This window comes from Blautia sp. MSJ-19 (assembly GCF_018918125.1).
Classification (GTDB): Bacteria; Bacillota; Clostridia; order Lachnospirales; family Lachnospiraceae; genus Blautia_A.
This window is the reverse complement of record NZ_JAHLQA010000042.1, coordinates 1-57,671: the sequence shown is the minus strand read 5'-3', so window position 1 is coordinate 57,671 and position 57,671 is coordinate 1. Positions and strand designations below refer to the sequence as shown.

Annotated in this window: 42 protein-coding genes, 1 tRNA gene and 1 riboswitch; of the genes, 8 read left to right on the top strand and 35 right to left on the bottom strand. The window is 43.5% G+C overall.

What is annotated here, in order from left to right:
- The first annotated feature begins 22 nt into the window (after positions 1-22).
- The 6 genes from KQI91_RS14075 (at position 23) to KQI91_RS14050 (ending at position 2,802) form a co-directional block, all read left to right on the top strand.
- The gene (locus KQI91_RS14075) at positions 23-205 is read left to right on the top strand and encodes a hypothetical protein (RefSeq protein WP_216393399.1); all 183 of its coding nucleotides are present in this window, start codon (positions 23-25) and stop codon (positions 203-205) included.
- A 56-nt stretch (positions 206-261) separates the two neighbouring features.
- Positions 262-534 carry a hypothetical protein gene (locus KQI91_RS14070; protein ID WP_216393398.1) on the top strand — a complete coding sequence of 91 codons (273 nt, stop codon included), beginning with the start codon at positions 262-264 and terminating at the stop codon, positions 532-534.
- Positions 535-652: 118 nt separating this feature from the next.
- The gene (locus KQI91_RS14065) at positions 653-1,054 is read left to right on the top strand and encodes a hypothetical protein (RefSeq protein ID WP_216393397.1); all 402 of its coding nucleotides are present in this window, start codon (positions 653-655) and stop codon (positions 1,052-1,054) included.
- An 85-nt stretch (positions 1,055-1,139) separates the two neighbouring features.
- A complete protein-coding gene (locus tag KQI91_RS14060) occupies positions 1,140-1,358 on the top strand; it encodes a hypothetical protein (protein ID WP_216393396.1) in 219 nt (72 codons plus the stop codon).
- A 119-nt stretch (positions 1,359-1,477) separates the two neighbouring features.
- Positions 1,478-2,191: a recombinase family protein gene (locus KQI91_RS14055; RefSeq protein WP_216393395.1), complete on the top strand. Its 714-nt coding sequence runs from the start codon at positions 1,478-1,480 to the stop codon at positions 2,189-2,191.
- A 68-nt stretch (positions 2,192-2,259) separates the two neighbouring features.
- Positions 2,260-2,802, top strand: coding sequence for a Uma2 family endonuclease (locus tag KQI91_RS14050; protein ID WP_216393394.1), 543 nt, complete (start codon positions 2,260-2,262; stop codon positions 2,800-2,802).
- Between the two features lie 524 nt (positions 2,803-3,326).
- On the opposite strand, the gene KQI91_RS14045 is transcribed toward KQI91_RS14050, so the two are convergent.
- The 33 genes from KQI91_RS14045 to purF form a co-directional block, all read right to left on the bottom strand.
- Complete coding sequence (locus tag KQI91_RS14045) at positions 3,327-4,538, bottom strand: Ig-like domain-containing protein (protein ID WP_216393393.1); 1,212 nt, start codon at positions 4,536-4,538, stop codon at positions 3,327-3,329.
- Between the two features lie 11 nt (positions 4,539-4,549).
- Positions 4,550-5,791, bottom strand: coding sequence for a peptidoglycan-binding protein (locus KQI91_RS14040; RefSeq protein WP_216393392.1), 1,242 nt, complete (start codon positions 5,789-5,791; stop codon positions 4,550-4,552).
- A gap of 163 nt (positions 5,792-5,954) precedes the next feature.
- Positions 5,955-6,035: riboswitch (cyclic di-GMP riboswitch) on the bottom strand.
- A 244-nt stretch (positions 6,036-6,279) separates the two neighbouring features.
- A tRNA-Pro gene (locus KQI91_RS14035) sits at positions 6,280-6,353 on the bottom strand.
- Between the two features lie 44 nt (positions 6,354-6,397).
- Positions 6,398-8,533 carry an isopeptide-forming domain-containing fimbrial protein gene (locus KQI91_RS14030; RefSeq protein WP_216393391.1) on the bottom strand — a complete coding sequence of 712 codons (2,136 nt, stop codon included), beginning with the start codon at positions 8,531-8,533 and terminating at the stop codon, positions 6,398-6,400.
- Positions 8,530-9,744, bottom strand: coding sequence for a hypothetical protein (locus KQI91_RS14025; RefSeq protein ID WP_216393390.1), 1,215 nt, complete (start codon positions 9,742-9,744; stop codon positions 8,530-8,532). Before KQI91_RS14025 ends, KQI91_RS14030 begins: the two co-directional genes overlap by 4 nt.
- Before the next feature lie 17 nt (positions 9,745-9,761).
- Positions 9,762-10,319 carry a hypothetical protein gene (locus tag KQI91_RS14020; protein WP_216393389.1) on the bottom strand — a complete coding sequence of 186 codons (558 nt, stop codon included), beginning with the start codon at positions 10,317-10,319 and terminating at the stop codon, positions 9,762-9,764.
- A gap of 24 nt (positions 10,320-10,343) precedes the next feature.
- Positions 10,344-11,003 (bottom strand): TasA family protein, encoded by a 660-nt coding sequence (locus tag KQI91_RS14015; RefSeq protein WP_253288618.1) that lies wholly within the window; start codon positions 11,001-11,003, stop codon positions 10,344-10,346.
- Positions 10,975-11,475, bottom strand: coding sequence for a signal peptidase I (locus tag KQI91_RS14010; RefSeq protein WP_216393388.1), 501 nt, complete (start codon positions 11,473-11,475; stop codon positions 10,975-10,977). Before KQI91_RS14010 ends, KQI91_RS14015 begins: the two co-directional genes overlap by 29 nt.
- 319 nt (positions 11,476-11,794) lie before the next feature.
- Positions 11,795-12,814: a ketol-acid reductoisomerase gene (ilvC, locus tag KQI91_RS14005; protein ID WP_216393387.1), complete on the bottom strand. Its 1,020-nt coding sequence runs from the start codon at positions 12,812-12,814 to the stop codon at positions 11,795-11,797.
- 98 nt (positions 12,815-12,912) lie between these two features.
- Entirely contained in the window at positions 12,913-13,410 is a 498-nt protein-coding gene (gene ilvN, locus KQI91_RS14000; protein WP_022214762.1) for an acetolactate synthase small subunit, read from the bottom strand.
- 141 nt (positions 13,411-13,551) lie between these two features.
- Complete coding sequence (locus KQI91_RS13995; RefSeq protein WP_216393386.1) at positions 13,552-14,604, bottom strand: tyrosine-protein phosphatase; 1,053 nt, start codon at positions 14,602-14,604, stop codon at positions 13,552-13,554.
- A gap of 11 nt (positions 14,605-14,615) precedes the next feature.
- Positions 14,616-15,425, bottom strand: coding sequence for a Cof-type HAD-IIB family hydrolase (locus tag KQI91_RS13990; protein ID WP_216393385.1), 810 nt, complete (start codon positions 15,423-15,425; stop codon positions 14,616-14,618).
- A 40-nt stretch (positions 15,426-15,465) separates the two neighbouring features.
- A complete protein-coding gene (locus tag KQI91_RS13985; RefSeq protein WP_216393384.1) occupies positions 15,466-16,734 on the bottom strand; it encodes a M18 family aminopeptidase in 1,269 nt (422 codons plus the stop codon).
- Between the two features lie 184 nt (positions 16,735-16,918).
- Positions 16,919-18,133 carry an LL-diaminopimelate aminotransferase gene (locus KQI91_RS13980; RefSeq protein WP_216393383.1) on the bottom strand — a complete coding sequence of 405 codons (1,215 nt, stop codon included), beginning with the start codon at positions 18,131-18,133 and terminating at the stop codon, positions 16,919-16,921.
- A gap of 76 nt (positions 18,134-18,209) precedes the next feature.
- Complete coding sequence (gene gatB / locus KQI91_RS13975; protein ID WP_216393382.1) at positions 18,210-19,655, bottom strand: Asp-tRNA(Asn)/Glu-tRNA(Gln) amidotransferase subunit GatB; 1,446 nt, start codon at positions 19,653-19,655, stop codon at positions 18,210-18,212.
- Positions 19,652-21,127, bottom strand: coding sequence for an Asp-tRNA(Asn)/Glu-tRNA(Gln) amidotransferase subunit GatA (gatA, locus tag KQI91_RS13970; protein ID WP_216393381.1), 1,476 nt, complete (start codon positions 21,125-21,127; stop codon positions 19,652-19,654). The genes gatB and gatA overlap by 4 nt, the downstream gene beginning before the upstream one ends.
- Before the next feature lie 43 nt (positions 21,128-21,170).
- The gene (gene gatC, locus KQI91_RS13965) at positions 21,171-21,464 is read right to left on the bottom strand and encodes an Asp-tRNA(Asn)/Glu-tRNA(Gln) amidotransferase subunit GatC (protein WP_216393380.1); all 294 of its coding nucleotides are present in this window, start codon (positions 21,462-21,464) and stop codon (positions 21,171-21,173) included.
- Between the two features lie 47 nt (positions 21,465-21,511).
- Positions 21,512-22,843, bottom strand: a complete 1,332-nt coding sequence (aspS, locus tag KQI91_RS13960; protein ID WP_216393379.1) for an aspartate--tRNA(Asn) ligase — start codon at positions 22,841-22,843, stop codon at positions 21,512-21,514.
- 90 nt (positions 22,844-22,933) lie between these two features.
- The gene (locus KQI91_RS13955; protein WP_216393378.1) at positions 22,934-23,482 is read right to left on the bottom strand and encodes an ANTAR domain-containing response regulator; all 549 of its coding nucleotides are present in this window, start codon (positions 23,480-23,482) and stop codon (positions 22,934-22,936) included.
- A gap of 50 nt (positions 23,483-23,532) precedes the next feature.
- Positions 23,533-24,840 carry a type I glutamate--ammonia ligase gene (gene glnA, locus KQI91_RS13950; protein WP_216393377.1) on the bottom strand — a complete coding sequence of 436 codons (1,308 nt, stop codon included), beginning with the start codon at positions 24,838-24,840 and terminating at the stop codon, positions 23,533-23,535.
- Positions 24,841-25,020: 180 nt separating this feature from the next.
- Complete coding sequence (locus KQI91_RS13945; protein ID WP_216393376.1) at positions 25,021-27,429, bottom strand: transglutaminase domain-containing protein; 2,409 nt, start codon at positions 27,427-27,429, stop codon at positions 25,021-25,023.
- On the bottom strand, positions 27,426-28,439 hold the full coding sequence (locus tag KQI91_RS13940) for a DUF58 domain-containing protein (RefSeq protein WP_216393375.1): 1,014 nt from the start codon (positions 28,437-28,439) through the stop codon (positions 27,426-27,428). Before KQI91_RS13940 ends, KQI91_RS13945 begins: the two co-directional genes overlap by 4 nt.
- On the bottom strand, positions 28,436-29,380 hold the full coding sequence (locus KQI91_RS13935) for an AAA family ATPase (protein WP_216393374.1): 945 nt from the start codon (positions 29,378-29,380) through the stop codon (positions 28,436-28,438). The genes KQI91_RS13940 and KQI91_RS13935 overlap by 4 nt, the downstream gene beginning before the upstream one ends.
- Before the next feature lie 62 nt (positions 29,381-29,442).
- Positions 29,443-30,303 carry a class C sortase gene (locus tag KQI91_RS13930; protein WP_216393373.1) on the bottom strand — a complete coding sequence of 287 codons (861 nt, stop codon included), beginning with the start codon at positions 30,301-30,303 and terminating at the stop codon, positions 29,443-29,445.
- 220 nt (positions 30,304-30,523) lie between these two features.
- Positions 30,524-32,602 (bottom strand): SpaH/EbpB family LPXTG-anchored major pilin, encoded by a 2,079-nt coding sequence (locus KQI91_RS13925; protein ID WP_216393372.1) that lies wholly within the window; start codon positions 32,600-32,602, stop codon positions 30,524-30,526.
- Between the two features lie 81 nt (positions 32,603-32,683).
- Positions 32,684-38,419 (bottom strand): SpaA isopeptide-forming pilin-related protein, encoded by a 5,736-nt coding sequence (locus KQI91_RS13920; RefSeq protein ID WP_216393371.1) that lies wholly within the window; start codon positions 38,417-38,419, stop codon positions 32,684-32,686.
- A 222-nt stretch (positions 38,420-38,641) separates the two neighbouring features.
- Positions 38,642-40,153 carry a response regulator transcription factor gene (locus KQI91_RS13915; RefSeq protein WP_216393370.1) on the bottom strand — a complete coding sequence of 504 codons (1,512 nt, stop codon included), beginning with the start codon at positions 40,151-40,153 and terminating at the stop codon, positions 38,642-38,644.
- Between the two features lie 47 nt (positions 40,154-40,200).
- Positions 40,201-41,187 carry a SpaA isopeptide-forming pilin-related protein gene (locus KQI91_RS13910; protein ID WP_216393369.1) on the bottom strand — a complete coding sequence of 329 codons (987 nt, stop codon included), beginning with the start codon at positions 41,185-41,187 and terminating at the stop codon, positions 40,201-40,203.
- Positions 41,174-41,986: a class C sortase gene (locus tag KQI91_RS13905; protein ID WP_216393368.1), complete on the bottom strand. Its 813-nt coding sequence runs from the start codon at positions 41,984-41,986 to the stop codon at positions 41,174-41,176. The genes KQI91_RS13910 and KQI91_RS13905 overlap by 14 nt, the downstream gene beginning before the upstream one ends.
- A gap of 207 nt (positions 41,987-42,193) precedes the next feature.
- Entirely contained in the window at positions 42,194-43,678 is a 1,485-nt protein-coding gene (locus tag KQI91_RS13900) for a glutamate synthase subunit beta (protein WP_216393367.1), read from the bottom strand.
- Between the two features lie 15 nt (positions 43,679-43,693).
- Entirely contained in the window at positions 43,694-48,253 is a 4,560-nt protein-coding gene (gltB, locus tag KQI91_RS13895) for a glutamate synthase large subunit (protein ID WP_442860607.1), read from the bottom strand.
- 43 nt (positions 48,254-48,296) lie between these two features.
- Positions 48,297-49,934, bottom strand: a complete 1,638-nt coding sequence (locus KQI91_RS13890; protein ID WP_216393365.1) for a CTP synthase — start codon at positions 49,932-49,934, stop codon at positions 48,297-48,299.
- A gap of 167 nt (positions 49,935-50,101) precedes the next feature.
- On the bottom strand, positions 50,102-51,511 hold the full coding sequence (purF, locus tag KQI91_RS13885) for an amidophosphoribosyltransferase (protein WP_216393364.1): 1,410 nt from the start codon (positions 51,509-51,511) through the stop codon (positions 50,102-50,104).
- Positions 51,512-51,794: 283 nt separating this feature from the next.
- On the opposite strand from purF, the gene KQI91_RS13880 reads away from it, so the two are divergent.
- Positions 51,795-53,906, top strand: coding sequence for a glutamine synthetase III family protein (locus KQI91_RS13880; RefSeq protein WP_216393363.1), 2,112 nt, complete (start codon positions 51,795-51,797; stop codon positions 53,904-53,906).
- 243 nt (positions 53,907-54,149) lie between these two features.
- On the top strand, positions 54,150-55,889 hold the full coding sequence (locus KQI91_RS13875; RefSeq protein WP_216393362.1) for an ammonium transporter: 1,740 nt from the start codon (positions 54,150-54,152) through the stop codon (positions 55,887-55,889).
- 108 nt (positions 55,890-55,997) lie between these two features.
- Here the strand turns inward: KQI91_RS13875 and KQI91_RS13870 are convergent, their stop codons facing one another.
- Together KQI91_RS13870 and KQI91_RS13865 are read right to left on the bottom strand one after the other, a co-directional pair.
- Entirely contained in the window at positions 55,998-56,651 is a 654-nt protein-coding gene (locus KQI91_RS13870) for a trimeric intracellular cation channel family protein (protein WP_216393361.1), read from the bottom strand.
- Positions 56,652-56,892: 241 nt separating this feature from the next.
- Positions 56,893-57,369, bottom strand: coding sequence for a flavodoxin (locus KQI91_RS13865; protein WP_216393360.1), 477 nt, complete (start codon positions 57,367-57,369; stop codon positions 56,893-56,895).
- Positions 57,370-57,671 lie beyond the last annotated feature (302 nt).

Below are 57,671 nucleotides of genomic sequence, written 5' to 3'. Positions count from 1 at the left end.
TCATTATTCAGGAGGAAAGAACATGAACAGGACAAGAGTTGAGACCATGATGACATATGAGGACTGGTGCAAAGCTCACCGGAAGACGTTAAAAAAGATGTTTCGCAATACAGCATCTGCTTGTATTCAATGGACGATTACCTTTATCTGGATTTTTGGTACTCCAATTGCAATGATCGCACACTGGGTACTTGTTGGCTACTAAAGCATGAACCCTGACAAGGTTTATATAAATAATTCAAATCACAGGAGGATATTGCAATGGATGAAAAGATTAAGGAATTTACAGCAAACAAGCTTCAGGAGATAAAAAGTGGCAAGAATCCGGTTGTTATCGCTTCAGAGGTTGACGGTTATCTGGAAGCACTGAGAGATGCCGGTATCATCACACCAATTGAATGTGTTGACATTTTTTATGATTTCTCAATCAATATGGTGAAAGCTACCAATCCGGATATCTCAAGCGAACAGGCAGCTCTGAAGAAGCTCAACAACTGGAAGGATGTTCTTAATATCATTTCGGAACATATGTAACAGACAAAAAGTTAGCGACTCCCAGTCAACTTAATTGCAGATGCATCTGTCACACGCACTGGCAGCTGCACCATAAAAATATCTATTAAAACTTAAATAAAAAGGAGAGTTCATAATTATGACTAATACAAACACATGGACACAGAGCAACATCATCAACGTAGAAACAGGTACAGCAAGTCAGGTTGCTGCATACTCACTTTATGGTCATGAGCTTTATCAGTATAACACTGTAGTCATGGCAGCCGACACACATAGAAAACTTTTGCTCGCAAATGATGAAGTGCCGGATGATCCCGATGAAGATGTAAATTTCCATATGGATCGATTCAACACATTCTCTGATGATCTTGCTGCCTTATTCCAGAAAGAAGTTTCTGACAAGTATCATCTGCATAAAGGACAGTGTATCCTTCACGTTGACCTGATTGATAACAACATGACGGCTGTCGTAAGCATTCAGCATTACGAAGATTATCATTTTATCGTCAAAGATCACAAGATTACACTGAAGGATTGATGTCCTTCTCTCCTGCTGCCAAATTCTCCAAGGCAGCAGGATTCACAGCAAAGCAAATGAACATATTCAGAAAGGCGGTTCTATTATGGCAAAAGTAAAAATCGAGAAAGATATGAGACCTCATGAGATCTCTTCACACTGGAAGAAAGATCTTCTTGCTCTTATGTCCGACTTCTGCATAGCACCGGAAGTTGCAAGGCATATCATTACGCAGACAGAAAAGGAAGCTGCTGCCGGTGAACCATGCTGTCAGGTATACCGGAGAGGATGGCAAAAATTCAGGACTGTCTTTCTGAGCATGTAGTTATTCTAACGAGCGGTAAAACGACTACTTCAGGAAAACGCTTGTTATTTCACAAGAATCACAAAATTTACTACTTTTCACCGACAGGTCAGATTTACTACTAAAGAAGGGATTCCAGAATGTATTACGGATATTGCAGAATCAGCACACCAAAGCAAAACATAAACCGACAGATCAGAAATATTCTCTCTGTTTGTCCAGATGCCAAAATCATCACAGAAGTATATACCGGCACAAAAATCCAAGGCAGAAAAGAACTTGACAAGCTCCTGAAGATCGTTGTGTCTGGTGATACGATCATCTTCGATTCTGTCAGCAGAATGTCCCGTGATGCAGAAGAAGGTTTCTTGCTGTATCAGGAATTATTTCTGCGTGGCATTAATCTTATTTTCATCAAGGAACCTCATATAAATACGGACACCTACAAGAATGCTTTGCAGCAGCAGATCACTCTCACCGGAACAAATGTGGATTTCATTCTGGAAGGTATCAATAAATATCTTCTGTCTCTCGCTAAAGAACAGATCAGACTTGCATTCGAACAATCGGAAAAGGAAGTTCAAGACCTCAGACAGAGAACAAAAGAAGGATTGCAGACCGCCCGGCTTAATGGTAAACAGATTGGACAAGTCTCTGGAACGAAGCTCACAACCAAGAAATCTCTTGCTGCTAAAGCGATCATCCTGAAGCATAACAAGACCTTCGGGGGATCATTGAACGATATCGAGACAATTCAGCAGACCGGAATCTCCAAGAAAACATTCTACAAGTATAAGAAGGAATTGTTGACAGAATCCACTTCTACGTTCACAGAGTTAACTTCTGCTTGTTGATTATGATTCAATCGGCTATAATATTAATAGAAAAACTCATAATCATCATTTGAATGGAAGGTGACAATATGCCATTACCAAAAGAATCGACTTACACAATAGATGATATTTACGCTCTGCCAGAAGGCGAAAGAGCCGAACTTATTGATGGTCATATTTATTATATGGCTCCACCAAGCAGGATACATCAACGGATTTCAACACGGCTTGCCAGTATTATTGATCGTTACATTGAAGATCATCATGGTCAGTGTCAAGTTTATGCTGCCCCATTCGCCGTGCATCTGGACGAAACAAGCAACACTTATGTAGAACCGGATATATCAGTTATCTGCGATCCTAATAAGCTGAATGATAAAGGCTGCATGGGTTCTCCTGACTGGATCATTGAGATCGTATCTCCTGCAAGTAAAAGAATGGATTACTACACGAAACTGTTCAAATACAGAACTGCCGGTGTCCGTGAATACTGGATTGTTGACCCGTCCAAGAATCAGGTTGTAGTATATAATTTCGAACATGGTGATATGGAGCAGTATACATTACAGGATTCTGTAAAAGCCGGAATCTATGAGGATTTATCTATTGATTTCTCACAGATTAATCTGTAGAATTCCCTACCTTCAAAAATCAGCACTTTTCTCCAAACAAAAAGTTGACGTTTATCCCTGATGCTACAAAGGATTTACGTCAACTTTTCTTGTTCAAAAAAATCACGTTTCTGTTTTAACCTGAATTTGTATATGATTCCGGTCAAGTTTTTTTCTTGAATTTCTCACAGGAATCACAATGAATTTTTCCCACTTTTTATATTCTGCTTACGCTGTATCGGGTTCGGTATCGAGTCATTCTCATCTGAAGCAAAATGTTGTAGTTACTATGCTTTATAATTTCTACTATTTTAGTCAAATTTATTTTTTCTGACCATGTAGCTACTATGTTCATTTTCTTATCGTGGCAGCCATCGAATTGCTTATCGTAATTATGTAGTGTACTGCTGCTGATTTGAAGGATGTTACTGCTGCTGATGGACTGGTAGATTATGCGGTAAAATACTTTGTGATTACTGGTGTTATTCAGTTAATCGACACTGTGTCTATTATCGTAGATGACGGGCGGTGCGGGGTTGGATGGGTTATTTTATATTCGTTAAAACCAATTCATATTCTCCTGGTTCGTTTAAAAATCCAATCGAATTTCTTCCTGCAAAAGACTCTCCAACACTCACACTTGGAGAAAGAACGCTTCCAGATGTAACAACAATCCCATTTTTATATAATTTATATCCAACTTCACAAATAGTACTATTGACATCAGAATATTTATCATATGTCTTTGTACCATCTACATATATATAAAAAGTATAAGAGTTACCAGTTTTATAAGCTTTGTAATATATATTAGTAACATTACATGCTCTCATTAAGGTATTACCATAATAATTATAAACTTCGACTGGAACTTTTGGTAATTTTATAGTCACTGCACTGATTACATTAACAGTTATTCTAACACAATCATTATTCGTACTATTTGTAATTTTTACTGTCGTTGTTCCGGCTTTTTTTCCAGTGATATTCAATTTAATCCAATCATTATTCCATCCTTTTATCCATTGACAATCCACGATATTTGAATCATCTACAGCATAATAAACAGAACCAGTTCCTGTATATTTAATAGACACAGTATTGCTTTCATCTTCTTTAACAGAAATTGAATTCACAGACGCACTCAATTCTATTTTAGGAGCCGGAGTTGGAGTTGCTTTCACATATTGTTGTGTATTTCCTCCTGTCTTACGTTTCTTTACAGTAACTTTACAAGTATATTTTTTATTTCCTACTTTTGCAGTAATTTTAGCCGTTCCTGCTTTTTTTGCAACTACAAGACCATTATTCAATACCATTACAACTGCTTTATTACTAGAGCTCCATACTACCTTTTGCTTTGTTCCTGTAACTTTTAAATTATACTTATTTCCAACAGTAAGACTAATAGAAGTTTTTGATAATTTAGGAGCTTCCACCGTAACTTTGCAAGTATATTTTTTATTTCCTACCTTTGCAGTAATCACAGCTGTCCCTGCATTTTTGGCAGTCACTTTACCTTTACCAGTAACTGTTGCAACACCTTTTTGAGATGATGACCACTTCACTTTTTTTGAATTACCATTAACCTTCAACTGCAAACTTTGTCCTTTAATCAAAGTTACCTTTGACTTATTGATTTTTGCTGCCGCTTCTACGGTTTTCACATTAAAAACTTGTGCCAAGGATACCGGACTAATCATCCCAATACACAAAACAACCATCAATGCAACTAAAATTTTTCTCAACTTTTTCATTACTCTTCCTCCTACATTTCAATCATATCTGCATTCAACCATGGAATTGTTATCGTAGCTCCACTTACTGCTTCATAGCTGTAAACACCCAAGGATGTACCATATACTGTTATTTTGTCATCTTCAAGAAGTCTATAACTCAGTAAATCTTTATCATAGGTTACAAAAATAACCGTATCATAACTATTATTCATTGCAACTCTGGCATAACAAATATCTCCACTACTATCAGCTTGAAGTACTTTTCCACTGATTTTTATTTTATTCCCCGTATATGTATCAGGATTTCGTGCCAACTGATCGTATGTGTAATCTCCGGCATACTCCCCTTTTGAAGCTTCTTTCTGCACTGCATCCTGTACCTTCTCTACAACATCCAGTGACTGTAATAATTCATCTGTCACAAGACCGTTAACCGTTAATCCTTTATCGGTCTGATATTTCGTAACAGCTTCTGTTGTTTTACCGCCCGCAACTCCGTCTGGATTGCCGCAGTTATATCCTGCATCGTTCAATGCTTGCTGCACAATTCTAATGGTAGTCGCATCTTTGTATTCTACTACAGGTTTCTGCTCTGCTTCTGGTGCTGTTTCTTCCGGTGCAGCTTCCTCTGTTGGTTCCGGTGTTGATGTATCTTCAGCAGGAACTTCGGTTGGCTCCGGTGTTGGTGTTTCTTCTTGATTTTTCTCAGAATTTTTCAGTTCTTCATTTTCTTTTTTCAGTTCTTCGTTTTCGGCTTTTAAATCGTTGTTCTCAGCTTCTAATGTCTCTATCTGTTTTTGCAGCTCAGACACATCATTTTCTTGTGTTTCATCTGTTGATGTTTCATTGCCCTCTTCATGCAAATTCTGACTTATCTCATATTTTGAGTCAATTTTAACTGTGACACTTTCTGTATCTTCTGGGACAAAAAATGGTAATGCCACTCTCTTTTTCTCCCCCGGCTTTATGTCCGCTGAAAACTCATATCCATCTTTTGATGTAGTTGATACATCATAAAATTCAGCAGATATTCCATCTGCATCCACCAATGCAACTTCTCCGGTTCCGACATTATATGCACTTAACTGATTGTCATAGTTTTTGTAATCAATATTCTCAATAACACAATCTACGCATATAACCTTTGCAGTTCTATCATCTCTGTCAAACTGGTCGGTTTCAACAATTTTATCAACCGTCACCTTATAGCTACCTGAGTCTGTCTGAATTTCTGCTTCCTGTCCATATTGCAAAACATCTTCTGCATACACATTACTTCCGAACATTAACGTTGCTGCTGCAATACTGGCTACTACTACTTTCTTCTTCATTCTTCCAACCCCCATGTTCTTTTTTTATAATAAAAAAGCACCACTCCCCACATTTCTAGGAAAGTGATGCCTTAATATCATCTAACTCGTTCTCTCTGTTTCTTGTTGCAACTGGCTGTCATACATTCGCTTAGACCCTGTAGTTTTGCGTCACCGGATTTCTCCGGCTATGCCATATTCAATTTTATGTGTTTGTATCATTCATTAATAGTCACCTTTCTGACTATAGTCAAGTATAAGACTACATCATATCATTAAATTATATTTCATCATGTTCTATTTCTTTATCCTTCCATTCGTCAAATGTACAGGATTTCCTCCTTATTTTTTTTCATAAGACCATAAAAGGTAATAGAAAAGGTAATAAAAGTAATAAAAATTGAAAATTTTTAAAAGTCTGGAAACCCTTGATTTTACTAGTATCTCAGTCGGGGCAACAGGATTTGAACCTGCGACCTCACGGCCCCCAGCCGTGCGCGCTACCAAGCTACGCCATACCCCGGTGAGAACTATTATAACAAGCAGTCTTTTATTTTGCAACTGTTTTTACGATGCTTTACCAGCCACCGGAATATGGTTTCGTATCACATCTGTATGACTGTATCGGTCATACCTGGTCTTTACATTTGTAAAAGTGATCCCGGCCGTCTGATTGGCAGCATCCAGAACTGCCGTTCCTTTTTCTCCTGAAACTCTGACATTGACCGTGTCCGCTTTTGCACTTTCAAATTGATATCGCAGGGTCCTCAGTTCACTGATGGTATAACTGCCCGCCGGAATTTTTTCAAATCGACAGGAAAGCACTGCATACTCACCGTCCTTTTTGTAATTTCCCTTCGAAAATTCCACAAAATCCTCATACGCATGTCGGATTCCATTCTGGTCCGTCCCAATCACCCGAAATCGAAATACAGGATTACCATGCGCCCAGGTGATGCCTGCTTCCTTGATCTTTTTTGTTACAGTGATCGTTCCATCTATCTGTCGAACCGTCCCTTTGATCCAGGATTCATTCGTACTCTGTGTGTCCTGCATCCGGTCTGATATGATAGTTCTGGCTGCGGTATTTCCAATGGTATACGTTCTGTCATTTTCCGTACAGTGTCCATGTGCCTTTATGGTCTGACTGTCTTCTGCTTTCACCCGGATTCTGAAATAGTATGTTACATCATTATATGCTTCATCTGTTTTCAGGAAAGATTCCTTCGCAGAAAACGTAACCACATGTTCTGATTCACTAATATCAAATCGGTCTGTCACATCGTTTCCAAGAGAAGTCTCCACACTTCCCTTCTGATAATCAAGACATCTATCCAATTCGTCCTTTACCACAAAAGAAGAATACGTTCCAGGAAGAAGTCGCTGTGCGATCACATAGTCAAATGTCTGTTCTTCCGTAATCAGATATGGCGGATCCTCCTTTGTAAATTCATGACGTTTCATCGTTTCATAAGACTCTGTCTGATCTCCGACTTTTTTCTCCGGTGCCGGATTCGGTTCATAAGTTCCGATCGTCTGCCCTGTAGAAATGTAAAAGGCATTCTGTGCTCCTTTGCTGTTTTTCCAACTGTCCTGTGCCAGCCAGTTCAACGTAAAAGATCCATTAAAGTCCAGCTGACACCAACCACGCACATCTTCATTCTCGATCGAACCGCCGCCTTCTTTGCCTTTGATCTCGTTGTACACGCTTCCATCATCCATTATGCCTGTGGTCACTTTAAGGTGATCATATCCTTTTCGCATATAGATATGATCCACACCCCATCCATCATAGGTTCTGATTCCCTGGCCTTCATCGAGATCTGCCACCGTGATATGTCCTTTGGGATAAATCTGTGTCTGCGTGTTATGCAGCAGAAATTCAAATTTAAAGCGTACTGCACCAACGGAAATTGTATTAAATGCAATTCTGTTTTTGTAAAAAAGAACACATGGAATAATCTTGGTTCCATCTCTTCCCACATGATCTTTATCTACTGTGCCCCACTTTTCCACTTTGACACGAAGATCTACGATCTGGCCCCGGTACTCACCCACATCACTGTATAATGCTGTAATCGGTTCCGTATAAGTAGTATCGTCAATCGCACATCCATAAAAAGTCTTGCAATACTCTTCCGTATAACCAACACTGTCACCAAACCAGCCATGGACTTTGTCGTTTAATGTCCCATTACTACGGCTGATATAAGAAAGTTTTGTCACTCCTTTTCGAAATGCATACGTAAAAGCATATGCTTCCGGCATCTTATAGTCTGCGCTCACCCAGTCAATCGGAACTTTGCTTGTTGCTCTTGCTACAGATTTCTCACTTTCTCCGTCTGCAAATAGTTCCTCTTCGGATTCCGCTGCAAATGACACTTCCTCCATATCCGCAGAACTTTCGTTCACTTCCTCTGTCTCTTCCTCATTTTCTTCAAAAGAAATCTCCGTGTCCGAAATCGGTATTTCCACAGCATCCAAATTTCCTATCTCCGGATTTTCTTCATCTGTTTCCCTGTCCTCCTGCGACTCTGGCAATTCCGACTCATCCACTTCCAGACCATTCTCAAAATCCGGATACTCCATATCCCCTGATTCTGTCGACACCGTTTCCAGCCTTTCCTCTGAAGCATACACTGTAGAAAAAGCAGAAGCTGCCATAGCCACAGCCATCAGAAAACCTGCTATTCTTTTTTTCATGACTTTTCTCCTCCTTTAAAGATTTTCAGTGCCAGAACTGCAGCTCCTGTACCGATAAAGAGAAGTATCCATCGCTCTACATGTGTTTCGTCACCTGTTTTCACACCTTTCTTCTTATTTGTACCTGAATAATCGACAGCTGTCGAAATACCTCTGCGCGCTCCTGTTTCTCCATCAGGAACATCCTCTGAAATATTCTCATCTTCTTTAACCGAAAATGTCCAGGTCACATCTGTTTTTTGCAACGCATAAGAATTGTCCCATTCCTGAGGAATTTCTATCTGAAACTGAATCCGATCTTTCTGTCCCGTTTTAAGGACACCCAGGGAATGTTCACTGCTCATTTCCTGAGAATCAAGTGTACCTTCATACAGTGTCCGGTTTCCCTGCCAGATTTTCAGACGGATTTCTTTGAGCATTTTCATCTGCTGCTGCGAACGTCCCTGCGTACCTGTATGGAAAAAAATCTCCGCCTCATTTTTCGTGGTATTTGCCACTGTTACCGTATCTCTCAGAATATCTCCTGGCATGGCGGTCTGCAGATTCGTAAAGAAATCATCCGGTACTGCAACCAGACGATGTGCCTTTCCATTAAATTCCACAGACAGCTTCGTCTCTCCCTTCCGACAGGTCAAAGCACCATTTGTCTCATGAACACACTGTTGAATCTTCTGATTTCCCCACGGAGACATTGCAGTAAAATCCGGAGTAAAATTCGCAGCCTGTATCGCATCTGCCTGAATATCTGCCCTCAATTTCTGAAGCGCATGTTTCTCTGTCCATTCCTCCGGAATTGTAACTGCTTTAAAAAAGTCGGCCGACTCTCTCTTTTTGAGCACTTTCGTGTAATAATAATATTCCCCACGTTTTACCCAGTCTTCTGAGATTCCGGAAAGTTCCGTATCTGTCAGACCTTCCAGTTCTTCATTCCCGCCTTCCCAATCAATCTTTGCACGAATCCAGCAAGGAAGTGCATAATTCGTGATTCTTGGAATCTTGGAAATTTTCTGTCCCGGAATCACATTCTCCGGATCTTTATACTGAACTTCCCCGGTGCCTTTCTGTGCAAATTCCGAAACAGAAATATGTACATCTCCCACTGAAATACGGTTGACCACATCCAGACTGTCAGAAAACGCACCGTAAACTCCGGTTGCCGCAATCATACTGCCAATAAGAATTCCTGCTGCGATTTTTGTACCTTTTTTCATATCTTCACCCGCCTCTTTTAATTCTCATTGCTGTAATATTTCCAGGCACTCTGGTAATCATTAAAAGGATCTGCCTCCACAGATTCTTCATATACCTGAATTTCAAATTCCTTCAGCCGATCCCAGTACGTCGTTTCCAGTTTTTTATGAGATACAGTAAAACCACTGCAAAGTGCAGTTGTCGACTCACCTTCTTTCAGACGTTTCGTATAATAGTAAAAACCATCACCGCCATCAATCCAGTTTACGGTATCACGATTTTTCATGGAAACGGCTTTTCCGATATCATTATCAGAATAACCTACTGCAACCCGAACATAACAGTTTACACTGGTGTTGTTCGTTCCCGAAGGATTGTTCGCAACCCATATTTTCTTTGGGATATCCGCATCCTCATCTGTATCAATCGGTGTTGGAGTCGGAAATTCCTCTTTGATCTCTGTATCATTATTTCCGGGAACAATTACATTCTTTGCCTGGTCATAAGCGGTCTGATATCCCGACACGCCCTGCACTCCGGCAAACAACCCCAGAAGGATTCCTGCTCCGGCCAGAATCTTCTTTCTGTCGGTCATGTATCTTCACCTGCTTTCCCCGCACTATTCAGTCACCTTGCCCGGCTGATTCTTATTCTGATTCACATATTTCTGATATGCAAGTTTGGCCTGATCCTGTACACTTGATGCACTGTCACCTGTATAGGATGCCTGAATCGCATATGCTCTTACCGGAATCTCCAGCTGCTGTCCGTCAAGCTGTCCTTCGATAATATTCAGGAATTTCACCATATCAAATAACGGTTCCGTAGTTTCCTGAGGTTTCAGAATCTTATTATAGGCAAATACATACACCTGCTTGCTTCCAAGCTTCTGTGCATTCAGTTTTGTCCAGCTGGTTCTTGAACTGAAAGAAAAAAGTTCCTGCATTTTTTTCTCAAGTCTTGTTCCGTTATCTGACACTGCAGTCACCTCAGCCATCGGAATTGACACTTCCAGATACACAAACGCATCGTTGATTCCTTTGTTGCTGATCTTAGGATCCTTTTTGATCACCTTACCTGGTTCAATCTTTTTCTGTTCCTCCGGCTTCCAGTTGTCTTCTTTCAGTTCCACATCAACCTTACCTACTGTAAACTGGTTGGCTACTTTGTCATAATCTGTAAGATATGCAGACACACCGCCTGCAGAAGCAAGACATAATACACCTGTCAGAAAAAGTACTTTTTTCATGTTATTTTTCATATTTGATTTTCCGCGCATTTTTTTTGCGCTCTCCTTTCCATTGAATACCCTGCATCAGGAGAAAAAGCAGTTCCTGCAAAAGCATAAACATCAGTATCGCAAAAACTGTTTTCTGTTTAAAAAATACTGCCGCATATCCCAGAAAAGGAAGTGAAAAGACCACTTTCCCAATGATCTGGGATGGCATTACCAGGGCTGCATCCTCTCCATTATTTGCATCACCTTTTGTCCTGTAACCATTTTGTTCTTTTCCGACTACACGATGGCTGACCTTACTGTCCCCCGCCTGGTACGTAATGATCTCTCCGATTTCAGGCGTCCGATTCTTTGTATCTGTAAAAGCAATACCTCCTGTTTTTAAAACCGGCTCCATAGAACCGGACAGTACTGTATCTATCGAGATTCCAAAGAATGGAAGTATCAGAAGGAACAGACCGGCCACCGCCATGAATGTCAGAAAAATTCTTCCGGCTCTTTCTGCCGTTTTCATGCTTCTCCTTTCTTGTTTTGTTTTGAAAAATAAATTGGATTTTTTTGCAGATCTGCATTGATTGAAAAATCAAGATTGTCTTAAGATGTCTTTATCTTATGCCCTGTTCACGGGAAAGTCAACAAAATTCGTTCGTCAGATTGTGACAGGCATAAATAACAAAAAACGACATGCCCGGGATAAATCGGGCATGCCGTTTGAGTATCGTAATTGTGGAACTTCAAATTCCGCTTCGCTACATTTGAGTATCGTAATTGTGGAACTTCAAATTCCGCTTCGCTACATTTGAAGAGCGAAAAATTTGCTACGCAAATTTTTCTTAGTTGTTGATCAGTTTGTCTTCGCCATTCCAGCTGTACAGTTTACGAATTTCTTCGCCGACTTTTTCTGACGGATGTTCAGCAGCAAGTTTTCTCATAGCTTTGAAGTGAACCTGTTTTCCAGCATCAGACATGTCAAGCAGGAATTCTTTTGCGAATGTACCATCCTGGATGTCTGTCAGGATCTGTTTCATAGCTTTCTTTGTTTCTGCTGTGATGATCTTTGGTCCTGTGATGTAATCGCCGTATTCAGCAGTGTTGGAGATAGAATATCTCATTCCTGCAAATCCTGACTGATAGATCAGGTCTACGATCAGTTTCATCTCATGGATACATTCGAAGTAAGCGTTTCTCGGGTCATATCCAGCTTCGCAAAGTGTTTCGAAACCAGCCTGCATCAGTGCGCAAACACCACCACAGAGAACTGCCTGCTCTCCGAAAAGGTCTGTTTCTGTTTCTGTACGGAATGTTGTCTCAAGGACACCAGCTCTTGCTCCACCAATTCCAAGGCCATAAGCAAGTGCTCTGTCAAGTGCTTTTCCTGTGTAGTCCTGTTCAACAGCTACCAGACACGGAACACCTTTTCCTGCCTGATATTCGCTTCTTACTGTATGTCCAGGTCCTTTTGGTGCGATCATAGTAACGTCAACATATTTCGGCGGTACGATTGTTCCGAAATGGATGTTGAAACCATGAGCAAACATCAGCATATTGCCTTCTTCAAGGTTTGGCTCAATGTCTTCTTTGTAAAGTTTAGCCTGTTTTTCATCATTGATCAGAATCATGATGATATCAGCCTGTTTTGCTGCTTCTGCTGCTGTATATACTTTAAAGCCCTGCTCTTCGGCTCTCTTCCAGGACTTGCTTCCTTCATACAGACCAATAATGACATTGCATCCTGATTCCTTTAAGTTCAGTGCATGTGCATGTCCCTGGCTGCCATAACCGATAATCGCAATGGTCTTACCATCCAGCAATCCTAAATTACAGTCTTCCTGGTAAAAAATCCTGTTTGCCATTTTTGTTTCCTCCTAAGCTATTTGTAAAATAATATTTATCGTTAAAGGGCTGTACCCCTTAGCAAACTTAATAAATCTGTATATAAAAGACCTGTCTTTTACAGGAATTTTACATCACTGGCACCTCTGGAAAGTCCGGTAATACCAGTTCTCGCAAGTTCAAGTATCTCATACTCACCCAAAAGGTCAATCAGCGCACTTAACTTACTTTTGCTTCCTGTCATCTCAATGACCAGAGAAGTCTTTCCGACATCAATCACATTGGCACGGAAAATATTTGCAATCGAAATGATTCCCTCACGCTGCTCCGGTCTCGCTGCAACTTTGACAAGGACCAGCTCTCTGCTCACGCTGTTATCAGGCTCAAGAACCTTGATATCTCTTACATCTACCAGCTTTGCAAGCTGTTTGGTGATCTGTTCCAGAATCATGGAATCTCCACTGCATACAACCGTCATTCTGGAATAACGCTCATCCGCAGTCACGCCGACTGTCAGGCTGTCAATATTATAACCTCTGCGGCTAAACAGTCCGGAAATACGGCTCAGTACACCAGCAGTGTTATCTACTAACAGGGACAAAATTCTCTTCTGCATAACGCACCTGCTTTCAACACTTTAATCTTGTAAACAATTCCATTGTAAAATTGTCTGCATGTTCTTTATTATAGCAACATTACATCGTTTGTCAACGAAAAATTTTGTATACATTGCACTTTTTTGACATTTTATGCACTTTTATACAAGATATTTTTTCCGGAGATCTTCCAGATTTTTGGATGACATATAGAGTGCTTTTTTCATAAAAACATCCATGGATCCATAGTCTTTTTCAATTGTCTCAAATACCGTATCCAGATATTCTTCTTTTACTCTGTACAGAAGCCGTACTACATCCATCACTTCATTATCCACGATCATTTTTGTCTCCAGAAGACGTATCATGTGTTCCATCTCTCCCTCCAGACAGAGATTTGTCCTCATAAAATCTTCATAGATTGTTTTTTTCGGGACGCCCAGTGCATGCAGCAGCAGTGCAGTTCCTACGCCCACACGATCCTTACCGGCACTGCAGTGCCAGAGAACCGCACCTTCTTCCTGATGAAGAAGGACATCCAGAAAACGTGCATACTGTTTTACACTGTAATCATCATGGACAAGCGAAGCATACTGTCGAAGCATAAACTCATCCGGTGATGCCTTGACTCGATTCAGCATTTCCATAAAACCTGCTTCTCTTGTAATCCCAAGGGTTTCTTCATCCACGATCGGCATCTCAAACCAGGTCACACCTTCCATAACCGTATCCGGTTTTTTGAGAGATTCCATTCTGGTCCGGAAATCAATCACAGCCGACAATCGATATTCTTTTTTCAGCATATCCTGGTCCATGATAGACAGATGGTACAGGTCTCCACTTCGAAGAAGTCGTTTCGGCAGAATATGCTTTCCGTCCACTGTTTCCAGTGCTCCCAGATCACGTGTATTTGGAAGGCTCTGCAGCGGGATCCTGCCCCCTTGTGGGTAACCGGTCGCAATCTCCGGATGCAGTGCTTTGAGAAGCTGTATACAGCTGTGGATCTCTCTGTCTGTCATCTCAAACTGATATTTCTTTTTTCTTCGCGTAATGATCACCAGCGAACTGGTACTGTACTGTTTCTGTACACCACCCTCTGCACCTTCTTTGCGTTTGTACGCCCAGAGAATATCTTTACATGGAAGATAATTGATCAACATGTGTCTGGAAAAAATAAAGTTGCCATCCTCGATTCTTATTTTTCCGTATTTCATACCTTCTCCTTCTAAATAAGTCCTAATTTGGTAAGTCCGTTCCGGATTCCATAATGAAACATATCTGTCGTCACATAATCTGCAAGTTCACGAATCTTCGGGGAGCCATTTCCCATGGCAACTTTTGTCGCCGCATATTCAAACATGGAAAGATCGTTGTTGCTGTCTCCAAATACCACCGTATCCTCCCATGCAATGTCAAAGATTCTGCAGACTGCGGCAATTCCCACAGCCTTGTTGCATCCCTTCGGGATCAGCTCAATCGTTGTTCCGACAAATGCATTCTCCTCGTGATGAATCACATCATAATATCGTTCCAGTTCCCGGCAGGCCTGATCCGCATTGCAGCCATCCTGCATCTTGGCACTGATCTTATTGATATGCATACAGTTTTCGTTTCCACGGATCGGTCTCCATTTCGGTCCAAGTGCCTCTGTGATCAGATCTGTATACCAGTTTACCTCTGTAGTATATTCCTCTTTATCATAATACATATAATCGGCACCTTCCATAACCGGAATCAGTCCGTATCTGCGCAATACTTCCACCGAATATTTTGCCACTTCCGGTGTCATTTCATTATTGTAGAGTCTTTTTCCGTCTTTTTCAATCGTTGCCCCACAGGCACTGATCATTCCTGTAAACGGAATCTGCTCAAGATACCACGGTACAAATGCACGGCTTCTTCCTGTGCACAGCCATGCCTGATGCCCGTTTGCGATCAGCTTTTTGATAGACTCGATTGCACTGTCCGGCACTCCTTTTTCTATATCGCAGATCGTTCCGTCTGCGTCAAAAAATACTGCTTTTTTATCACTCATTTTTCTTTCCTTCTTTTCTTCACTCTGAAAGCATACCCTGTTATGCAAAAAGTTCTGCTGCCATTCGAATCAGATACTCCGTATCCTTCACACCTGCCGTCTCATACGGGGAATGCATGGCAAGCTGCGGCAGTCCGATATCCACTGTATTCATCGGAACCTGTGTATTAGATATATTTCCAAGTGTAGAACCACCTGCTATATCTGAACGATTCACAAATGTCTGGTATGGTACATCCGCCTTTGCACAAAGTTCTTTAAATTCAGCTGCTGAAACTGCATCTGTACAATATTTCTGATTTGCATTGTATTTGATCACAATTCCTTTATTCAGCACCGGTCGGTTCACCGGGTCTGCCTTGTCCGTATGATTCGGGTGCAGCGCATGCGCATTGTCTGCAGACACCATAAAGCTTCCTGCAAGTGTCATCAGATATTCTTCGTATGTTCTTCCAAGTCCCATATTTATTCGGAGAAGTGTGTCTTTAAGAAATGTGGATGCAGCTCCCTGCTTCGTTCCGCTGCCAACTTCCTCATTATCCATCACACAGTGAACTGTAATTGAATTCTGATGCTGTGACCGGAGAAGTCCCTCCATAGATGAAAATGCACACTGCAGATCATCCAGACGTGCGGAAGAAACAAATTCCTGATCTGCCCCCCATATCGTACCTGGCATACGATTATACAAAAACAGATCATGACTGAGTATATCTTCTTTTGGGATGCCGGTCTGTTCCGCAATTATTTCCAGCAGCGTTCTGTCTGTAGATCCTGCTGCAAACAATGGCAGCAGATCTTTCTGCGGATTATAGGAAAAGCCATTGTTGGCTTCCCGGTTCATATGAATGGCAAGATTCGGAATCATCACCAGATCACGCTCGACATTGACCAGTTTCTCTTCCAGCCCATCCCTGCCACGTATGATCACTCTTCCTGCAACGGACAACGGTCTGTCAAACCACGGTGCCATCAGCATACCACCATATTTTTCCACATTCAGTTTTACATAGCTGTTTTCTATTTTGATCTCCGGATTTTCTTTGATTTTAAATGCCGGTGAATCGCTGTGGCTTGCCATAATATGAAATTTCCACACTTCGGTTTGCGGTATACAGAATGCGATCAGTGCAGAATGATTTCTGGTTACCAGATATTTGCCTCCCGGAACCAGTTTCCAGTGTTCTTTTTCTGAAAGTTCCTCAAATCCCTGTTCTGTCAGTCTATTTTTCATTTCCTCCACTGCCTGAAATGCAGTTGGACTTTTTCTGATAAATTCCAATAGTTTTCTGGTTGTTTCTATGTACATCTGTAACGACTCCTTTGACTGGTATCCGGTTATATCCTGAATATTTCTCTGCAAAATACGTAAAAATAGTTCACTACGATTATACGGTATATTTTTTCGGATAGCAACGAAAAAGAGGCAGTTTGTCAAAAACCACCTCTTTTCCTTACCGGCAATGCCGTTCTTTATTCAACTTTACCCTCTCTTACAGGGCTTTGATCCTGCGGAGAGCTTCCTGTGTATTTTCATAGCTTCCGAATGCAGTCAGACGGAAGAATCCTTCTCCATGTGCACCAAATCCTGAACCCGGGGTTCCTACTACGTGTGCATTTTCAAGAAGATAATCAAAGAAATCCCATGAACTCATGTTATTCGGTGTTTTCAGCCAGATGTATGGAGCATTCACACCACCAGATACCGAATATCCAGCTTCTTTCAGGCCGTTGTAAATCGTATGGGCATTTCTCATATAGTAAGCAACCTGCTCTTTTAACTGTGCTTTTCCTTCCGGAGAATAAACAGCTTCGCCTGCGCGCTGTACGATATATGGGGCACCATTGAATTTGGTTCCATGTCTTCTTGCCCAGAGATCATGCAGTGCAACCCCTTCACGGACAAGGTCTTTCGGGACAACCGTGAATCCAAGACGAACACCTGTAAATCCTGCATTCTTGGAAAAGCTTCGAAGCTCGATTGCACAGGTTCGTGCACCCTCACACTCGTAAATGCTGTGCGGCACATCCTCTTCTGTGATATATGCTTCATAAGCGGCATCATAGATAATCACTGCACCGTTCTTGTTTGCGTAGTCTACCCACTCCTGAAGTTTGTCTTTTGTGATTGCTGCACCACTCGGGTTGTTCGGGAAGCACAGATAGATCAGATCCGGTGTCTCTGTCGGAAGTTCCGGAAGGAATCCATTCTCTTCCAGACAAGGCATGTAGATCACACCATCAAAGTTTTCATTTTTCTTGTTGTATTCTCCGGTGCGTCCTGCCATAACGTTGGTATCCACATATACCGGATATACCGGATCGCAGACAGCTACTTTATTTTCTGTACCAAAGATTTCCTGAATATTTCCTGAATCACTTTTTGCTCCGTCTGACACAAAAATCTCATCTGCACTGATCTGGCAGCCTCTTGCCTCGTAATCATTTTTTGCAATCGCACTTCTTAAAAATTCATATCCGAGATCCGGTGCATATCCGTGGAAAGTCTCGGCATTTGCCATTTCATCTACGGATTTATGAAGTGCATCAATGATCGCCGGAGCCAGCGGCTGCGTGACATCTCCGATTCCAAGACGTACGATCTGTACATCCGGATTTTCTGACTGATAAGCTGCTACCTTTTTTGCGATCGTGGAAAAAAGATAACTTCCCGGTAATTTCAGATAATTTTTATTTACTGTAACCATAATATTTGTTCTCCTCATCTCTATGCTGGCTGTTGCTGTTTACTCCGTTCTCTGCTGCCTGATCAGCATGCTTTCTTTACTGGTTCTTTCTTTTTTCCACTTCTTTTACAAGAGCCTCACGGACTGCGTCCGGGCTTGCCTTGCCTTTGAGTTCTCTCATCATCTTACCGACAAAGAATCCGAATACTTTTTCTTTGCCGCCAAGAAGTTCTGCGAGCGGTCCAGGGTTCTCATCCATGATCTTCTGTAAGGTATCGTTGAGAAGTCCTGTATCTTCTACGATCTTAAGACCGTGTTCTTCGATATAGGATACCGGTTCGATATCTTCGTCGAAAACTTTTTCGAAGACTTTCTTTGCATTCTGTGCACTGACTTCTTTTTTCTCCACCATCTGGATCAGATCTGCCAGATGCTTCGGTGTAAAGGAAACTTTTTCCACATCAAGTCCCTTGTCTTTTGTCAGTCGGAGAACCTCTCCCATAAACCAGTTCGCAGCCTTTTTAGGACTTCCGCAAAGATTTGCAACCTCTTCAAACAACATGGAAAGATGTCTGGACTCGGTAAGGATTCCTGCATCGTATGCCGGAAGTTCAAATTCTTCCTGATAACGAAGCTGCTTTTCTTCACGAAGCTCCGGCTGAGACTTACGTAATTCTTCGATCCATGCATCGGAAATATGGATCGGTGGAAGATCCGGGTCCGGGAAATAACGGTAATCTTTGGCATCCTCTTTGGAACGCATTGCGTGAGAAGATTCTTTGTTGTCATCCCAGCGGCGGGTCTCCTGGACAACAGCTCTGCCTTCTTCGATCAGCTCGATCTGACGTTCTCTCTCGCCTTCGATGGCTCTTGCGATCGCCTTGAAGGAGTTCAGGTTCTTCATCTCGGTTCTTGTTCCGAATGTCTCACTGCCGACTTCACGGACAGACAGGTTAACATCGGCACGCATGGAACCTTCCTGTAATTTACAGTCAGATACGCCGAGATACTGCATCATGCAGCGAAGTTTTTCGAGGTATGCGATAACTTCCTCAGAGCTTCTCATATCCGGCTCGGATACGATCTCGATCAGCGGTACACCGCTTCGGTTATAGTCTACCAGAGAGCAGTCTTCCCATTCATCATGGATCAGCTTTCCGGCATCTTCTTCCATATGCATTTCGTGGATACGGATTTTTTTCTTTCCGGCAGAAGTCTCAATCTCTACCCAGCCATCATGGCAGATTGGCAGATACAGCTGTGAAATCTGGTAGTTCTGAGGGTTATCCGGGTAAAAATAGTTCTTTCTATCGAATTTACAGTACTGGTTGATCTGGCAGTTTGCTGCAATGCCGGCTTTCAGTGCAAATTCTACGACCTTTTTGTTCAGTACCGGAAGAGATCCCGGCATACCTGTGCAGACCGGGCATGTATGTGTATTCGGAGCTCCTCCAAATTCCGTGGAGCATCCACAGAAAATTTTTGTTTTTGTTGCAAGTTCTACATGGACTTCAAGACCAATGACGGTTTCATACTGTTTCATGCCTCTGCACCTCCTCTCTCCGGTGTCGGGAATGCTCCCCTCGCCGCCTCATAAGCAGCCGCAGCACGGAGAATCTTGTGTTCTCCAAAGCAGTCACCGATCATCTGAATGCCAATCGGCATACCGGCTTTGTCCTGTCCACACGGAACGGTGATTCCTGGCAGTCCACAAAGGTTTACGGCAACCGTATAAATATCACCAAGGTACATTGCAAGCGGATCTTTCAGGCTTTCTCCGATCTTTGGTGCCGTATATGGAGCAGCCGGTGCAAGGATCACATCATATTTTGCAAATGCACGGTCAAATTCCTGTTTGATCAAAGCTTTTGTACGAAGTGCTTTCAGATAATACGCATCATAGTAGCCAGAACTTAATACAAAGGATCCCAGCATAATACGACGTTTAACCTCTTCGCCAAAAGCTTCTGTTCTGGTCTTTTTGTACATGTCATGAAGACCTTCATACTCTGCTGCACGATAACCGTATTTGACACCATCAAAACGTTCCAGGTTGGAGCTTGCCTCCGCACTGGCGATGATATAATAAGCAGGAATCATATATTCCATAGTCGCTACAGAAAAGAATTCTACAATTGCTCCCTGCTCTGTCAGTGTTTTCAGTGTATTCATAAAAGCATCTTTCACTTCCGGATCCAGACCTTTGGCAAGGAACTCTTTCGGCACACCAAACTTCATTCCGAGGAGTTTCTTTTCTTCGATGCTCTTTGAAAAATCAAGGTCTTTGCGATCAAGGGAAGTACTGTCTTTTGGATCATGTCCTGCGATCACTTCAAGCAGTGCCGCACAGTCCGCCACATCTTTTCCAACCGGTCCGATCTGATCCAGAGAGGAAGCATAGGCTACCAGTCCATAACGGGATACCGTTCCGTAAGTCGGTTTGATTCCGGTCACACCACAGAAAGAACTTGGCTGACGGATAGAACCGCCGGTATCAGAACCAAGTGCCAGAAAGGTTTCTCCTGCTGCTACTGCTGCGCAGGAACCGCCGGATGAGCCTCCCGGAACTCGCTCCAGATCCCACGGGTTCCTTGTCACGCCATAAGCAGAAGTTTCTGTGGTACTTCCCATGGCAAACTCGTCCATATTGGTCTTTCCGATCACGATCATTCCGGCTTTTTCCAGACGGTCGATGACTTCTGCGTTATACTGTGGTACAAAATTCTCAAGGATCCTGGACGCACATGTCGTCTTTTTGCCTTTGATACAAATGTTGTCTTTGACTGCGATCGGCACTCCGGCGAGTGGTCCGGTGTAGGTGCCGTCCATAATTCCTTTTTCGACTTCTTTTGCTCTTGCAAGGGCATCTTTTTTATAAAGATCAAGATATGCGTGTACTTTGCCCTCTTTTTTCTCTATCTGATCAAAAACTTCTTTGACACCGTCCGCTACTTTGACCTGACGCTGTCTGATCTTTTTTGACAGCTCCAGGGCTGTCATTGTCTGCAGTTCCATAATCTATTCTCCTCTATCTGGATTCTCTGTTCAGCTATCCAGTCTATCCGATGGTCTTTGGTACCTGATACTGTCCTTCTTTTGCCTTCGGCGCATTTGCAAGCATTGCTTCCTTATTGTCTCCATTTGTCACGACATCTTCACGGAATACATTTTCATCCCCAAAGATATGAGACAGTGGCTCCACACCATCCGTATCCAGCTCATCCAGTTTTTCTACATAATCCAGCATCTTCTGCATATCCTGTTTTGCTTTTTCCTTTGCTTCATCATCCAGCGAAAGCTTTGCGAGGATACATACATTTTCGATTGTTTCATCATCTATGATCTTTGCCATTTTTTATTTTCCTCCTCGTATCCTTACGGGATACCACCTATAAGCAGTTACGGTTCCAGTCTGTTCAGGTCTCTCGGGAACAGACATGCTTCACGGACATTCTCCTCACCAAGCAGCTGCATAGTCAGACGTTCCAAACCGATTCCCAGGCCTCCATGTGGCGGCATACCATGTTTGAAGGTATCCAGATACTGCTCCATTCCTTCTTCTTCCATGCCTCTTGCAGCAATCTTTGCTCTCAGCTGATCATAATCATGGATTCGCTGACCGCCTGTGGTGACTTCCAGGCCATGGAACAGAAGGTCAAAGCTGAGTGTAAATTTGTCATCCTGTGGATCATCCATCGCATAGAATGGACGTTTCTTGGACGGATAATGCGTAACAAATACAAAGTCCGCATCATATTCTTCTTTGAAATATCTTCCGATCAGTGCCTCTTCTTCCGGTTCCAGATCATATGGGTTACGGATCTTTCGGTTATATTTCTCGGAAACCAGTTCCTTGGCTTTGTCAAAACGTACTGCCGGAATCTGGTCTACTTTTGGAAGGTCGATTTTGAGAATCTGAAGTTCCTTTGCATAGTCTTTCTTCAGAAGTTCCATCGCATACTGGAGAAATCCTGTTTCCATTCCCATGATATCTTCAAAGCCATTGATATATCCCATTTCAAAATCCAGGCTGGTATATTCATTTAAGTGTCTCTTTGTGTTATGTTTCTCAGCACGGAACACCGGTCCTGTCTCAAATACTCTGTCAAACACACCGACCATCATCTGTTTGTAAAACTGTGGGCTCTGTGCCAGAACAGCCGGTTTATGGAAATAGCTGAACTTGAACAGGTTTGCACCACCCTCAGCGCCTCTCGCTCCGATCTTCGGTGTATGGATTTCAGTAAATCCCTGCTCATAAAGGAAATCACGAAATGCACGCGTCAGTGCTTCCTGAATCTTGAATTTGGATCGTTCCTGGATATTACGGAGTGCGATCGGGCGTAAATTCAGTTTTGCCTCCAGAGAAGTATTTAATTTCCATTTATCAATTGCCAGTGGCATTGGCTCTGCCGGTGCAGAAAGGATTTCCACTTCTCTTACTCTGATCTCTCTTCCATGCGGAGCACGTTCCTCTTCATTCAGGATTCCTTTTACCCGAAGAGTCATTGCTTCTTTCAGGTCATGGACGGAAAGATTTGCTTTTTCATTCTCAACTACAGTCTGAAAAAGTCCTTCTCTTCTTCTCAGGATCACAAAAGCCACATCGCCCATATTACGGATGCTGTGAACGGCTCCTTCCAGAACTACTTCCTGATTTAAAAGGGAATTACCAAGCAGATCATCCCATCCGGTTACTTCTTTTTTGATAATACCGTTCATAAACTCCATTTCCTCATCCTCCATATATCTAGTCTTTTTATTTTGTGAAGCCCAGATCACACGACCTGAGCCTTACTTATCTGTTTCTGTATAAAACTGTTAATTCTCATACAACAGCATCAGCAGCATCTGTGCTGTCTCAACCATATTGGTCCCGGAATCCATACTTGATTTCTGGATGTACCGGTAAGCATCCTCTTCACTCAGATGATTTCGCTGCATCAGCATCATCTTTGCATTGGAAATATAATTCTGTTCTTTTTCGGAACGAAGTTTTGGTTTCTTTTTTTCCTTCCGCCGTTTTCGTTCCTGCTGCATGAGGATCATATTTACCGTATTGACCAGATCACTGGCCCTCATCGGCATCTCTACCGACAAGATTGACGGCGGGACCTCACTGATCACTCTTGCAGATGCCAGAAGCAGCATCTCGAACTCACGCGGCATGCACTCCGCCAGATCCATATAATTCATATCCGGCAAACGGGGACCGCAGATCAATACACCACTTCCAAGTTCTGAAGCGTTAGAAAGAGCATTCGATGCTGTACTGCATACAGAGGCTACCACAAATCCGTGGCGTTCCAGAACGCTGCGGATTTTTCTGGCATCTTCTATTTTCGGTAATGCAATGACAATGCTGCTCATACCAGTGTCTCTCCTCTTCCCTCGTTTCTCTTACATTTCCTGTATCATACTTACAGACGGTACAGATATTCCGCGATTTCCCAGTCAGTTACCTGTCTGGTATATCTCAGCCATTCATTTTTCTTGGCCGCTACATACTGACTGCAGAATTCCTCTCCAAGTACTTCTTTTACCCAGTTACTGGATTCAAAATAATCAATTGCCTCTTTCAGTGTTGACGGAAGGTGTTCTGTCCGCTGATCCTGTGTTGCACAGTTTGATGATTTTGTCGGCGTAATCTTATTTTTGATTCCATCCAGCCCTGCTGCCAGGCAGACTGCCAGGACAACATATGGGTTAGCTGATGTATCAGGGCTTCGAAGTTCCACTCTGATTCCTTCCCCTCTGGTTACCGGAATACGAACAAGTGAATTCTGATTGTTTTCTGTCCAGGTCAGTTCCGTTGGCGCATCATAACCCGGAACAAGACGTTTGTATGAATTAACGATCGGATTGGTGATCAGTGCCATTTCCTTGCTGTGTGCAAGCAATCCACCAATGAAATAATATGCATCCTGACTGAGTTCTCCCGGATTCTCCTGGCTTTCAAATACATTCTTTCCATCTTTGATCAATGAAAACTGAATGTGCATTCCAGAACCATTTACTTCTGCCTTCGGTTTCGGCATAAATGTCGCATGAAGACCGTGTCTCTTGGCAACAATACGGACTGCCATCTTGAATGTAGTGATACAGTCTGCGATCTTACGGATCTCACCATAGCGGAAGTCAATCTCATGCTGTGCCGGTGCTGCCTCATGATGAGAAGATTCTACTTCCATTCCCATATCTTCCAGTGTCAGCACCATATCTCTGCGGGCATTTTCTCCAAGATCCAGCGGACTGATATCCAAATAACCGGCCTGCTCATGTGTCACTGTTGTCGGATTTCCATTGTCATCTGTGTGGAACAGGAAGAACTCACATTCCGGATCGATATAACAGGTATACCCTTCCTCCTGTGCTTTGCCTGCAACATTTTCCAGGATATATCTCGGACTGTTTTTATAAGGTGTTCCGTCCGGGAAATACAGGTCACAGATCATTCGTGCCACTTTTCCCTGCTGTGGACGCCACGGCAGGATTGCAAAAGTATCCAGTACCGGTCTGAGATACAGGTCGGCATCCTTTAATCCAGAAGTACCTGCAATCTGCTCTCCATCGATCACACACTGATTATTCAGTGCCCGGGGAAGTTCCCGAGCGGTTACAGCGATATTTTTGATTGCCCCGAACATATCGGTAAACTGAAGGCGGATAAACTCTACGTCTTCGTCCTCCACCATCTGCAAAATTTCCTCTCTGGTATAATTCCCCATAATCTTCTCTCCTTATGATAAAAATATCTTCTATTATAATTTGTAATTCAAAAACAAATGTTATAGGAACACTGCCAAATAATTTCCTATAACGTAAAAAAGGGGCGCACTTTCGGAGGGTTACCCTCCAAAAGAACGCCCTTGTTCATGCAGGTATTATAGCAATCCATATGGTCTTTGTCAACTTTTTTTTCGCCTTGCGGCTTTCTTTATCTGCTTACAGATTCTGCGCATCCAGCGGCTTTCCTCTTCTGTCACAGGATCGTTCCCATAGTTCGCATTCAGGACCAGACAACAAAGCAGCTCTCCGTCCTGTGCAGTCACTTCCGGGCATATCTTACAGATCTGTTCGACGACACTTCCATCTGCCACTATGCAGTCCTCGGGCATTCCTTTTCTGTACAGATTTCGACACAGATCACGATAGACAGCACGTATCTGTCCTGCCGGATCTTCTCCGATGCCATAGCGTTCTCTTCGCACTGCGCATATCTTTACAAAGGTTCCTGCCAGTACAAGGCATCCGCACAAGATACCCGCAATTTTAAGAAAGAGTGCAATGTTCCCGGTAAACCAGCCCGCAATCTGCACAACCAGTCCTTCTTCCCTTTCTTTTACTTTCTCAGCCCCGTTCGCCTGTTCATCCGGTACTTCCGCATTCTGGTCCTTCGCTTCCGTCTGGTCCACAAACTCTGTTTCCATACCCGGTGTCACTTCCACTGGTGTCCATCCGAGAAACGGCTGATAGATTTCCACCCAGGTATGTGCATTGTCATCTTCCAGTACGGCTGAATACATGCCGTCTGCATCCTCTGTAAAAAGCTCCTGCGGTGCCACATAGCCGGTCACATACCGTGCCGGTACTCCAAAAATCCGAAACATCATCGTCGCAGCGGCTGCAAAATGCATACTGTAGCCTTCTTTTGTTTCATAAAGAAAATTCTCTACGAAGTCCTGTCCGTCTTTCAGTTTTTCCACATCTGTCTCATAACTGCACGTACTGAGAAGTCTCTTTACCACATACTGCCGGATCTCCTCATATCTGTCTGCAACTGCCCAATCCGGCATCTCCGCATTCATCTCCGACTCATTCCAGCCATTCTGCTCTGCTGCCTCTGCACATTCCTTTTTGAGCTTTTCGAGTCCTTTTTCCGGTATCTGCATATCATAAACACTGCAGTAATCACGGTAGGCCCGCTCTGTTTCATTGAGCGTTCCGGAAGTATCTTTCCCATCCCGGAAACTCTCCATTGCCTCTTTGTAACTGCTTCGCCAGTAACAGGAAAAGATGTCATCCTGCCGACTCTGTCCTTCTACGGAGCCATCCCCGGCATCCACGATATATCCGTCATTCAAAAATGCTTCATACGGCACATAAGTATAGTTTGTGTTGGCATTTATATTCTCCACTGTGATCTGATTGGCTGTACTGCAAAGGCTTTCGGTGTTCTGCTCATCCGTGGACTGATTCTCATAATACATCATCCGCAGAAACGGAAGATTCTGCACATAACGAGAAGAATCATCCTCTGTCTTCCAGGTCGCTGCCGCATTACGGAAATTCTCTTCCACCCCCGGCTCAAAGCTGCTGCCTGTATAAGTCTCTCCAATATAGCCTTTAAGATACACCGTCTCCTGCGGCATCTGCTGACTGGTCACTCTGAGTGCATCCATTCCGGTAAAGAACACACCGTCTGTCGCACCAAGTTCCCCGTTTTCCACTCCACCGGCAACACCTTCCACCGAAAGCTTTAGATTTCCACTGGATATTGCCGGAAGAATTCTTCCCAGAGACTGCAGCATACGATTCTGAATCCTGGTCGTTGTCCTCGTTATCGTCGGAATTTCTTTTTTTGCCAGCGGTACGGCGATTCCATATGCCGGAATTGATACGATCACTGCAAGCAGTATCGCTGTCATCGCTGCCTTCCATCCCGGAAGTTGACTGCGTCCCGCCGTAAACAACAACAGAACACACAGTGTCAGAAGATACATCCACAGATTACCCGGTCTGCCACCGGAAAGCAGCATCAGTGCTGCCACCGGAAACAGAACTGACAGAACAAGAAGCCAGTTTTTCTTTTGAACGCTTCCTGCTCCCAACACCCCTGTAACCGGAAACAAAACGGTCAGAAAAAATACTGGTATCTCATAACTTCCACTCACCTGAAATAACTGCATATTCCCACCGTATCTCTGATTGATCCGGTTCATCACAAAATCTGCTGTCTGATAAAATCCACCGGTAATCTGACTCTGCAATACAAAACAGACCACTGTATAAACGATCAGAACTGCCAGTATCAGATAGATTCTTCTGGAATCCAGTCTTTTATCCATATAAAACCAGCACCAGAACAGACAGAACACCAAAATGCCCGGAAACAGCATCCAGAGTCCGTCATCCTGTACTGAAAATGCAGCAAGTACACTCCCTGTCAGGATCAGTACAGACACCGTCAGCACCAGCCATGACAGACCTTTGTCTCGGATTTCTGACTGCCGGCGTGCCGGATCCGGCTGGTATCCTGAATCAAGAAGAAGTACTTCTGCCTTATTCTGTTTTCCGTGCGTTTCTTTTTTTCTCATATCGTTCCTTTACTCTCCGGAAAATCTTGCCGGATCTGTCCATCCATTCCGATGCGAATCGCATATTCCTCTGATATCGCTCCTGTTTCTGCAGTTCCCTGACAGATTCCAAGAATGCCTTCCAGTGCCTGCCCAAATCCTTCCCTGTCCGTCACCTGTATCCTAAGGGCATCTTTTCTCCCTTTTTCAAACCATACATATTCAAAATCCTGCTGTTTTTCCAACAGGTAATTTCCCAGCGAAGCTGCCTGATCCAGAAAGGCATCCATCTGATCTGCTCCAGGTTCTTTTCCTTCATTTGAAGTATCCAGAAATACACAGAGCATGCTGCCTTCCGGCATACTGAATTCTCTGACCATAAGTTCATCTTCCTTGGCACTCAGTTTCCAGTGAATGTTCTTGAGCATGTCTCCCTGATGATAAACTCTTGTATCAAAAATTTCCTGACTGTCCGTTCCCACAGCCGCTGTCACCGCTTCCTGCTCCGTCTCCTTTGTGCTTTTTAAATCTGTAAGTGCTTCTGCATCAATCTCCTGTATCTTCGGAAGTACTGAAATGGTTCTTGCAAGTTTCGGAATACGGATCTTTGCAGAAAAAAGTCCAAGATAGTCAAAGACCCGCATCTCCACTACACGAATCCGGACAAATCCACAGTGCACCGGTTCAAGAAAAATCTGCCAGGAATCCCTGCTCTTTCTGTCTGCTCCACTGTGACGGACGATTCTGCCGACACCACTGACCTCCAGCGTGATCCGAATATCTCCGACCGGAAATATACTCTGGTTTTCTATATGAAGAAAAAATCGCCCCTGCTCACCTCTGATGATCGCCGTTCGTTCTGTCTCTGCCTGCACCTGGATCCTTTTTGCCGTATCATGTACTCCAATTGCCATGCAAAAAGCAAACAAAACTGCACCGATCAACAGAAAATATGCAAAGCTGTTTCTTCCTGACACTGCTACCCACAAAGTGATCAGAAGAAACAGGAGATACAAAATCTTACTTTTCATACTTTTCGCTCCGGTCTTGGCTGCCTGACAGATTTCAGTATCTCTTCAATGATCTGTCCTGCACTTCCCTGCTCCATTCTGGCTCTCGCGCTGCATTTGAGGCGATGTGTCGCCACCGCCGGAAATACCTGGGTCACATCCTGTGGAAGAACGAAATTTCTGCCTTCCATATAGGCATTTGCTTTTGCCATCCTGGTCACTGCGATCGCACCACGGGTGCTTAATCCCAGCGAGACTAGTTCATGGGAGCGGGTCGCATTTACCAGTTCTACAATATATTGGCAGACCGTTTCGTGGATAAAAATATGCTCCACCTCGCTCTGCATTTGTTCCAGTTCTCCGGCGTTCACAACCGGAATGACACTTTTCAGCGTACCGGTGCCGGACTGTCTCATCAGGATCTCCACTTCATCTCTCACATCCGGATATCCCATCTTGATACAGATCATAAAACGGTCCAGCTGGGATTCCGGCAATTTCTGTGTTCCGGCAGATCCGATTGGGTTCTCTGTGGCAATTACCACAAACGGGGATGGAACTTCTCTGGTCACACCATCTACCGTAACTGTCCCTTCTTCCATAACTTCCAGAAGCGCCGACTGCGTCTTTGCTGATGTTCGGTTGATCTCATCAGCCAGAAACAGATTACACATCACTGCTCCCGGCTGATAGGCAAATGCTTCTTTTTCTTTTATGTACATGGAAAAACCGGTGATATCCGACGGAAGGACATCCGGTGTAAACTGCACACGGTTCTGTGTCAGGTTCATTGCTCTTGCAAAAGCAAGTGCCATGGAAGTCTTACCGATTCCCGGAATATCCTCGATCAGAATATGCCCTCCTGCCAGAATCGCTGTCATCACCTGTCGGATGCAGTTATCCTTACCAAAGATCACTTTCCGGACTTCTTTCATGATCTCTTCTGTTTTTTTATTTTCCATTCTTCGATTCCTCCTGTCTCTCCGATATTCCAGTTCACGCTGTCTTTTCAGACAACTCACCGTTATTTATTTTTCCTTTTATCATGGTGTCTTTTTATAAAAATCAGTAAAATGATCACACCCTCCGCCACTGCCACACCTGCCATCATAAACAGAAACCATGGCCAGACATCTACCACTCGCTTCGCCATCGCCGCCGGCTGGATCTGGGAAACCGTTTTTGTCTTTTCCTCACCGGTATATGGTACGCGGTGTCCCCGCACAAGGAGACGATGCGTATTGACAGCATACGGCGTACAGGTAACCAGGGTCACATAGTCTTTTCCTTTGACGATATCCAGATCAGACGTGTCATCCGGGTCAACGACTTTGATCTGATCCACCTCATACGCGAGCACTTCATCCAGCACATGAATATAAAACTGGTCTTTGAGTTCCATCTTATCCATATCGGTAAAGAGTTTCGCATCCGGAAGTCCCCTGTGTCCGGTCAGCACACAGTGTGTACTCTCCCCGCCAAGCGGGAACGAAGTTTCCGGTATGTAACCAACCCCTTTTGCCAGAACATCCTGCGACGTCCCATTATATATAGGAAGATTCACATTGATCACCGGCACGGTCAGATAACCGATCACCTCACCGACCCCCAGCATATCCACATGGCTTACAGAAGTCTGCTCTTCTTCTCCGGTCTGATCCTGTGCCACGGCATTTCCAAGCTGTTCATTGTACTGCTTCATGGACTCTTTGACCGCATCGATCTTTTCTTCGTCCATATCCTGGATCTCATCCTGATAATTTGTGATTGCCTCTGACGCATGCTTCTGTGCCAGAATGTTGCTGACTGTCGGATACAGTGCCAGTCCAATCCCGGCAACGATCAGAATTACACTGAACAGCGTCAGCAGTCTCGGTTTCTTCATAACCTGTGTTTCCTTTCCATATGATGATTCTCTCTTATCTGTCTCATGTGAAGCGGCCTGCTGTATTCTTCAGACAGTTTCATATAAGGCAAATAAGACACACCCACACTCTGCCTTGCGGCAGAGTGACGAGTCTGTCCTAGAGCATTTATTCCAAAGGAGTAGTCATGGTAGCATATTCAGGAATAGTTCTCTCTGTTGTTTTGTCATTTCGCACTTCTTATTTTGCGGTTTTCTTTCTGGATGCACCGATGATCAGTACGCCTGCAAATACAAGTGCGATACCAAGAACTGTGATGGTGATGGTTCCCATACCACCGGTTACTGGAAGAGTAAATCCTTTTTTGTTGACGATGGTCTGCTCACCTGTAAACTCAAGTCCTTTATGAGATGCATCTTGATCATATGTAAATGTTGTGCTGGTCTTCTCGCATTTCACCAGATGCCAAACTCCATCTGCATCCTTTGTAAACTCAGAGCTTGTTGTCCATGTTGTTGCATACTGTACATTTAATTCTTTGATCTCTACCGGTTTTGTAAGAAGATTATATCCTTCCGGTGCTTTTGTTTCGATTACATAATAGTATCCAGCTTCCAGTTTGTCAGCTTCAAAAGTTGCTGTCTTTGCATCCTTCCATTCTTTGATTAAAGTACCTTTTTTAATTTCTGTTTCTGAAGTCAGGCCTTCCGCATCACATTTATACAATACGAAATCGGCACCAATCAGAGGAGTTCCATCTTTGTCTGTTTTCTTGATCGTAAATTTGAATGTATAAACAACTGCTTTGTCTTCAATATATGCATGATCCTGATCTTTTCCTGAATTTGGCTCATCTGCAGCAGTCGGATAAATTCCGTTTGAATAATCCAGTTTTACTGTGTTTGGATTACCGTCAACTGTTGAAATGGCGTCATCTTTTAATGTTGCTTTATAATATACGTAGATGTTCTGATTTGCGTAGTTTGTTGCAAAAGCATCTGTTACTCTGTCTGTAGCTGCGTTAATAAAATCTAAAACAAATCCATCGCCAGTTGCTGTAATTGTATAATCTGTATCTTTTGTCAGATTTGCAATTTCCTGTGTACATGCCTCATCACTATACAGTTTTACAGTATCTACATCATCTTTAATATGCTCTGGTGTATCTGTAATTTTGAATGTATTAAGTTTTGCAATATTTCCCGGTACAGATACTTTTACACGATATTCAATTTCTTTACCTGCGGCTGTATCTGCATCATCCTGCCAGGTATTATTCTCTTTTACTTTCTTTTCAAGGTCAGGTCTTTCGTTCTTTACGGTAATAATTGCAGATTTTTTATTATCTGCTTCTCCATCTTTTACATAAGACAGATAATTTCCAGAATTTGCAGCCGGCTTTGTAATTTCACCATTATTTGCAATATCAAATTCATATGCAATGGTTCCATCCATAATATAACCATAATCTGCACTTACCTCAAAAAGTCTGTAAGAACCATTTCCAAGACCGGAAATAGCGGCACCCTGTCCAAACTGTGTAGCATCTCCCAAGCTCGCAACTTCATAATTGTATGCTTTTGTTGTGTCATTATAGCTCACATATTTCCAGGTATTGTCACTGGCTTTTTTCTGAAGCACGAATTTTGCATTTGCCGAAATATCCGCGCCGGCTGCATTGACCTTCTTAATGGTAACACCGGCTTCTGTTTTTACGTTTTTCGGATATACGGTTACATCGTAGATCCATTTTGTGCCCGCATCTGTTTTCTTATTCGTCATCGGAACAGAAACAACAAATTCTGCAGGTGTAGATGAGATATTTGCAGGTGTTTTGGTTTCTTTCACGTAGTAATATCCAAGTTCCAGTGTATTTCCGGCATCACTTTTTCCAAAAACAGCTTTGCCAGTTGAATCTGTAGTCTGAACAGCATCTGCAGGTTTATCTCCAACGAATCCTTTTGCAGTTGCCACATCCGTATCTTTGACACCAGTTACGTCAAATTTCTGATCTGTTTTTCCATCAATAGTCACATTTCCATCAATGTCTGCAACTCTCCAGATTGAGAACTCAGCACCTTCCAGGGCAGTTGCACCGGCAGGAATCCCCTCTGTCTCTCCGGTTCCCTCTGTAAGCCCATCTGGCTGAGTGTTTTTGAAATAATATTTGTACAGTGTCAGGGAACCTTTCTTAGTGTAATCAATCGTTGCAGTTGGCACTGGTTCTGTTGCATCTGCTGCAAATGCAGTTGCTGACATACTGCCCAGCATCATTGCGCCGGCAAGGAGTCCGGCAAGGAGTTTCTTAAATTTCTTCATACCCGTTTCCTCTCTTTTCTTTTTTCTTTTCCTTTTTACATTTCATTTTTATTTGAATCATCTGTCTGTTTCTTCAAACGGTCAGGAAGCTTTGCCCTCCTTTCTCCGTTTTTGTAACAACAGATACATGATTACCGCAGTTCCGGCGAGAATCGCCCCGCCAAATCCGAGGATCAGTCTGCTCCAGCTTCCGGTGACCGGTAACTGGAATTTTGCCTGATTGGCAACCTGAATCGTAAGTGTGTTCTCCTGAAGACTTCCGATAGAATTTTCGCCTCCATCGACTGTGATGGATTTTCCCTTTCTGTCGATCACCACTGTAATCGGCGCTTTCAGAAGGTTGTATCCTTCCGGAGCTTTGATCTCCGTGATCCGATAAGTTCCATCTGACAGATCTGTGAATTTTGCAAAACCAAGCTCACCATTTTCATCATCAGTTGTAACATCCTGTGCTGTAAAAGCAGTATCCACAGTTCCATCGGCATTCAATTTCTCAAGCCTGAAGGTTGCTCCGGCAAGTTTCACCAGATTCTCTCCGGATGTTCCCGCCTTGATCTTCAGGATCTGAAGGTTCGTTTTTGGCGGCTGATATATATTGGTAATTGTTGCAGAACCTGCACCATCATCTCCAATGGAAATTCCGGTATCTCCATAATCATAAGAAACAGTAAAATTTCCTTCCGAAAATTCAATGCTATTTCCATTTTCTACCGGTGTTACTGCTGTCACATTTCCATCGGCATCTTTTGTCACTGTTACCTCAACAATTCGATACTGCCATGGAATCTGTATTTCCTGTGTGTAATCCACATATTTGTCCAGATCCATAAAAGAAGTCTCTCTTTTCTGTGTATAGATGTTGTAGGTAAGTTCTGCATAAGATTTTCCGTTGTACTCTACTGCCTGCCAGATATCTGTATCTGCCTGTTTTCTCTGCAACTGTACATAAATCGTATCCGGAAATTCTCCTGTATAGGTTTCTCCGTTTTCTGTTTTCCAGAGTTTCTCTACCGACAGATTGACCTTTGGCTTTTTTGTATTTTTAAATACTACTTCTGCCTGTGTCAGACTTGCATTGATGTCACCATGAAGGTCAATGGTTCCGGCTTCCTGCTGCACTCCGTTCAGCCAGATACTGTCAAGTGTGGAGCCATCATCCGGTGTCACTTCTTCGATCGTAAAGAATGTTCCGACCGGAATTCCTGTAATCGTATAGGACTCCCCTGCTTTTAACGAAATTTCCGGCAGTTCGATCGGTGCTGTCTCCAGTCCGGTACCTCCCACATTGGTAAAGGTAAGCTTAAACCGGTAAGTGCCATCCAGCTGATCCGTCTGATAAGCAGCTTCCTTTTTAATGGTCAATGAACCGGTCTTTACTTTGTTATAAAAAACTGCCTTTAATTTGGTTAAGGTCGTAGTGTTATCCGGGTCTGCATAAGAACGGAACACAAAGGTATTCTCTGACGGCTTCGTGCCTGTATAGGCATTGTTTATCGTCCGTCCTTCTGTATCATTTCCGGTTATGTAAGCTTCCGTTCTTCCATCCTCTACCGATGTTCCCGCCACTTTATTCAGACTGCTCACACTTCCATTGGTCACATTACTTCCTGTTCCCATAGAAGTTACCGGTTGTCCGTTTTCATACATGGTCCATGTTGTCTCGAACAGATCCGGATCTGCCTCTTCCTTCAGGTAAATGTAACTGCCACGGCGAAACTGATCGGTAAATGTGATCTTCTCTTTATCCTGCAATACGAAACTTCCATCTTCCTCAATTGCATACGCACCACTTTTTGCCGATGAGGTATACACCGCTCCTGTAGGGTTTTCCAGTTTTCCGGATGTAGCAGAACCATAATCTGCAATGTCATACTGCTTTGTCACGAATCCGGTGGAACTGGTCAGCTCTGCTGTCGGTCGGAATATAAAATCTTTCAGGTAAAAGTTTCTCGGATAGTTGTATCCGAATCGAATCTTCTTCAGGTTTGTCTTGTCAAATCCTTCTGCCCAGGAGAGTCTGCTCAGATCCAGTTTCACAGTTACCCAGGATTTGTTTTTGACTGCCACCGTACCATAGGTTCGTCCGGAAAGTGTTTCTTTGTTCAGACATCCGGCTTCCTTTCCAGCTGCATCCACCAGCTGCAGATACATATTGGAAAGTGATGGGGTATCCGGATAATCGTAATAGAATTTGAATTCCAGATACTGCATTTTGGAAATGTCCGCAACACCGTCCAGCGTCAGTTCTCCATATCTCTGGTCTCTGTAGTTGCTTGCAATGTCCTGTTCTCTGGCATACCAGTGTGCCGCATCCGTAAAGCCTTCTTTGGTTCCCTTTGCGAAGGTATTGCCTTTATTCGTCGGTGAAAGTGTATAATTTAAATTACTGATTTTCACCGGGTCTGTCGTTGAAGAAGATGCTGCTTTTGTTCCATAATGTGTTGCAAGATTTTTGATTGAGAAGTTAAACAGGGAGGTATTTTTGAACAGGTCTTTGAACAGATCATTTACCTCTGTTGTATCTACCTGCTTTTCTACCTGCAGCTGATTCTCATCCGGGAAGTTGAAAGTGACTTTCATGTTGGACTCCCACATACCACGTTCCATATAGAACATAGTCAGCTTGTGCTCATCCCCATTCGTGCCAGAAAGTGTAAAGCTAGTTGTTACATTCGTGTCTTCTGAACCAGATCCCTGACTCACTTTTGTTCTGCTGACTGTTGCCGTTTTGTCTGCAAAATTCAATGCCCCGGTAACTCTTCCATGCGCGCCGCCAACGTCCAGTGCCAGTTTACCATCCACATATACCCATACGTCATCATCACCGGAAAACGTGAACTGAATCGGAAACTTCGTCGTTCCGTCGCTGGCTGTTACCTGTCCATCATCTGTCAGACGGAAAGTAAATTCCAGTTTTGTACCAAATCCATAATTGTAATTACTTGCTGAACAGGCAGTCGCTGTTTCATTAAACGGGAAGAACCCATATGTATTCGACACCCCTGAAGTTTGGCTTGAACTGTTGACATTCTGTGACCAGCTCTGATTTCCGGTATCCTGAAGATAATATTCTCCGGAACCATTGTCCTGTCTCATTGCCAGCGTCGTATCTGCACTGTCAAAGTACCAGTAGTCTACATTCGTCGTATTATCGTCGCATTTATTTCCATTGATATCCAGCTTCTGCTTGGTAAACGGAAATGCCACATTATGATAGATTTTTCCAAGCACTGTATTTTTGCTGTTTGCTCCCGTCAGGAAAGACTCACTAAAATGTGGTTCCTGTGCCGTTCCTCCTGCTGCCATCAGACTGCCGTTACTCAGTGTATCTGCCACAAGTCCCTGTGCCGCCGCATCATAATAGGTACTGTTTCCATTGGCATTCAGTGTCGAGTTATTGGTTGACATGAATCCATTCTGGTTACTCTTGTTATATCCATACAGATTCAAGGTATCTGCAATAGCAGAAAAACGTGTTCCCCAATTCGAGTAATCCGGCTGAAAATGCCCCGTATAAATTGGTATTCTAACGTTATTGGAACTGTAATAATCACTCAGTGCCTGATCAAACTGTCGAAACGTCACATAACTTCTCTGTGATCCGGAAGGGGGATTGTTCTGATCATAATTGTCCCGGTTGTTTCCGTTCAGTTCGCAATCGGTATAATAATCATAAAACGTCGAATTCACATACAATGTGCTGGGATTCCTGTTAAATGTACTCTGCACGATGTCTGTGACCGTTGTGTCTTTGCCGCTTTCCGCATCGCGTGTGCTACCTTTTTCTCCCCAGTAGCCACCGCGGTTACCGCCTTTGTAAATCGCATCATCACTGTCGTCTCCGAAGTAGCACGGATTGCTCATGTTCTGCGGAATGTCTACCAGATCCGTTCCGTCACCATTTGCAGCAGCATTTGCATCCTTCACTGCATACCCTGCAAACCGGATCTTTGTATACTCCCCTGACAGGCTGACTCTCCACAGATCTGTGCCATCCACCGCAGTCATTTCCCCGTTAACAGCCGTTCCGTCACTTTTTACTGCATAATAATAAACTTTTGAACTGCTGTCATAAGGGATTCCTTTCCCACCGTTCAGATTACTGCTGCCTGAATAGGACATCTTCGACAACGTAGCGTCATAATAAATCGTCCGTGCTCCAAGCACACCCCATGTGGAATTCTCCGCCGTTCCGGCATATTTGTAACAGTCTGTGGAACCAACTGCAAAAAGGGTACTCTCAACATCTGCTTCATCTGTTCCCTGTCCGTAGAAATTCGAGTAAGTATCTCCCAATACCTTTCCATCAGCATCTGTAAACTGTACATATGAACATGCTTCTGATGGAATAGTTACATAAAATCCATTCTGAATGGATGTCATTACAACAGGCTGACCTACCAACTGTAAATTTCCATCTGTATCTTTTTCATAAAAGTTTGCAGTAACTGCATCCAGTGAATCTTCTGTATCATTTTCAAAATACATGGTCTTTCCGGCAAAGGATGTATGATCATTTGGATCAAATGGAGTGTAGTCTACCCAGCTCTTGGTTTTGGAATCATACAGTTTGCCGAGGAACACGGTATCTGCAGTCCATGAAATAATTGCCTGTTCTTCTGCTTTCCACTGCGTGTCAAATGCCTGAAAATATAATCTTGCCAGTCCTCCATATGGCATCTGTGCATCTGTAAAAGTTGCAGAATAAACTTCCATACCTTCATAGGTCGTATTAAGAGCATTCATATCCAGAAGACTCTGATTGTTTGCTCCATCTCCTGAATCTCCTGCCTGCATCCACACCTTCATCTGATAGCCTGCATCGGTCCACTCTTTCGGTGCTGCAAAGTAAACAATCTTTTCATTTGTCTCCCCTGCATACTCTGCAATCATCTCAACAAGCTCTGCTTCGTCTGCCTCACTGTTCCAGTTCAGTGTGATCCTGCTGTCTTCCTCTTTCAGCGGAAGGAGTTCTCGTCCCTCTTCATTCTCTCTGGACATCTCGACTCTAAGTTCTGCCTGATAACTGTACTCTTCTGCATCTGTCGCATATACGATGGATGCGCAAAACTCTGTGCTTCCTCCTGCAGGCACCTCATATTCCAGATAACGTGCTGCTATCTCGTAATTGCCTTCCTCATCATAGACATAATCACCATCTTCATCGGTCTGATATTCCGTAACCGGTGTAATGGTAAGCACTTCCTTCTGGTTCAGTGCCCCCGAAAGCTGGATAGTTTCATCTGTAACTTTTTGTTCCGTCTCACCATTCTGTAAGGTGATCTGAAGATCTGTTGCCGGGCATTCATTCTGCACATCCGTCAGATACAGTCTGACTTTTGCAGCCTCCTGTCCTGCCGGGACACTTGAAGAAATCTTTACTTTATGTGGCTGTCCCTGCAGCACTTCTGTATGTTCTGTTGCGTCTGCCTTCCCGAGAACCGTTTCTGCAGACTCCGGACAGACTTCTTCGTCCAGTATTTCCGTCTCGATATCATCCGTGAATTCTTCTCCTGAAGAAAACTCATCCGCATCCTGTGCACTCTCAATGTCCACGCTCTCTGTCTGTTCTTCTTCCTCATCATTCGCAGACATTCCGTTTTCAAAATGAATCTCACTCTCTTCAGAGGCCGTTTCTGTTTCCAAATAACTTTGCTCGCTCACCAGGGAAGCGTCATCAGACTCTGTCTCGACAGGTTCCATATCGACAAATTCAACGGTAGATCCCTTCACCAGATCCGTAACTCCCGGTGATGACAGCATGACGGCCGCACACGCCAGAACTGCTGTTATCTTATGCCATTTACGCTTCTTCATCTTCTCATCCTTCCCTCAGCATTTTGCGATAATATTTTCATCGAAATTATTATAGCGTGGTAAAATGTGATAAAAAATATGACTTTTCCATGAAATATATAATAATTTTTATCTATAACGTGATGATGAAACAAAAAAAGATACAGATTTTCATGAGAATTTTTCTCAATAAAATATCTGTATCTTTTCTCTTCAATCATTTCTTTTTTTGGCACAAGTACTTTATACCGCTTCTTTTTTGCCTTCCGTCCTGCGGAATTTTTCCGGACTGCATCCATAGAATTCACGGAAACTCTTGCAGAAATAAGAAGCATTTGTAAATCCTGTTTCTGTGCAGATCTGCACGATTTTCTTATTGGTCGTGCACAGAAGCTCTTTGGCTTTTTCCAGCCGGAACTTACGGATAAACTGTGAAATTCCTTCCCCTGTCTCTTTCTTAAAAATATAACTCATATAGCCAGGTGACAGATATACGGCTTTCCCCAGAAACTCCAGACTGATGTCCTCCTGATAATGTGCATAAATGTAACTTTTTACCTTTTCCACTTCACTGCGGCTGCTGCTCTGACTGGAAAACAGCGTTGTCTCAAAGATGTGGATCGTCTGTTCCAGAATTTCCACCACTTCCTGGATATTCTCTACCCGAAACAGCTTTTCAATCACATCTGTATACTTCTCAATTGGATACTCCATATCTGCATACATATTTTTGACCAGATTGGTGCACGCAAAATTCATATAGATATAAGAAAATCTGGCTCCCTGTTCCTTGCACTCTACAAATCGTCTGAAGTGCTCCCAGAGATGTGTGATATCATGAAGCCGGATATCTTCTTCCATCTTTTCGATCATTTCAAGCGGAAGTTCATAATTCTCCCTGTTTTCCCAGTTGGAATCCGGCATAAAGATCCACTGATCCGGTCTGTAATACCGATTCTCCATCAGACTCTCCAGTTCTTTTGTTCCTTCTGGAATTGCCTGCTCTCCTTCCAGCATACTGGACACGGCCACGTAGATTTCTGCTCCACAGCTCTTTTGGACAAATTCATGGATGTGTTTTGCCAGTATATGATAATCCACCTTTACACTCCGGTCAAAAAAGAGCAGAGAACTTCCGGATAATACGTTCAGATAATGTAATGGAAGCTGCAGTTCCTCTGTGAGCATCTTTTCAAAATCACCTGCATAATTTTCAAAAAAGCTGTCCGATGCTTCTATGGAAATCATTCTGCCAACCGTTTTCCACCAGGACACATCCAGAACTTCCATGGCCTCTCTGATTACTTCCGTCTTTCCCGAACGAATATACTTTAATAAAAAATACTGTTCCAGGAAATCCTGATTTTTCTGTAAGAGTTCTTCCGTCTCATTTTTTTCATCCAGATATTTCATCACTTTTTTCATGGTATCACTGAATTCCTGTGGATTCACAGGTTTCAGGATATATTCCTGCACACCATTTCTGATTGCTTCTTTCGCATAGTTAAAATCACTGAATCCACTGAAAATGACAATTGCCATATCCGGATCCAGTTTTCGCACTTCACGAGCCAGCTCCAGACCGTCCATAAAAGGCATGCGAATATCACTCAACAGAATGTCCGTTTTCTTTTCTTTGATCTGTCTCAGTGCATCCTTTCCATTGACCGCTTCCAGAATCTCAAAATCATAGTTTTCCATCTGGAGAAGAGCTGTAATTCCTTTTCTTTCAATCTTTTCATCATCCGCAATCAAAACTCTTCGGATTTTTACCCCCCCGGAACGAATCCGGGTTTGATAATTTATTTTTCCTCTTTTTCCTTTTTTCTTAATTTCACCATAACCACTGCCGCAATACCTGCAACTGCTGCTGTAAGAAGTATTACAAACGGTACGATCGGTGTGGTATCTCCTGTTTTTACGCCTTTCTTTGGTGTACTTCCGTTGTGACTGTTCGGGCTGTCCGGTGTTGCGCTCGGCGTACTGCTTTCCGGCTGATTGATCACCTGAAGCTCCTGTGCTGTTCCGGATACTGCTTCGTATTTTCCTTTTATCTCTTCCACTTCTCCCGCTTTGGAAATCTCAAATTCTACCGGTTCTTCCAGTCTCACAAATCCCTCTGGTGCCTCTGTTTCAATAAAGCGATACTGTCCAAATGGAAGTTTTGATATTTCCAGCTGTCCATTTTTATTTGTGGTCATCTGAAAGTTTAATTCTTTCCAGGAAGTCCCATCTTTTTTTTCTAATTTGAATTTTGCGCCTTCCAGAACATTTCCATTCGGGTCTGTTTTATTCAGAATGACTGCCCCTTCCTGCGGAACGCACTTTACCGCAACTTCCGGATTATAATTTTTCTCTCCACTTTCTGTAGACGGAAGCAGGATCAGTGCACTTTCTGCCAGTGCTTTTTCCTGTCCCGCAGTCTGCACAGCAAAATACAGCCCCGGACTCAGATTGTCAAAAAAAATCTTTTCGTTGCTTTTTTCTGTTTTCTGTCTGCCCTGCAGCTTCTGTGTCTCTATATATTTTTCAAGTGCTTCTGTAATCTGAGCAATGTTTTTTGCTCCCGAAAGCTGTTCCAGCGAGATCCCGCAGTTCCGGAACTCCTCGGTCATCGTATATTCCTCATCTGCATAGTCGGCGATCTTGTACAACATCATTTCTACTTCCGTTGTACCTGAAGAAAGCTGTATTCCAATACTCCCTGTCGTCTCTGCTTTTACAGGCAGTACAGTCATCACCAGCAGACAGACAACCAGAAGTACTGCCCATTTCTTACTTATTTTCATCCTCTCTCCTCCTTTTATATTTGAATCTCCCGAATACCACTGCCAACACCAGTAACATTATTCCCACCAGGACTGCATAATGCCAGTTCCTGCCGGTTGTTGTATCTTTTGTATCCGACAGCTGCGATGGTGTTTCTGTACGTTCTCCCCTGACCAGCAGCCGATGACTGTTCACTCCATAAGGAATACAGGTCAGAAGCGTCACATAATCCTTCCCTTCCACAATCCGGAGTTCATCTGTTTCATCCGGAAGCACAACACTGATCTGGTCCACTTTATAGGACAATATTTCATCCAGTTCACGAATATAGAACAGATCACCCTCCTTCATTTCATCCAGATGTGTAAAAAGTTTCGCTGTAGGAAGTCCGGTATGTCCTGCCAGAACACAATGTGTAGAAGTACCTCCTGTCGGAAGTGATGTCTGCTCCATATGCCCCACACCTTTTGCAAGCACTTCTTCATCCGTTCCTTCATAGATTGGAAGCCTGAGATGAAGTTTCGGAATTTCCAGATAGCCAATCGCATCCGTTGCCGCCAGCATATCATCATAACTGACTGAAGAAACCGCCTCATTTTCCCCCGCCAGACTTTCATTATAAGCCGCAGACTCTTTTTTCATATCTGCAAGCACTGACTGACTGGTATTTCTGACTACTTCGGTATAATTTTCAATTTCATTTCCGGCTCTGTACTCGCAATACCAGTTGTTCACCGTAGCATACATTGCCAGGCCCACACCTGCCACAGCAACCAGGATTCCGAACACAAAAAAGCCCTTTCTGATTTTTTCTTTCATAAAAGGCATTCTTCTCTCATTTTTCATATATTTTAAAAAATTTTTCTTATCCGGTGAATATAAAAAAACAAAGAAAGATGTAAATAATTTAATATTTTTTATCATTTAGCACATATTTTTTACGTTATTGGAATATTACGAAGTAATTTCTTATAACGTAAAAAAGAGCTATGATGTCATTTCACCATAGCTCTTTGCACTTTCTGTTTAAAGATTTGTATAACCCATCAGGGACTCATCCACTGCTCTTGCAGCTTCGCGGCCTTCGCGGATCGCCCATACGACCAGTGACTGTCCACGATGCATGTCTCCTGCTGTAAAGACTCTCGGAACAGAAGTTTCATATGCTTCCGGTTTTGTCTCTACATTGGTACGTCCATTGATGGACACCTTGAACGCATCTGTCACATATTTCTGGCTTCCGAGGAATCCTGCTGCGATCAGTACCACATCTGCCGGAATAACTTCTTCGGTTCCCTCTACCGGAACCATCATCATTCTTCCGGTCTTTTCGTCTTTCTGGCTTTTAAGTTTGACGATCTTGGCCTTGCACACATTGCCTTTTTTATCTGCGATAAATTCTGTAACGGTTGTCTGATATACACGTGGGTCATGACCAAATACAGCGATTGCCTCTTCCTGACCATAATCAGTCTTGAGAACTCTCGGCCATTGTGGCCACGGATTGTTTGCCGCACGCTCTACCGGAGGTTTTGGCATCATCTCAAGCTGAGTCACGGATTTTGCTCCCAGACGAACGCTGGTTCCCACACAGTCATTACCGGTATCACCGCCACCGATAACAAGCACGTGTTTATCTTTTGCAAGCTCATACGGTACCTTTTCAAAGTCAGAATCCAGAAGAGTCTTTGTTACTTTTCCAAGGAAATCGACTGCAAAATAGATACCTTTTGCTTCTCTTCCCGGAACTTTGATATCTCGCGGATTGGATGCGCCACATGCAAGGACTACACGATCATATTTTTTGAGAAGTTCGTCTGCAGTGATGTCTTTTCCGACATTTGTGTTCAGAACAAACTGCACTCCCTCTTCTTCCATGAGATGAATTCGTCTGTCTACAACAGATTTCTCCAGTTTCATATTCGGAATACCATAACGAAGAAGTCCGCCTGGTCTGTCACTTCTTTCATAAACCGTCACACTGTGACCTCTTCGGTTCAGCTGCTGTGCGGCTGCCAGTCCGGATGGTCCGCTTCCAATGACTGCGATCGTCTTTCCGGTACGTACACGCGGAATCTGTGGTTTTACCCAGCCCTCCTGCCATGCAGTTTCAATGATCGCTCTTTCGTTTTCTTTGGTTGATACCGGCTCACTGTCCAGATTGCAGGTACATGCTGCTTCACAGAGTGCCGGGCATACTCTGGAAGTAAATTCCGGAAAACTGTGTGTCTTGGAAAGTCTCAAATATGCCTGTTTCCAGTTTCCTGTATAAACCAGATCATTTGTCTCCGGTACCAGGTTGTGCAGCGGACAGCCGGAAGCCATTCCATTCAGCATCATACCTGACTGACAGAAAGGAACGCCACATGCCATGCAGCGTGCTCCCTGTTTTTTCTGTTTTTCTTTACTGATCGGAGTCCGGAATTCATTGAAGTTGGCAATCCGGACCTTTGGAGGCAGTACTTTGGCTGTCTCTCTTTTATATTCTAAAAATCCTGTTGGCTTTCCCATGTTTCCTCATCCTCCTTAATGCTTTGCTCCAATGCTTTCGTAAAATGCTTCCATCTGCGCCTGCTCACTGGTCAGTCCTTTTTCTTCTAATTTGGCACTGAGTGTGATCATCTTCTTGTACTCATTTGGAATGAGTTTCTTAAAGTGCGGCAGATAATAGTCAAAGTCAGCAAGCACTTTGGCTCCTAATTCGGAACCTGTAGCCGCAACATGGGCTTCGATCAGATCACGAAGTTCTTTCTTGTCATATTTGTTCTCTACTTTTTCAATAGAGATCATTGCTTTGTTGATATTTTTGTACAGCTTGTTTTCCACATCCAGTACATAGGCAATACCACCACTCATACCGGCTGCAAAGTTCTTTCCGGTACGTCCAAGTACTACGACACGTCCACCGGTCATATATTCACATCCGTGTTCTCCGACACCTTCTACGACTGCGTAAGCACCGGAGTTACGAACTGCAAAACGCTCGCCTGCAACACCATTGATAAATGCATAGCCACTGGTTGCACCATACAGGGCAACGTTTCCGATAATGATGTTATCTTCTGGTTTGTAAGCTGCTTTTTCCGGAACTTTCACGATCAGTTTACCACCGGAAAGTCCTTTTCCAAAGTAGTCGTTGCTGTCACCGGTAAGATTCAGTGTCAGTCCCTTCGGAATGAAAGCACCGAAGCTCTGTCCACCGGCTCCATTACAGTTAACCACGATCGTATCATCCGGCAGGCCTGTTCCGGTCTGTCTGGTGATCTCTGCACCAAGGATCGTACCAAATGTACGGTCTGTATTGGTAACATCCACGCTCAGTTCTACATGCTCTTTTCTTGCAATTGCCTTTGCACATTTCTTGAGAAGAACTTTTTCATCCAGTGTCTTTTCCAGTTCGAAGTTATAGACAGCTTTTGGATCAAAAGTCACTTTCTGTCCGTTTCCGGCATATGGGTTATTAAGGATTGCGCTGAGATCCAGTTTGCCTTTATGAGGTTCTGCTGCCACTGCTTCCGGAGACTGTCTTAAAAGATCTGTACGTCCTACCATCTCATCAACCGTGTGAACACCAAGACGTGCCATATACTCTCTCAATTCCTGTGCAATGAATCTCATAAAGTTCTCTACATATTCCGGTTTACCACGGAAACGTTTACGAAGTTCCGGATTCTGTGTTGCCACACCAACCGGACAGGTATCCAGATTACATACACGCATCATCACACAGCCCATAGTTACAAGTGGAGCTGTGGCAAAACCGAATTCTTCTGCACCAAGCAGTGCTGCGATTGCAACATCACGTCCACTCATCAGCTTACCATCTGTCTCGATACGTACACGGTTACGCAGTCCGTTCATCAGCAGGGTCTGATGTGTCTCTGCCAGGCCAAGTTCCCATGGAAGACCTGCATTGTGGATAGAACTTCTCGGAGCAGCTCCTGTTCCTCCATCGTATCCGGAGATCAGAACTGTCTGTGCACCGGCTTTCGCAACACCGGCTGCGACTGTACCGACACCAGCTTCGGATACAAGTTTTACAGAAATGTCTGCATAAACGTTTGAGTTTTTCAGGTCGTAGATCAGCTGTGCCAGGTCCTCGATGGAATAGATATCATGGTGCGGCGGCGGAGAAATCAGAGATACGCCAGGTGTAGAATGACGTGTCTTTGCAATCCACGGATATACTTTCTTAGCCGGAAGATGTCCACCCTCACCAGGTTTTGCACCCTGTGCCATCTTGATCTGAATCTCTCTTGCAGATACCAGATAACGGCTGGTAACGCCAAATCGTCCACTGGCAACCTGTTTGATTGCAGAACAACGGTCATTTTCGCTTCCTGCAGATGCGATACGTTCTGCACTCTCACCACCCTCACCGGTGTTGGATTTGCCGTGCAGATGATTCATTGCGATTGCCAGTGTCTCATGGGCTTCCTGAGAAATAGATCCATAGGACATTGCACCTGTTTTGAATCGTTTTACGATCTCATCTACACTCTCTACTTCATCAATCGGAATTGCCTTTTCCGGATAGTTGAATTCCAGAAGTCCACGGAGTGCTCCATGGCTTTCTTTGTCTACCAGAGCTGTATACTGTTTGAACAGATCATAGCTTCCGGTCCATGTAGACTGCTGAAGCAGGTGAATTGTCTGTGGATTGTATCTGTGTTCCTCACCCTGACTTCTCATCTTATGCGCGCCAACGCTGTCCAGTGTGAGGTCCGTATCCAGTCCAAGTGGATCAAATGCCTCTGAATGAAGTTTTTCTACATTATCCTCAATATCTTCCAGAGTGATTCCACCGACACGACTGACTGTACCGGTAAAGTATTTGTCGATCACATCCTGTGAGATACCGATTGCCTCAAAAATCTGGGAGCCCTGATAGGACTGGATCGTAGAAATACCCATCTTGGATGCAATCTTGACAATACCACTTAAAACTGCATGATTGTAGTCTTCTACTGCCGCATAATAATCCTTGTCCAGCATATGGTTGTCAATCAGCTCACGAATGGTTTCCAGTGCCAGATACGGGTTGATCGCACTTGCGCCATAGCCAAGGAGTGTTGCAAAATGATGAACTTCTCTTGGTTCTCCGGATTCCAGAATGATTGCAAGGGATGTACTCTTCTTTGTTTTTACGAGGTGCTGATGAACTGCGGATACTGCCAGTAATGACGGGATCGGCATATGGTTCTCATCTACACCACGGTCAGAAAGTACCAGGATATTTGCACCGTCACGATATGCTTTGTCTACCTCGACAAACAGACGATCGATTGCTCTCTCCAGCTTGGTGCTCTTATAATATAAGGTAGAAACGACAGCTACTTTGAAGCCCTCGTGATTCATATTTTTAATTTTCAGCATGTCCGTATTGGTCAGAATCGGATGTACGATTTTCAATACATGACAGTTTTCCGGCTGCTGCACCAGAAGGTTTCCGTCTTTTCCGACATAGACGCTGGTAGATGTTACGATTTCCTCACGGATCGCATCGATTGGCGGGTTTGTAACCTGTGCAAAAAGCTGTTTAAAATAATCAAACAGAGGACGATCCTGATCAGACAGGACTGCCAGTGGTGTATCCACACCCATTGCACCGATACTTTCTGCGCCATTCAATGCCATGTTTCGGATAGAAGTACGGTACTGTTCGTAAGTATAACCAAATGCTTTCTGCAGACGTGCGCGCTGCTCGTCTGTGTACTCTTCCATACGGATATTCGGAATCTTGATGTCTTTGAGCTGTACCAGGTTGCTGTTCAGCCACTCACCATATGGCTGCATTTTGGCATATTTTTCTTTCAGTTCGTCATCATCAATGACTTTTCCCTGTACCGTATCAACCAGCAGCATTTTGCCAGGATGCAGACGCTCTTTGAGAACGATCTTGTCTTCCGGTACCGGCATAACACCGACTTCTGAAGAAAGGATCATATAACCATCGGAAGTAATATAATATCTGGACGGACGCAGACCGTTACGGTCAAGAACAGCGCCCATTACATCACCATCAGAGAACAGAATGGATGCCGGTCCATCCCATGGTTCCATCATGGTTGCATAATACTGATAGAAATCTCTCTTCTCCTGAGAAATGGTATCATTATATGCCCATGGTTCCGGAATTGTGATCATAACTGCCAGTGGAAGTTCCATGCCACTCATAACAAGGAATTCCAGAGTATTGTCCAGCATTGCGGAGTCAGAACCATTGCGGTTAACAACCGGAAGGACTTTATGAAGCTGTCCTTTTAGATAAGGAGACTCCATGTTTTCTTCTCTTGCAAGCATCTTATCTGCATTTCCACGAATGGTATTGATTTCACCATTGTGTACCATGAAACGGTTCGGATGTGCTCTCTCCCAGCTTGGGTTTGTGTTTGTACTGAATCTGGAATGAACCATCGCGATCGCTGATTCATAATCCGGACTCTGAAGATCTGCAAAGAATGTACGGAGCTGTCCTACCAGGAACATACCTTTGTACACGATCGTACGGCTGCTCATGGATACGACATACGTATTGTCATTACTCTGCTCAAATTCACGACGTGCAATATAAAGCATACGGTCGAATGGAAGACCTTTTTCCACTTCTTCCGGTTTCTTGATAAATGCCTGCATGATGTAAGGCATACATTCTCTTGCTTTGTGTCCGAGAACTTCCGGAATTACCGGAACAGTTCTCCAGCCAAGAAGTTCCAGCCCTTCTTTTTCCACGATGATCTCGAACATCTTTTTTGCCTGGGCACGCTTGATCTCATGCTGCGGGAAAAAGAACTGTGCGATACCATATTCTCTCTCTCCGCCAATCTCAAAGCCCTCCTTCTTACAGGCTTTTTTGAAAAATTTATGTGAAATCTGCAGAAGGATACCTACACCGTCACCGGTCTTTCCTTCTGCGTCTTTGCCGGCACGATGCTCCAGATGTTCTACGATTCTAAGCGCATTTGCCACTGTATCATGGGTCTTTTTACCTTTGATATTTACAACCGCACCGATACCACAGTTATCATGCTCGAATTCGCGGCGGTACAGTCCCTGATCTTCTCTCCTTACTTCCTGCATGGTCATTTATCCTTTCTATCTGTAATACGGAAGGAAAACCTTCCTTATATTATTCTTTATTTTGTGCCTGTCGGCTCTGTTTCAGCTTTGCATACTCATCTGCTGCTTTTACAAATCCACGGAACAGTGGATGCGCATGGTTCGGTCTGGACTTAAATTCCGGATGTCCCTGTGTTCCTTCATAAAATGGATGGTCTTTGACTTCTATCATTTCTACGATATGTCCATCCGGTGAAGTTCCCGCAATCGTCATTCCCTTCGCAGCAAGCTCCTCACGATATGCATTATTAACTTCATAACGATGTCTGTGACGCTCCTGAATTTCTTTCTTTCCAAACAGTTCCAGTGCTTTGGAATTGTCTGCAAGCACACATGGATAACTTCCAAGTCTCAGAGTTCCTCCCAGATCCTCCACGCTTTCCTGATCCGGCATCAGAGCGATCACCGGATGCTTGGTAGACGGATCCAGCTCAATGCTGTTTGCATCTTCATATCCAAGTACATGTCTTGCGAATTCTACGATTGCCATCTGCATACCGAGGCAGATGCCAAGATATGGAATCTTGTGTACACGTGCATACTGTGCAGCCAGAATCATGCCTTCTGTTCCACGGTTTCCAAAACCACCCGGAACCAGAATACCATCTACTTTGTGAAGAGCCTGATCCAGATTCTTTTCATTCAGTTCTTCTGAATCGATCCAGGTAATCTCTACTTTGGCTCTGCAGGAGATACCACCATGTTTCAATGCCTCTACAACACTTAAATATGCATCATGAAGCTGTGTATACTTTCCTACCATAGCAATGTTGACTGTGCTTTCCGGATTACGAAGATCATTAACCATCTGTGTCCATTCTGTCAGATCCGGTTTACGATTTTCCAGCCTCAAAGATTCCAGTACTACATCTGCAAGTTTCTCTCTTTCCATTGCAAGAGGTGCTTCATATAAATACTCTACATCCAGGTTCTGCAGTACATGGCTGACCGGTACATTACAGAACAGTGCAATTTTGGCTTTGATCTCATCGGTCAGCGGATGTTCACTTCTGCATACCAGAACATCCGGCTGAATTCCCATGCCCTGAAGTTCTTTGACACTCGCCTGTGTAGGCTTGGTCTTCATTTCTTCTGATGCTTTCAGATAAGGAATCAGTGTAACATGGATCAGGATCGCATTGTCATGTCCAACATCATGCTGGAACTGACGAATAGATTCGAGGAATGGCTGGCTTTCAATATCGCCAACAGTTCCACCGACTTCAATGATTGCGATTTTTTCTTCGTCATGTGCTTTGGCACGATAGAAACGGCTCTTGATCTCATTGGTAATATGAGGAATAACCTGCACGGTTCCTCCTCCAAAGTCTCCATGACGTTCCTTCTGTAATACAGACCAGTAAACCTTACCGGTTGTCACATTTGAATTCTTATCCAGGCTTTCATCAATAAATCTTTCATAATGTCCCAGATCCAGATCAGTCTCTGTGCCATCATCTGTAACAAAAACTTCTCCATGCTGGATCGGATTCATCGTACCCGGGTCAATGTTAATATAAGGATCAAATTTCTGCATCGTTACCTGATATCCTCTCGCTTTGAGAAGTCTTCCAAGAGACGCTGCCGTAATTCCCTTACCAAGTCCAGATACTACACCACCTGTAACAAAAACGTATTTTACTGCCATTACCGATTTCCTCCTCCATTTTGTATCTTAAACAAAAAAGCGTCAGAAGCGGACAAGGGGACCATTCCCTCTCTCACTTCTGACGCCTTTGTCAGATAAGATCTTAAAATATGAAAATTACTATACCTTATTTTTTTTCGTTTGTAAATATGTAATTTTTATAAATCTTAACATCCACAGTCGATTTTTTTGTTGAGTTCTGCTTCTACATCCATCGGGTACTTACCATCAAAGCAGGCTTTACATAATGGAAGATGTCCTGCCATTCCCTCCAGATAGTCACTCTGCATATAACCAAGAGAATCTGCCCCGATCATCTCACAGATTTCCTGTGCACTGTGATTGCTGGCGATCAGCTGATCATTGGACGGTACATCTGTTCCGAAATAGCACGGATGCAGGAACGGCGGGGAACTGATACGTACATGTACTTCCAGTGCTCCGGCCTTTTTGAGCATGCGGATCAGATTTGCAATCGTCGTTCCTCGTACAATGGAGTCATCCACCAGAACAATTCTCTTCCCTTTAACTGCTGAATCCAGAACGCTGAGTTTCAGATGGACACTGGACTCTCGTTCTTTCTGAGTCGGTTTGATAAAGGTTCTTCCAATGTAACTGTTCTTATAGAAAGCAAATCCAAACGGTATGCCGGATTCCTCGGAATATCCCTTCGCAGCCGGAATACCGGATTCCGGAACTCCTGTAACAAGATCTGCCTCTACCGGATAGGATTTTGCAAGAGATTTACCTCCGCGGATACGTGCATCATAGATTTTGACTCCATCCATCATGCTGTCCAGTCTGGCAAAATAAATATATTCAAATACACAATGGGCATGTTTGCCGGTGCTTAACTCCTTGTTGGACTCTATGCCTTTTTTTGAGATCGTAACCATCTCACCCGGTTCAATGTCTCTGACAAATTCAGCCCCCACAGAAGTAAGTGCACAGCTTTCAGACGCAAGTACATAGGTATTGTCTCGTTTACCAAGACAGAGTGGCTTCAGTCCAAGCGGGTCACGGACACCGATCAGTTTACGTGGACTCATGATCACAAGTGCGTAGCCACCTTTTAACTTACGGGCAGTTTTGAGGACAGCCTCTTCTACTGTTTTGGAGTGTACTCTTTCTCGTGCCACATGGAATGCAATGACCTCTGAATCTGTTGTTGTATGAAAGATTGCTCCATTCTGGATCAGTTCCCATTTCAGTTCCGGAGTGTTGATCAGATTTCCGTTATGTGCAAGTGCAAGTGTTCCCTTAATATAGGACAGTACCAGTGGCTGTGCATTTTCTGCAACAGATGCGCCTGTCGTAGAATAACGTACGTGTCCGATTCCAAGATCTCCCTCCATATTCCGTATGGTATCCTCCCGAAGAACTTCACTTACCAGTCCCAGATCTTTATGAAACTGGACGTTGCCACGCTCTCCGTCTGTTCTGGAAACTGCAAGTCCGCAAGACTCCTGTCCACGATGCTGAAGTGATGTAAGGCCATAATAAATGGATGGAACAACATTTCCTCCATCCAGATCATAAATACCGAATACACCACAGGCTTCCTTAATTCCTGCCATCAGAATTTCCTCCCATTATCATGTGAATTTTACCTGTGAATCTAACTGAAATTATAATAGAAGATCGACTTTTGTCAACCCTTGTCCCACTAAAAATCCATACAAATAAATTCAACCAGCCAAACAAAAAATTTGAAATTTTTTTCACAAAAATTATTGACATCCTGATTTTTTTGTGTATACTACATCACATAAGCAACGGCGCTTTGGATTAGATTCCAAGGCGCCTTTTTTGTTTATCTGAGAATAATTAGATTAATGGAATCGAAAGGAGATTTTTATTATGGCACAGAGTATTCCTGAAATTTACGGCAGTCTTGTTTTCAACGACAAGATCATGCGTGAGAAATTACCAAAAGACATGTACAAAGCGCTGAAGAAAACCATTGAAAACGGCACACATCTGGAACTTGATGTTGCCAACTCTGTTGCAGTTGCCATGAAAGAATGGGCACTGGAACACGGCGCAACTCATTATACTCACTGGTTCCAGCCAATGACCAATTTCACAGCAGAGAAACATGACAGTTTCATTTCTCCTACTGTTGACGGTCAGATCATCATGGATTTCTCCGGTAAAGAACTTGTTAAAGGTGAACCGGATGCTTCCAGTTTCCCTTCAGGCGGTCTTCGTGCCACATTCGAGGCAAGAGGATATACAGCATGGGATCCTACTTCACCGGCATTCATTAAAGACCGTACACTTTATATCCCGACAGCTTTCTGTTCCTACAGTGGCGAAGCACTGGATAAGAAAACTCCTCTTCTTCGTTCCATGGATACCTTAAATAAAGAAGCAATCAAAATTCTCCGCCTTCTCGGAAATACTGATGTCAAACACATCAATACAACCGTAGGTCCGGAGCAGGAATACTTCCTGGTAGACAAAGATCTCTATAATAAGAGAAAAGACCTGATCTTCTGCGGACGTACTCTGATCGGTGCTCCTGCTCCAAAAGGACAGGAAATGGAAGATCATTACTTCGGAACTCTGAAACCTCGTGTATCTGCTTACATGCATGATCTCGATGAAGAGCTCTGGAAACTTGGAATCCCTGCTAAAACAAAACACAATGAAGTTGCTCCTGCACAGCATGAGCTGGCTCCTGTATTTGATACTACAAACGTAGCCGTTGACCACAACCAGCTTACAATGGAAATCATGAAAAAAGTTGCTGCCAAACACAATATGGTATGCCTGCTTCATGAAAAACCATTCGAAGGCATCAACGGAAGTGGTAAACATAACAACTGGTCCATGAGCACAGATACAGGTGTCAACCTTCTGGACCCTGGCAAAACACCTGCTGAAAACACACAGTTCCTGGTATTCCTTGTAGCTGTTATCAAAGCAGTAGATGATTATGCAGATCTGCTCCGTATCTCTGTTGCCAGCGCAGGAAACGACCACCGTCTCGGTGCAAACGAAGCTCCGCCGGCAGTTGTATCTATCTTCCTTGGCGATGAACTTACCGAGGTTCTCAAAGCAATCGAAAACGATGAGTTCTTTGCAGGACATGGTGCTGTTCAGATGGATATCGGTGCAAAAGTACTTCCACACTTCGTAAAAGACAACACAGACAGAAACCGTACTTCACCGTTTGCATTCACAGGAAACAAATTCGAGTTCCGTATGCTTGGATCTTCTTCCTCTGTAGCCAACCCGAACATCATCCTCAACACAGCTGTTGCAGAAGTTCTGCGTCAGTTCTCTGAAAAACTGAAAGATGTTCCGGCTGAAGAAATGGATTCCGCTGTTCATGAATTACTGAAACAGACCATCAAAGATCACAAACGTGTTATCTTCAACGGAAACGGTTATACAGATGAATGGCTTGAAGAAGCAGAGAAACGTGGTCTTTACAACCTGGTATCCACACCGGATGCACTTCCGCATTTCGTAGACGAGAAAAATGAAAAACTTCTCACAAGCCATCATATCTTTACACATGCAGAGCTTCATTCCCGTTATGAGATCAAGCTTGAGAACTATGTAAAGACACTTCACATCGAAGCAGGTACTCTGGTTGAGATCATTCAGAAAGATCTTCTTCCGGCAGTTACTACATACATGGAAAAACTGGCTCAGACTGCAGCGCTTAAAAAATCTGTCGTACCGGATATCTCTGTATCCGCAGAGGCTTCCCTTCTGACAAAACTGACAGAACTTTCTGAGACAATGGCTAAAGATCTGGAAACCCTGAAACAGGATACTGCAATGGCAGAATACGAAGTCGGCAAAGACCTTCTCAAGAGTGCAAAACTCTATCAGAGTGTTGTCCTTACCGATATGGAAAAAGTCCGTGCATCCGCTGACGCAGCTGAAGCTCTGATTCCAGATTCCATCCTTCCATATCCGACTTATGGAAAACTGTTATTCTCTATCTCCGACTGAGAAATAAGAGGATAACCTGACAATTTTACACTGGTAAAACCGGGGGATGTCATTATGAACATGAACTACTTCATAATTCATTATCGATTTCCTCATCCATTAATCACACGATACGACATCCCCTGTTTTACATATATATTGGATTCGTAAAGGCGCGGAGAATGATATACTTCATTCCCGCGTTTTTCTATTTCAGGTAACTGTTGTTTTATTCAACTTTTTTAGGGAAAGAGAGGTAACTTTATGTATTCATCAGTAAACACTATATGGGTGCTTCTTGGCGCCGCGCTTGTCTTCTTTATGCAGGCCGGATTTGCAATGGTCGAAACCGGCTTCACCAGAGCTAAAAACGCTGGTAACATTATCATGAAAAACCTTATGGACTTCTGTATCGGTACTCCTACCTTCTGGATCGTCGGATTCGGAATCATGTTCGGTGCCGGAAACGGATTCTTTGGAAAGATCGGTGGCATTGCCACAGAAGCAAACTATGGTTCTGCAATGCTTCCTGACGGAGTTCCCTTCTGGGCATTCCTGATTTTCCAGACAGTCTTCTGTGCAACTTCCGCTACGATCGTATCCGGAGCCATGGCAGAACGTACAAAATTTTCTTCTTACTGTATCTACAGTTTCCTGATCAGCCTGATCGTTTACCCGGTATCCGGACACTGGATCTGGGGTGGCGGTTTCATCAGCCAGATGGGATTCCATGATTTTGCAGGTTCCTGTGCCGTACATATGGTCGGTGGTGTTGCAGCATTTATCGGTGCTCTCATCCTTGGACCTCGTATCGGTAAATACGGAAAGGACGGCAAGTCCAAAGCCATCCCAGGACATAACCTTACCATCGGTGCTTTAGGTGTCTTCATCCTCTGGTTCTGCTGGTTCGGATTCAACGGTGCATCTACCGTCAGCATGGAAGGCGATGCTATCGTAAGTGCGGGTAAAATCTTCGTAACCACAAACCTTGCAGCTGCTGTTGCAACTGTAACCGCACTCGCTATTACATGGATCAGATACAAAAAACCAGATGTTTCCATGTCCCTCAACGGATCTCTTGCAGGTCTGGTAGCGATCACAGCAGGATGCGATACTGTATCTCCTACTTCTTCCGCTATCATCGGTGTTATTTCTGGTTTTATCGTAGTATTTGGTATTGAATTTATTGACAAAGTTCTTAAAGTCGATGACCCGGTTGGTGCTGTCGGCGTTCACGGATTAAACGGTGCTTTCGGTACTCTCGCAGTTGGTCTTTTCTCTGATGGAACAGGTACAGACTGGAAAGGTCTTCTTGTTGGTGGCGGTTTCCATGGATTCGGTGTTCAGTTTATCGGCATGATCATCACCATCGCATGGGTTGCAGTTACTATGACGATCATCTTCCAGGCAATCAAACATACGGTTGGTCTTCGTGTATCTGCTGAAGAAGAGATTGAAGGTCTGGATTCCAAAGAACACGGTCTTACAAGTGCTTATGACGGATTTGTTGTACATGACACTATGACCGTTCCAACTCCTATGGGCGTTACAAAAGCAGTTCCTTCTGCAAACACTTCCGCAAATGTTGCTCCTGCTGAAGTTGCTGATACCATTCCGGAACTTCCAAGAGAAGGCGTACACAAACTGACAAAGGTTGTTATCATCACACGTCAGAGCAAACTGGAAGAATTCATGCATGCCATGAATGAGATCGGTGTTACCGGTATCACCATCACAAACGTTATGGGATGTGGTGTCCAGAAAGGTTCCCGTTCCTACTACCGTGGTGTTGAAATGGATATGAACCTGCTGCCGAAGATCAAGATTGAGATCGTAGTCAGCCTTGTTCCGGTAAGAACCGTCATCGAAACAGCTAAGAAAACACTTCATACCGGTCAGTACGGCGATGGTAAAGTCTTCGTATACGATATCGAAAACGTTGTCAAGATCCGTACCGGTGAAGAAGGATTTGAGGCTCTTCAGGACACACAGCCTCTTGAATAATTTGTGACAGTAATCAAACCTATATATTGATTTCCTCTTTTAAGCCAAAACAGCCCCTCTCCATTCCGGGAAGGGCTGTTTTTCATATGTCCTGTATTCATTTTTCTGTTATTCACTTCTTGTCAGTTTCGGCAGGTTCCAGCGGTAATGTGCTGCCAGATATCGAATCAAAATCACAACTGCCGATGCTCCAACCATAGAAACAACTGCACCAAAATTCCGGTACAGTATCACACAGACGATTGCACCTACGATGGAAGCACAGGCATAGATATGCTTCACCAGAATATACGGTGGCACTCCTGCCATAATATCCCTCAGTAATCCACCTCCGACTCCTGTGATCGTTCCCAGGAATACCAGTAAAAACATGTAATCCACATATCCTCGTGATATCCCGGTATTTACGCCTACTACAGTAAAGATTCCAAGTCCGATGGAATCCATGACCAACATTACTTTGTCATAAGTTTCCCGGTTGTGCCCCTGTAAAAGCTCCTTTTTTAAATACAGGATCAAAAATACCACACATGCTGTAATCGTTGCTACCAGTGTGTAGATTGGATTCTGGAACATTGCCGGTGGTACGATTCCAAGAATCACATCCCTGATGGCCCCGCCCCCTACGGCCGTCGTAACTCCCAGTACGATCACACCAAAAATATCCATTGCCCGATCTACTGCAACCATAGCTCCCGAAGCAGCAAACGCAACCGTTCCGAGCATTTCCATAATAAAGGTAATAAGCTGCTGATAATCCATAATCTTCCCTCTCCAGTTTCCCCTGTTCTATGAAATCTCATTATACTATATTTTTTTATTCTTGTAATTACATATTACAACATTTTTTTATCTGGCGAACTTTTTTTGTATACTATATATAATATATACCAAAGCGGTACTGGAACATTCTCCAATAAAGTAAAAAGAGCGGTACACTCCCTCTTCCTTTCAGAAGAAAAGTTGTATCGCTCTGTCTGTATTCGTATCTGAGTTGTCCGGATTACATTCCCTGTGATTCAGCCCATGCTTTCAATGCATTTTTGTCTGCACTGCCGAAGCGTCTGCCTTCTTTCCATTCCGCATTCGGTGCACATTTCTTCAGGATACTGTCTGTCTTGCCCATTCCACTTCCACCGGAAGTCGCAAATGTTGCAATCTTCTTTCCTGTGAAATCATAGCTCTCAAGAAATGTATTGATAATAGTCGGTGCCACATACCACCAGATCGGAAATCCTACAAATACTGTGTCATACTGTCCCATATCCGGCACTTTATTTCCAATTTCCGGTCTGGAATCCGGATTACTCATCTCCACACTGCTGCGGCTCTTTTTATTCATCCAGTCCAGATCTGCACTCGTATATGGAACTTTTGGTTGAATCTCAAATAAATCAGCTCCTGTCACTTCTGCAAGAGCCTTTGCCATTTTTGCAGTCACTCCGCTTGCTGAAAAATATGCTACTAATTTTTTTGCCATAATGATTGTTCCTCCATTCTGATTGACTTTAAAAATTATCTTTGTTAGTATAAGTATATCACCTGAACCTGACTTTAGGTCAATACATTTCGCAATTTTCAGACGTTAAATGTAAAAGTAACTTCCGGAGTGTAAATCTTAATTCCGGCTAGCTGACGTTAGTCTTACATGGTATTCTATAGGTGCAGTGGATTCCTCCCATTTTACCAAGGAGGATATTTCTTATGACTACAACGAAACATGATAAAAAACATTTAACTACTACTCAGAGAATTAAGATTGAAGATGGTTTGAACAAAGGT

Excerpts from the sequence above, each read along its gene's own strand:
- KQI91_RS14075 (WP_216393399.1), top strand. The coding sequence starts at position 23 with ATGAACAGGACAAGAGTTGAGACCATGATGACATATGAGGACTGGTGC.
- KQI91_RS14070 (WP_216393398.1), top strand. The coding sequence starts at position 262 with ATGGATGAAAAGATTAAGGAATTTACAGCAAACAAGCTTCAGGAGATA.
- KQI91_RS14065 (WP_216393397.1), top strand. The coding sequence starts at position 653 with ATGACTAATACAAACACATGGACACAGAGCAACATCATCAACGTAGAA.
- KQI91_RS14060 (WP_216393396.1), top strand. The coding sequence starts at position 1,140 with ATGGCAAAAGTAAAAATCGAGAAAGATATGAGACCTCATGAGATCTCT.
- KQI91_RS14055 (WP_216393395.1), top strand. The coding sequence starts at position 1,478 with ATGTATTACGGATATTGCAGAATCAGCACACCAAAGCAAAACATAAAC.
- KQI91_RS14050 (WP_216393394.1), top strand. The coding sequence starts at position 2,260 with ATGCCATTACCAAAAGAATCGACTTACACAATAGATGATATTTACGCT.
- KQI91_RS14045 (WP_216393393.1), bottom strand. The coding sequence starts at position 4,538 with ATGAAAAAGTTGAGAAAAATTTTAGTTGCATTGATGGTTGTTTTGTGT.
- KQI91_RS14030 (WP_216393391.1), bottom strand. The coding sequence starts at position 8,533 with ATGAAAAAAAGAATAGCAGGTTTTCTGATGGCTGTGGCTATGGCAGCT.
- KQI91_RS14025 (WP_216393390.1), bottom strand. The coding sequence starts at position 9,744 with ATGAAAAAAGGTACAAAAATCGCAGCAGGAATTCTTATTGGCAGTATG.
- KQI91_RS14020 (WP_216393389.1), bottom strand. The coding sequence starts at position 10,319 with ATGACCGACAGAAAGAAGATTCTGGCCGGAGCAGGAATCCTTCTGGGG.
- KQI91_RS14015 (WP_253288618.1), bottom strand. The coding sequence starts at position 11,003 with ATGCGCGGAAAATCAAATATGAAAAATAACATGAAAAAAGTACTTTTT.
- KQI91_RS14010 (WP_216393388.1), bottom strand. The coding sequence starts at position 11,475 with ATGAAAACGGCAGAAAGAGCCGGAAGAATTTTTCTGACATTCATGGCG.
- ilvC (WP_216393387.1), bottom strand. The coding sequence starts at position 12,814 with ATGGCAAACAGGATTTTTTACCAGGAAGACTGTAATTTAGGATTGCTG.
- ilvN (WP_022214762.1), bottom strand. The coding sequence starts at position 13,410 with ATGCAGAAGAGAATTTTGTCCCTGTTAGTAGATAACACTGCTGGTGTA.
- KQI91_RS13995 (WP_216393386.1), bottom strand. The coding sequence starts at position 14,604 with ATGAAATACGGAAAAATAAGAATCGAGGATGGCAACTTTATTTTTTCC.
- KQI91_RS13990 (WP_216393385.1), bottom strand. The coding sequence starts at position 15,425 with ATGAGTGATAAAAAAGCAGTATTTTTTGACGCAGACGGAACGATCTGC.
- KQI91_RS13985 (WP_216393384.1), bottom strand. The coding sequence starts at position 16,734 with ATGTACATAGAAACAACCAGAAAACTATTGGAATTTATCAGAAAAAGT.
- KQI91_RS13980 (WP_216393383.1), bottom strand. The coding sequence starts at position 18,133 with ATGGTTACAGTAAATAAAAATTATCTGAAATTACCGGGAAGTTATCTT.
- gatB (WP_216393382.1), bottom strand. The coding sequence starts at position 19,655 with ATGAAACAGTATGAAACCGTCATTGGTCTTGAAGTCCATGTAGAACTT.
- gatA (WP_216393381.1), bottom strand. The coding sequence starts at position 21,127 with ATGGAACTGCAGACAATGACAGCCCTGGAGCTGTCAAAAAAGATCAGA.
- gatC (WP_216393380.1), bottom strand. The coding sequence starts at position 21,464 with ATGGCAAAGATCATAGATGATGAAACAATCGAAAATGTATGTATCCTC.
- aspS (WP_216393379.1), bottom strand. The coding sequence starts at position 22,843 with ATGGAGTTTATGAACGGTATTATCAAAAAAGAAGTAACCGGATGGGAT.
- KQI91_RS13955 (WP_216393378.1), bottom strand. The coding sequence starts at position 23,482 with ATGAGCAGCATTGTCATTGCATTACCGAAAATAGAAGATGCCAGAAAA.
- glnA (WP_216393377.1), bottom strand. The coding sequence starts at position 24,840 with ATGGGGAATTATACCAGAGAGGAAATTTTGCAGATGGTGGAGGACGAA.
- KQI91_RS13945 (WP_216393376.1), bottom strand. The coding sequence starts at position 27,429 with ATGAGAAAAAAAGAAACGCACGGAAAACAGAATAAGGCAGAAGTACTT.
- KQI91_RS13940 (WP_216393375.1), bottom strand. The coding sequence starts at position 28,439 with ATGAAAAGTAAGATTTTGTATCTCCTGTTTCTTCTGATCACTTTGTGG.
- KQI91_RS13935 (WP_216393374.1), bottom strand. The coding sequence starts at position 29,380 with ATGGAAAATAAAAAAACAGAAGAGATCATGAAAGAAGTCCGGAAAGTG.
- KQI91_RS13930 (WP_216393373.1), bottom strand. The coding sequence starts at position 30,303 with ATGAAGAAACCGAGACTGCTGACGCTGTTCAGTGTAATTCTGATCGTT.
- KQI91_RS13925 (WP_216393372.1), bottom strand. The coding sequence starts at position 32,602 with ATGAAGAAATTTAAGAAACTCCTTGCCGGACTCCTTGCCGGCGCAATG.
- KQI91_RS13920 (WP_216393371.1), bottom strand. The coding sequence starts at position 38,419 with ATGAAGAAGCGTAAATGGCATAAGATAACAGCAGTTCTGGCGTGTGCG.
- KQI91_RS13910 (WP_216393369.1), bottom strand. The coding sequence starts at position 41,187 with ATGAAAATAAGTAAGAAATGGGCAGTACTTCTGGTTGTCTGTCTGCTG.
- KQI91_RS13905 (WP_216393368.1), bottom strand. The coding sequence starts at position 41,986 with ATGAAAGAAAAAATCAGAAAGGGCTTTTTTGTGTTCGGAATCCTGGTT.
- KQI91_RS13900 (WP_216393367.1), bottom strand. The coding sequence starts at position 43,678 with ATGGGAAAGCCAACAGGATTTTTAGAATATAAAAGAGAGACAGCCAAA.
- gltB (WP_442860607.1), bottom strand. The coding sequence starts at position 48,253 with ATGACCATGCAGGAAGTAAGGAGAGAAGATCAGGGACTGTACCGCCGC.
- KQI91_RS13890 (WP_216393365.1), bottom strand. The coding sequence starts at position 49,934 with ATGGCAGTAAAATACGTTTTTGTTACAGGTGGTGTAGTATCTGGACTT.
- purF (WP_216393364.1), bottom strand. The coding sequence starts at position 51,511 with ATGGCAGGAATTAAGGAAGCCTGTGGTGTATTCGGTATTTATGATCTG.
- KQI91_RS13880 (WP_216393363.1), top strand. The coding sequence starts at position 51,795 with ATGGCACAGAGTATTCCTGAAATTTACGGCAGTCTTGTTTTCAACGAC.
- KQI91_RS13875 (WP_216393362.1), top strand. The coding sequence starts at position 54,150 with ATGTATTCATCAGTAAACACTATATGGGTGCTTCTTGGCGCCGCGCTT.
- KQI91_RS13870 (WP_216393361.1), bottom strand. The coding sequence starts at position 56,651 with ATGGATTATCAGCAGCTTATTACCTTTATTATGGAAATGCTCGGAACG.
- KQI91_RS13865 (WP_216393360.1), bottom strand. The coding sequence starts at position 57,369 with ATGGCAAAAAAATTAGTAGCATATTTTTCAGCAAGCGGAGTGACTGCA.